Source organism: Acinetobacter celticus (assembly GCF_001707755.1).
GTDB classification, from domain to species: domain Bacteria; phylum Pseudomonadota; class Gammaproteobacteria; order Pseudomonadales; family Moraxellaceae; genus Acinetobacter; species Acinetobacter celticus.
In genome coordinates this window covers 173,014-230,684 of record NZ_MBDL01000008.1, presented here as the reverse complement: position 1 = coordinate 230,684, position 57,671 = coordinate 173,014, and the positions used below count along the sequence as shown (strand labels likewise).

The window sequence follows — 57,671 nt, the reverse complement described above, 5'->3', positions numbered from 1 at the left end:
TAGAAGCGAATGCGGGATTTTTATCGCTGAGAGAAACAGGCTATGTCGTTGCTACAACAGTCATTAGTATTGTCATTGCCAGTATTGGCGAACAATATCTGGGGATTGAAGATCTTTCGGTGATTTTCATTACCGCCGTGGTTTTTGTGGCATCGAAAACACGGATGTTGGCTGCAGTATTTTCTGCCATTTTGTTTTTTTTGGCCTATAACTTCTTTTTTATTAGCCCCAAATTCACCCTGCAAATTTCAGCGCATCAAGGCATGATCACCGTGGTGGCATTTTTGGGTGCCGCTTTAATTGCAAGCCGATTGGCATCGCGACTTAAAGAACAAGTCACGGCTTTAAAAGCAGCCAATAGCTATAACAGCATCATGCAAGATTTAGGGCAAAAACTTTCTATAGCGGTAGACTTGCAACATGTTCAGGATATTGCGCAACACAGCTTAAGTAAAAACCTAAATGCGGACGTTTGGATGTATTTCCCAGAAACCGATCAAGAAAAAACAGCGTCAGACAGTATCAGTGATAAAGAAAAAATTTCGGCCAATTGGACGTTTAAAAACCATCAACCATCAGGGCGATTTACCCAAACATTAACTGAAAATGATTGGTGGTTTTTACCATTATTGGCCTCTAAACAATGTCTAGGCGTGGTCGGGCTTAAGTTTTCATCACTACAATTGGCATTAAATTCAGAGCAAAAACAATTGGCAGAGGTGATGGTTGAATACATTGCACAAGCCATTTCGCGGACACAATTAACCAAGGCCTTAGAAATAGCCAATGTCAGTTCAGAAACAGAAAAGCTACGATCTGCACTTTTGTCATCGGTATCACATGATTTACGCTCACCCTTAGCCTCCATGATTGGTGCAGCAGATACATTAAGCAATTACCGCCATGCAATGGATGAAAAAGATCAGGATAGTTTGCTGGAGGCCATTCATTTGGAGGGTGAGCGCTTAGATCGTTATATTCAAAATTTATTGGATATGACACGCTTGGGGCATGAAGGTTTAAGCCTAAAACGTGATTGGATTGGGGTCGATGAATTGATTGGTTCAGCGGTGCGTCGTTTAAAGCGCTATATGCCGAAGTCATTGGTTGAGGTACATTTACCTGATGAAACACTCAGTTTATTTGTGCATGCTGCTTTAATTGAACAGGCTATTTTTAATGTTTTGGAAAATGCGGCTAAGTTCTCACCTGAACATAAAGCTGTATCAGTTCATGTTGCAAAGCTGAATGAAAATGAGATAGAAATAGCCATTAGTGACCAAGGTCAGGGCATTCCAGAAGATGAACGGGATCGTATTTTTGATATGTTCTATACCATGGAACGAGGCGACCGCGGACAATATGGCACAGGCTTAGGCCTCACCATTGTGAAAGCGATTATTGGTGCGCATATGGGGGAAATTGTGGCATCTTCTGCTAAAAACAATCAAGGAACCTGTATTCGCATGCAACTTCCTATACAACAAGTAGAGTGAAGTATTCTATTGATTAAGGAAATCTGATGTTAGAACAAAACATGTCAGCAAGTGCGATGGCCAATGTGCTGATTATTGATGATGAAACACAGATTCGAAAATTTCTTGATATTGCCTTGCGTGCCCAAGGTTACAAAGTCCTTCAAGCTGAAAATGGTCAGCAGGGCTTAGAACTGTTGGCTTTGCAGGGTGCAGATTTGGTGATTTTAGACTTAGGTTTGCCAGATTTAGATGGTTTTGATGTGCTGTCTGAGCTTAGAAGTTGGTCTAGCGCACCCGTCATTGTATTGTCCGTACGTGCTGACGAGGAAGAAAAGGTGAAACTGTTAGATGCAGGTGCAAATGATTATGTGACCAAGCCTTTTAGTGTTCAAGAACTCATGGCCAGAATACGTGTTTTGCTTCGTCAAGCGCAGCATGTGGTCGTAGAGTCGGCTGTTTATGATGATGGTATGTTAAAAGTTGATTTTGCACACAGGCAAGTTTTTTTGAATCAACAGCTAATTTCCTTAACACGAAAGGAATATCAGTTACTCACTTTATTGGCACAGCACAAAGGACAGTTGATTACACAACCTCAAATTTTAAAAGAACTATGGGGGCCGACACATCAGGAAGATACGCATTATTTAAGAATATTGGTGGCTAAATTACGCGGTAAATTAAACGATAATGCCGTGCAACCCAAATACATTATCACTGAACCTGGTGTTGGCTTGAGGTTTTTAAATAACTATTGATTGAAAAGAATGGCAAACGACTGCTTGAAAAAGATGTCCAATTTATCATTATTAGCTAAATTCAAAATAAAGACGGCTGGGTCAAACATCCCTTAGGTGAACAACTGCGAGTCAACAGCAAAAACCAGTTCATAAGTGACGTGTAGATAGTCACGTATTTCTATACGCGTTATGATACAGGCATAACCTAGTTGGACAATATTATGAAAATTGTTGCAGATGAAAATCTGGCATTTACAGATTATTTCTTTGCTGATTTTGGCGAAATCCATCAAGTTGCTGGTCGTTCACTCACTCATGATGAGGTTCAGGATGCCGATGCTTTATTGGTTCGCTCTGTAACTAAGGTGGATCAGGCATTAATTCAAAATACAGCGCTAAAATTCGTGGGTAGTGCAACCATCGGGACAGATCATTTAGATAGGTCTGCTTTGGCGCAGCAGGGGATTACTTGGTCGAATGCACCAGGGTGCAATGCACAGGCTGTCGCAGAGTATGTCATTACGGCATTGTTACATTTAAAACCTGAATTAATTGATGCAGATCAGCGCTTCACTTTAGGGATTATAGGTTTGGGGAACGTCGGTTCACGTTTGGCTTATATGGCGGAATTATTGGGTTGGAAGGTGTTGGGGCAAGACCCTTTTGTAGAACGATCAGGCATTCAGCAAGTTTCATTGAATGAGCTTTTCGCACAAGCCGATGCTATTTCGATACATGTACCTTTGACTTATCGTGGTGAACATCCAACTTTTCATTTAATTGATGCGAAAGCCTTATCAGAAATGAAAAAAACCGCAATTTTAATTAATTCAGCACGCGGGCCTGTGGTCGCCGAAGCAGATTTGATGGCTGATATTCGTGCTACGCAACGCCAAGTGGTATTAGATGTTTTTGAGCACGAGCCTGAAATTTCAGCCGAATTACTGAATTTGGTTGGTCTAGTTACACCGCATATTGCTGGTTATAGCCTCGAAGGCAAAGCACGTGGCACACAAATGATTTACGATACCTTTTGCAAATTACAGGGCGTACCTGCGGATAAAAAATTTGAAACACAATTGCCGACCTGCGAACCTTATTTTCAAACTCAAGAGTTAAAAGTCACTTTAAAACAGCATTTACAACACATTTATAATATTGCGCAAGATGACCAAAACCTACGGAATTGCCTGCAAGAGGGAAAAGTTAATCAAACTGCCTTTGATCATTTACGTAAAACCTATCCATTACGCCGCGAATGGGCTGCACATGGAGGGCCAAAAGCATGAGTCAAGTGAACATTCAATATCAGCCCACTTGTGATTTAAATGCAATGAAAGCTCGCGCTAAAATGTATGCGCAGTTACGTCAGTTTTTTGCAGAGCGTAATGTTTTAGAGGTGGAAACGCCTATTTTGTCGCAAGCAGGAGTGACGGATGTGTATTTAGCTTCTGTACAGGCGCATCGTCATATACAAGGCAAGAAGCAAACACATTATTTGCAAACCTCTCCTGAATTTGCCATGAAACGCCTATTGGCCAGTGGCAGTGGACCCATTTATCAAATTTGTAAAGTATTCCGTGATGATGAACATGGACGTAAGCACAATAGCGAATTTACCATGTTGGAATGGTATCGCCCCGATTTTAATTTAAAAGACTTAATGTTCGAAGTTACAGATTTACTGAATGTGACTTTAAAAGAACGTTTTGATGCAGTTCGCCCAACCGTTTTAAGCTATAAGCATGCGTTCATCGACCGTTTAGATTTGAATCCACTGCAAGCGACTTTACAACAATTGAAAGACGCTGCACGCCGTGTTGGTTTAAATCTAGATTTAGGCGATGATCGATTGGGATATATCGACTTATTGTTCTCTCATATGGTGGAACCAAGCCTCGGTTTTGATACGCCCGTATTTTTAACCGATTTTCCACCTGAATTGGCATCTTTAGCAAAAACAGCATTAGATGAAGATGGTGAATTGGTGGCCGCGCGGTTCGAGCTGTATATTGATGGTTTAGAATTGGCCAATGCTTATGATGAATTAATTGATGCTAATGTGTTGCGTCATCGTTTTGAAGCAGATAATGCAGAGCGAAAAAAACTGGCATTACATGTCATGCCAATTGATGAGTATTTGTTGGCCGCCTTACCGAATATGACGAAATGCTCAGGTATTGCTTTGGGAATTGATCGTTTATTAATGATTGCCACTGAACAGATGCGTTTAGATCAAGTCATTACTTTCCCAGCAGATGTTTCCTAGAGTATTTTTGAAGAATCTGACGATATTAATTTTTGATCATAAAAAAGTACTTAAAGACGCTTTTTTATGATCAAACTCACTTTATAGTTAAGGCTAAATGGTCTGGGTCGCAAGTTGTTTGGTTTTTAGTTCCTCAATGGCTTGGATACGCCGTTGAATCAACATCTCACCAATATCTGGCCCTTGAATATCGGCAGGTAAATCTTGTGCCTTAATGTTACGAACCACTTGCATTACATTCAAAACATATTTTGCCTGAGGGTATTCACGGTCTTCTAAACCAAGACGTCCGCGTGCGTCACATTCACAGGCTTGAACAAAGGCTTCCACTCGTTCAGGACGACGTAATACGTCTAAACGCTGTAGCAAACGCCATAATGTCCCGGGTTTGAGGGTCAAAGCTTGGTGGCATTTTAAATGCTCTTTACATACGGCCAAAGCCAATTGCTTGGTATAAGTTGGCACGCGCATGCGGTCACAGACTTCCGTAACGGGTTTAATTCCACGCTCTTCATGCATAATATGGCGCGGTAATTCTTCGGCTGGGGTCAATGCCTTGCCTAAGTCATGCACCAAGACTGCAAAACGTACATCTAAAGAATATTGGCTTTTACAGGCTTGTTGCAAAGACATCATGGTATGAATACCACAGTCAATTTCTGGGTGATATTCAGGACGTTGCGGTACACCAAACAGCGCATCTATTTCTGGAAATAAAACTTTTAGCGCGCCACAAGCGCGCAAAACTTCAAAATACTCATCGGCATGATCTTCCATTAATGCCCGTGAAGTTTCTTTCCAAACGCGTTCAGGGGTTAATGCTTGTAATTCGCCAGAGGATGCCAGTTCAGTCATTAAGGCTAAAGTTTCATCTGCAATTTTAAAACCCAAAGTTTTATAACGGGCCGCAAAACGAGCAATACGCAAAACGCGTAAAGGGTCTTCAACAAAAGCATCTGAGACATGGCGGAGTAGTCGATTTTCTAAATCGAGTTGACCACCATAAGGGTCATAAATATTGCCTGCATCATCCATTGCAATTGCATTAATAGTCAGGTCACGACGAATTAAGTCTTGCTCAAGGGTGACGGCAACATCGGTATAAAACTCAAAACCATGATAACCATGACCAGACTTACGTTCAGTCCGTGCTAAAGCATATTCATCTTTGGTTTTTGGATGTAAAAAAACAGGAAAATCTTTACCCACTGGCTGATAGCCCAGAGCAAGCATTTGTTCCGGCGTTGCACCGACAACAACATAATCTTTCTCGTGATAGGGGTGTCTGAGTAACTGATCCCGTACAGCACCGCCTACTAAATAAACTTGCATGAAAAAACCTCTATTCTTGAAGCCATCATGCTACAGAATAGAGGTTTTCTCAAGTCACAAAGTGCGATCTGACAGGCTAAATTAAAGCGCTAGCTTCTCATTTTCCTGAATTTCAGCCACAGTTAAAGCTGTCATATTCACAACACGACGTGTTGTCGCAGTTGGAGTCAAAATATGCACTGGTTTTGCAGCACCAAGCAAGATAGGGCCAATGGTCACGTTGTTCCCCGAAGTCGATTTCAACAGGTTAAACGAGATATTGGCAGAATCTAGGTTTGGCATAATCAGTAAGTTTGCAGAACCCTTGAAACGTGAGTTCGGGAAAGCAAATTGACGAATATTTTCATCGAGTGCGGCATCGCCATGCATTTCGCCTTCAACTTCTAGCTCAGGTGCAATTTGGCTTAAGATATCAAACACTTTACGCATTTTTTGAGCACTTGCATCGTGTTGATCTGAACCAAAACTAGAGTGTGAAAGTAGTGCAATACGTGGCGTAATACCGAAACGACGAACTTCTTCTGCTGCCAAAATGGTCATTTCAGCCAGTTGTTCTGCGGTTGGATTGGTGTTTACGTAAGTATCTGCAATAAATAAATTACGATCTTCCAACATTAATGCATTGAGCGTAAAGAATGTGCTACGACCTTCTTTTAAACCAATCACATTACGCACGAAATCTAAGTGAATATCGTAGCTTGAATACGTACCACAAAGCATACCATCGGCTAAACCGTGTTTGACTAGCATTGCAGCAATTAAAGTAGAACGACGACGTGCTTCACGTTGCGCGTACTCAGGTGTTACCCCGCGACGTTGCATGATTTGATAGTAATCATCTGCAAATTTTTCGTAATTAGGATTTTTTTCTTGATCGACGATAGTAATATTCACGCCGTCTTCAAGGCGTAAGCCTAATTTCTTAATATTTGCTTCAATCACTGCTGGACGACCAACAAGAATTGGTTTTGCCAAATCTTCATCGACTGCAATTTGAACTGCACGAAGAACACGTAAGTCTTCACCTTCAGCATAGGCAATACGTTTAGGGTCTGTTTTTGCTTGAGCAAAAATAGGTTTCATCATAAACGCAGAGTTATATACAAACTCAGATAAACGTTGACGATAAACTGCGAAGTCTTGAATTGGACGAGTTGCAACCCCAGAGTCCATTGCTGCTTGTGCAATTGCAGGCGCAATTTCAAGAATTAAACGTTGATCCAGTGGACGCGGAATTAAGTAGTCACGACCAAATGATGCAGATTTTTCACCATAAGATGCAGCATCTGCTTCAATGTGTGCCATACGCGCAATTGCATGTACACAAGCAATTTTCATTTCTTCGTTGATGGTTGTTGCGCCAACGTCCAAAGCACCACGGAAAATATAGGGGAAGCAAAGTGCGTTGTTAACTTGGTTTGGATAGTCCGAACGACCTGTCGCCATAATCACATCTGGACGAGCTTCATGTGCATGTTCAGGTAAAATTTCTGGGTCTGGGTTAGCAAGAGCAAAAATAATTGGATTTTCAGCCATTACTTTGACCATTTCTTTGGTCAGAATACCTGCTGCAGAAAGGCCAAGGAACATATCAGCACCGGCCATAACATCAGCAAGCTGAGAGCCTTCAATGTCTTGTACATAGCGTTTTTTAGATTCATCCAGATTGTCACGTTTGGTTGTTAGCAAACCACGCGAATCAGCAACGGTAATGTTTTCCTTTCTCGCACCTAATGCACAAAGCAAATCTAAACATGACAATGCAGCTGCGCCCGCACCTGAAGCGACAATTTTGATGTCTTCAATTTTTTTGCCAGTCAATTGTAAAGCATTCAGTAACGCTGAACCGACAATAATTGATGTACCGTGTTGATCATCATGGAACACAGGAATATTCATGCGTTCACGAAGTTTTTTCTCAATGTAGAAACACTCTGGCGCCTTGATGTCTTCAAGGTTAATACCACCAAACGTTGGTTCTAAAGCCGCGATAATTTCTACGATTTTGTCTGGATCATTTTCAGCAATTTCAATGTCAAAAACATCGACACCCGCAAATTTTTTAAATAGAACGCCTTTACCTTCCATGACCGGTTTAGACGCAAGTGGCCCAATATTTCCTAGACCTAATACGGCTGTACCATTGGTGATCACGGCGACAAGGTTGCCACGTGCTGTATAAAGCGCGGCAGTTGATGGATCACGTTCAATTTCTAAACATGGTGCGGCCACACCAGGGGAATATGCAAGTGCTAAGTCATGTTGGTTGACCAATTGCTTACTTGGTGTAACGCTAATTTTTCCTGGGGTTGGAAACTCGTGATAGTACAAAGCCTGCTGTTTTAAAGATTGATCTTCCATCTGTATCTCGTTTGTTTTGAGTTGCCCAAAAAGCGGGTAGTGTTGCTTTAATCAGCTTGAATATATCATTTGTTAGACATTTCGCCCAGACGATAAGCGATCATTATTTCAATAAACTTCGTTTTGGAATCTTTAGGATGAGATGAGTGAGGTATAAGCCGTGACATGTAAGTTTTTTTCTAAGTATAGCGTCGCTTCCGCTTCAGGAAGAGGTTTAGAAAAAAAGTAGCCTTGTACAATGTCACAGTCAAGGTCTTGTAGATATTTCAATTGCTGTTTGGTTTCAATGCCCTCAGCCACAACGACCATCCCCATAGCTTTGCCCATGGCAATCATGGCGCTGACAATGGCTTCTTGTTTGTTTTCACCAATTTTAGAAACAAAACTACGGTCTATTTTTAAAATATCAATTGGAAAGTCAGCAAGATAAGATAGGGAGGAATAGCCCGTGCCGAAGTCATCCAATGAAATGTTAATTTGACGGCTTTTAATTTCATGTAAGAGGTTTTTAATGGTTACAGAATTTTCAAGAAAGGATGATTCGGTAATTTCTAATTCTAAATTGGCCCCTGAAATACCATTGATTGAAATTGCTTCATCTAAGTCTTGTAGTAATTGGCCACGACGTAATTGTTGCGCCACAATATTGACAGAGACACAAATATTCGTAAAACCCATTTCATTCCAAATTTTTATTTGCTTGGCTGTTTGATGAATCACAAGGCGCCCAATGTCTGAAATTAGGCTGGTCTGCTCAGCAAGCGGAATAAATAGGCCGGGTGGAATAATGCCTCTTTTGGGATGATTCCAGCGAACTAGCGCTTCAAAGCCGTGAATATTTTTATCTCTGAAATTAATTTTCGGTTGGTAATACACCACAAGTTCATTGCGCTGAATGGCTTTACGTAAATCTTGTTCGAGGAAAATACCATCTTCTAGCAATTTTGTACTTTCAGTTGAATAATAATATGTGGTGTTTCCTCCTAAATTTTTAGCTTCTGAAAGGGCTTGTTCGGCACAGTTATTTAAATAATCCAGTTGGCGACCGTGTTCAGGGTAGAAGGCAACCCCCATTGATAAGGTAATTAAATGGTCTTGTCCAAGAATGTTAAATGGCTGGCTAAATGCTTTGGTAATACGCTCACAATGCTCAATTACGGAAGGGCGGATATGTGAAATTTCATAGACAATTGAAAAATCATCACCATTTAAATGGGCAAGAAATAGGGCCTCTGCATTGGTCAATCTAAGTCGCTGAGCCACTTGACGCAATAATTCATCCCCCCCATTATTGCTTAAATATTCATTCAATGGACGGAAGCGGTCAATGTTTAAACGAATAACGGCCAGTTGTTTGATAGAATCTTTTTGTGACACAAGGTATTGATGTAGCTGATAATTATAATAAAACCGATTGGGCAAGTCGGTCAGCGTGTCATAGTTTTCTAAATAAGATAAGCGCTGTTCTTGTAATTTTCGTTCGGTTAAATCGGAAACAATTCCAATATAATGGGTCACACGATCTTGCTCGTCGGTGATGGCATTGATGTGCATCCAAATAGTCAGCTCTTTACCTGAAAGAAACTTTTCATTGAGTTCACCGTCAAATTCACGGGCTTTTTTGACTTGATTTAGTATGTTTGTATGAATCGTGCGCTGTTGTTCTTTATAGTTGGCAGTAATATCAAATAAATGTTTACCGATGAGCTGTTCGTGCTGAAAACCAGTGAGCTGTTCATAAAAGGGATTGACATCAATATAGCAAAACTCATCATTTAGGATAAAAATGCCTTGCGCTGCTTGTTCTAAAACACTGGCTGCAAGTTTTAAGCGTTCTTGAGAAATACGTTCTTGATGAATGTCTCGACGAATACCCACCATACGTGTGGGTTTCTTGGTTTTAGGGTCACGGGAAATAACGCGTCCAATGTCATGAACCCAATTCCATTTGCCTGTTGTGGTATTTTGCAAGCGGTAAGTCGATTCATAACGATCATTGTGACGGCGCAAATGTTGCTTCATTGCATCTTTGAAGTGATCGATATCGTCAGGGTGAATGACATGCTGTAATTGCTGATGGTGCTCTTTAGAATTGCGTTGTGTTTTTTCTTGATTGTTATTGGTGATTGAAATTTTACGGTCTTTAATATTCCAATCCCATGGTCGTAAACCTGCAATTTCGTGAGCCAATACTAAATTTTGTTGTTGGTTTTCTAAATCTTGATTCATTTGCTGAATATCAAATGTGCGCTCTTTGACTTTTTGTTCAAGCATTTGATTGTTTAGCTGTAATTGCATTTCAATATTTTTGGAGTGATTAATTTCACTCTGTAACTGTTGGCATAACTCATCACTCCAAGCCACTTGTTGTTCGGCATCTTGCATTAACAAACGATTTTTAGCATGTAAGATCGCAATGCTTTTATGAATACGATACGAAGTTGATGCGCAGAGTAAAAGAACAATGAAGGCAAAATTGATGGCGAGGCTAAATAAGTGATTGCTTTGTTCAATAAAAATAAATTGTGAGACTAAATAAGGCACAATAGAGGGTAGAAAGGCCAAGCAAAAATAATTTAGTTTTTGTGTTAAGTAGGTTAAACCAAAAGTTTGAGTCACAATGAGCAATAAAGCAGACAGTGTGAGCGCCTGAATGTCTGTGAAATTGGGATTAATAGCGGGCAGGTGATAATAAATAATGAAAATACCTGCAGCAATGAGTACCCCGATAGATAAACATTGAAACTGTATCCAGCGATTTGCGACTTTTAAATCATAGTGATTGGGCTTAAAAAATGTGGTGCTAATTAGCCAGCAAAAACTGGCAAAAAGCTCTGTAATAATAAACCATAAGTTAAAATAGAAAGAAGGCGAACTAAAATAAATTTGATAGATGCAAAATAAATATAGGCAAATAACGAGAATACTGACCAAAAAATAGCGACTCAAGCGAAGTGTATTCGCTATTTGTGCAGTATGGTTACACTGCTTGATATAGTCATATTGATCATCAGTCATCAATATAAATGCCTTATTAAAAATACAGTCGCGGAAATTGCTATTTTTATTGGTCCAAACGATATTTTCTTATCAATATAATTGGATTTTTAGATCTCTAACGTTAAGACTAATAAGCTTATAGTTAAAAATCAATCAAATCATATACAGAAATCTATAATTCAGATGAATTAAAGCACAAAATTGTAGTTCAGAATAGAGAGCGCAACAATAGGTGCAGTTTCTGTACGTAATACGCGCGAACCAATACACCAATTTTTAAAGCCTGCCTGATTGGCCAGTTGGATTTCTGCTTCACTCAATCCACCTTCTGGGCCAATTAAGAGCGCAATATCTTTGGTTGCATCTACCAGTACATCAGTTTCATCTTTATTTGGAGCCAGCACGAGTTTAGTCGCAGGAAGTTGAGATGCAAGCCAATTGTCTAAACTGACGGGTGCATAAATTGTAGGGACTGTGTTCATTCCACATTGTTCACAAGCGGCAATTGCAATACCTTGCCAATGATCTATTTTCTTTTGGTCTCGATCGTACTTTAAACGCATTTCACAGCGATCAGAAGTGAGTAGCTGAATGTTTGAAACACCTAATTCCACAGCTTTTTGAATAGCATAATCCATACGATCGCCTTTACTCATCACTTGACCCAATAGGGTTGTAAATGCAGGTGTACGGTTGTCTGGATTAAATTGCTGAATAACAACAGTGGCTGTTTTTTTATTGATTTCGGTCAGTGTCGCTTGATATTCACCGCCTTGTCCATTAAATAAGGTTGCGCTTTCACCGACTTGAGCACGTAATACTTTCACCCAATGGTGAAAGACAGTATCCGTTAATTCAACATGCGTATTTACAGCTAAATCTGCTTGAATAAAAAAACGCGACATGTGGTATGGCTCTCAACAATCAATAAAAAGGAATTCAATTTGGCCTAATCGAAATTAAGCCAAATAATATATTTAAAATTAAGCTAAGCCTAAGTCCAAGACCAACTGACGGTTAGGTTCAGTTTGGTTCATGGTATAAAAGTGCAAACTTGGTGCGCCACCTGCAATCAGGCGTTCACATAAATTCACTACAACTTCATGGCCGAAAGCTTTAATACTTGCAGTGTCATCGCCATAGACAGCCAATTGCTTGCGAATCCAACGTGGAATTTCAGCACCTGTACCATCTGCGAAGCGAATAAGATTACTGGCATTGGTAATGGGCATAATGCCTGGCGCAACTGGAATATCAACACCTTCTTTTTGAATGCGGTCTACAAAGTAGAAATAGGCATCTGGATTAAAGAAGAATTGAGTAATTGCCGCATTTGCACCAGCATTGGCTTTGTCACAAAAACGTTGAATGTCTAAGTCAAAACTTTCAGCTTGTGGATGCATTTCAGGATAAGCCGCCACTTCAATTTGAAAGTGATCGCCCGAATGTTCACGAATAAACCGTACCAAGTCGGTTGCATAAGGTAATTCGCCTAAGCCGACTTGACCTGACGGTAAGTCACCACGCAATGCAACAATACGGTCAATACCTTGTGATTGATACAAATCAAGCAGTTCTGCAATACGTGCTTTGTCATCACCAATACACGATAGGTGAGGGGCAACAGGTGTACCTTTACCATTAAAGTCATTGATGGCAGCTAGAGTACGTTCACGGGTTGAACCGCCCGCACCATAAGTCACAGAGAAAAAATCGGGGTTCAATAGTTGTAGTTCTTGATGAACAACGCGAAGTTTTTCCGCACCGACATCTGTTTTGGTCGGAAAGAATTCAAACGAAATAGGAACACGTTTGGTCATGGTTAAATCCTTTTTTATAAGACTTTTTATTCATTTTCACCCTCTCCCTAACCTCTCCCAAAGGGAGAGGAGTTATTCATTACTGAATATTTTGCAGGGAACAAACCAAATTAATTTACATGAACGAAATTGAATTTCATTCGTTTATTAATCAGGTGATCACCCCCATCCCTCTGGGAGAGGAATGGGGTGAGGGTTATTAATATTTATAAGTCTCAGATTTGAATGGACCTTCAACGGCAACACCCAAATAATCAGCTTGAACTTGTGTTAATTGTGTCAACACGCCACCAAAACCAAGAACCATTGCCGCTGCAACTTCTTCATCTAATTTTTTAGGAATAAGTTCTACACGGATTTGAGCCGCTTTTTCAGATTCAGGAAGATCAGCAAATTTTTCAGCAAATAAATGCATTTGACCCAATACTTGGTTGGCAAAAGAACCGTCCATAATACGTGAAGGGTGACCCGTTGCATTACCAAGGTTCACTAAACGACCTTCAGAAAGAAGGATTAGGTAGTTATTTTCGTCTTCTGAACGATACACTTGGTGTACTTGAGGTTTAACTTCAACCCATTTGTAACCACGTAAGTAGTTGGTATCAATTTCAGTGTCAAAGTGACCGATGTTACATACAACTGAACCTGCTTTTAGTGAATCTAACATTGCAGAATCACAAACGTGGTAGTTACCCGTTGTTGTTACGATCAAGTCTGTATTTTGAAGAAGGTCAAGATTGATGTCTTCTTTTTTACCAGTTTGCACGCCATTTTTGTATGGAGAAACAACTTCATAACCGTCCATACATGCTTGCATAGCACAGATTGGATCAACTTCAGTTACACGTACAATCATACCTTCTTGACGAAGTGATTGTGCAGAACCTTTACCAACGTCACCATAACCGATCACAAGTGCACGACGACCAGATAAAAGCATATCTGTACCGCGTTTAATCGCATCATTTAACGAGTGACGGCAACCGTATTTGTTGTCGTTTTTAGACTTAGTAACTGAGTCATTTACGTTGATTGCAGGAACTTTTAGTGTTCCGTCACGAAGCATTTCGTACAGACGTTGTACGCCTGTTGTTGTTTCTTCAGTTACGCCGTGAATTTTTGCAATCACTTCTGGGTATTTTTCATGAACAAGTAATGTTAAATCACCACCATCATCCAAGATCATGTTGGCATCCCAAGGCGTACCATTTACATTTACTTGTTGATCTAAACACCAGTTGTATTCTTCTTCAGTTTCGCCTTTCCAAGCAAATACAGGAATACCCGCAGCAGCAATTGCGGCAGCAGCATGGTCTTGAGTAGAGAAAATATTACATGACGTCCAACGAACTTCTGCGCCCAATTCAACGAGGGTTTCAATTAAAACCGCAGTTTGAATGGTCATGTGAATACAGCCGAGAATTTTCGCGCCTGCAAGTGGTTTTTCCGCTGAATAGCGTTTGCGTAAGCCCATCAGTGCAGGCATTTCTGCTTCTGCAAGTTTGATTTCTTTACGGCCGTAATCAGCAAGTGAAATATCAGCAACTTTGTAATCTGTAAATGAAGCAGTAACCGCGTTCATCTGGATCTCCTAGATAAAAAATAGATTGGATCGTTATGTTCGCGGATGCCGTTGTTGACCAAATTGAACATTTGATCGATGGTCGAGCCTAGCGATTTTACCTTTAGCATTGATAAGCTAATGTGTAAAACGTCGCAGCACCCCTCGACTAGCGGAGTATTGTACTTGGAAATGAATTTTGTTCCAATCTGAAATTGATTAATATCTAACTGATAAGTCTTTGAGGTGTAGAATTGATTAAATAATGGCTGCTCAATTTAGTGAGCTGACTTGGAGTAGAACAATAATCATGAAAAAAGTAATGATCATTTTAAGTGTAATTTCTATGTCAACATTGGCCAATGATTCCACAGGCTATGTCGCCACGGGCGGTGTACAGTATCTTAAAAACAAAGATGTTCAAATGCTGAGTGAAGATTTATTGATCAGTAAAAAAATGATTCAAGTCGATTATCAATTTAAAAATTTAAGTCCTCGAGACATTACTGAAACCATTTTATTTCCGCTTCCTAAAATTGAGAACTTTTTTGAATCTGATTTTGCAGATACAGAGCGATTGCTTAAAAGCTTTAAGGTTCAGATCAATGGGAAATCGATACAACCAGACATGCATGTGCGTACATTTATTCAAAAAGATGAAAAGTCGGCACCACTTGATTTAACGGTTGCATTTAAAGAATGCGGTTTTACTGAAAAAGAAATGTTGAATCCGTGGAATCGGCAAGATTATGCATATGAAATTTTTGAGAACAAACTGAGAAATTGTAAAAATACAGAACTACAAAAAGCACTGCCAAAAGATAAAAATGAAGTCATTACATGGTCTGCTCAAGTGATTTACAGTTGGAAGCAAACCTTTAAAGCAAATGCTTTAACCCACGTGCAACATCAATACGCACCGCTAGTTGGTGGGTCTGTAGCCGTGTATCCAGAAGAAGACATAAAAACTTATTGTATGGATCAGAATTTTAAAGCAGGTTTAAAAAAGGCAAAATCACAACATGCACCTTATCAAGCCTTGGGTTATATTTTAAAAACAGGTGCCAATTGGGCAAAGCCAATTCAAAACTTTAAACTTACCATTGAGCGTGATTCAAATGAATTGGTTTCCTTTTGTTGGGAAGGAGATGTGAAAAAAATAAGTCCAACACAATTTCAAATGGTTAAAAAAGGTTTTATACCTAAACAGGATTTAGAGATTATTTTTGTGCGGAAATTTTAAGAACGAATGATTTGCATGAAAAAAGCCCATCAATAGACGGGCTTGGTTTAAATCTTATTTTTCTTCAGCAATATGAGCTTTATCGTTCCAGTAATCGGCCTTTGCATCGTCTGCATCTACCCCTAAACCATGTTCATAAATGCAAGCCAAGTCACGCATGGCTTGTGCTTCACCCAACTCTGCTGCTTGTTTTACCAGTTCTACAGATTGAGCAACATCTTTTTCTGTGCCATTGCCACTTCGGTATAAACTGGCTAATTCTAAAATCGCACCCGCATGATGACTTTCACTGGCTTGTTTTAACCAACGGTAAGCATGTTCAAAATAGGTTTTGGCTTCTTCAGGGTCTTCTTCAAGTAATTCTTTTGCATAAAATGAATAACCTTCACCCAGCCAATACATGGCTTCTACATGACCCAGTTGAGCGGCTTTTAGTGCCCATTCTTCGGCAAGTTCGACATGTTCTTCATTTTCACTTTGCATATAAATTTCAGCAAGTTCAAATTGTGCTTCACGGTTGCCCGCTGTTGCACGGTTAAATAGCTCTGGGGAGATAGGAAGATCAGACATAGTAAATCCAAAAGGGCAGAATATGCATAGCCTAATCGGTTGTAATACAAAAGCCAATCCGAAGATTGGCTTTTGTGGTGGAATGCTTTATTCAGAAGAGATGAATGAGCCCAGAAAGTGTAGCTATGACAGCGGTGATGATGGCTATGGTTTTCATCTTTGTTTCTAAATAGCTTAAACATAGTCCTGTGAATAAGGCTGCAAAAGTTAAAGCACCTAGCCAATAGCTCATCATATTGCTGACAGAACCAGAAACGATACAAATAAATAGAGCAATTATTAACAAAATCCAACCCATTATTGTGGTGAACTTTGTTTTTTGGACATCCAATTCATGACCGAAAATCTGTTTTTGATGTTTAGCCATAGAGCTTGCAAGTGCAAAGAAACCTAAATTACTCATGGTCCAAATAAAGAGAAAGAACATCATGCGTCAGTCTCCTGTGCTGTGATTTTTGGCACTTTGGATTTTTTAGCGGGTAAGCCTTTATGCTTTTTTACCTTATAGAATGAATAGGCAAACAAGGTGGCCAGTACCCACATCGCAAGGTCAAAGCTGGCAATCATCCATTGGTCATTTGCAATGCTATTCCAAAGTGCTTGACCGCCAGTAGTAAAATTAATGATGGGCAATAACGCGAATGCCACAGTCGCCAAAGCCAAAAGTTCTAACCATGCTTGACGATGAGTACGGAACATTGCATAGATAAGGGTAAGCAACCAGACAATAAAGAAACTTCGTATTTCCCAATCTAAGCGATTTTCTAAGTGACTGGGAATAAATCGGTTGGCATGGAAATAGGTAGCACAAGCAATTGGTAGCCCAATAATTGCTGCAATATTCGTGACTTCAACCAGACGATAGCCGAAAGATTTATACCCTTGTTTTTGCTGTTGTGGAGCGCGTTTAACACACCAAAGAATTAAACCTGTAGCAACCATTAACGTGCCAACAATACCCGATAAAAATAGCAACCAACGGAGTGCTAAATCGACACCACGAGCTTCGTGTAGCGTAGTAACAACATTATAAATGCCCATTGGAATGGATGGATTATTGAGACGGTCATTTTCATCTATAATCTTTTGACCCGTCACACCATCAAAATTTAGAGTTTGATAAACATTACGATGTGCAACACTTTCACCGTGCAAAGCACGTAATTCAATTTGGGCTTGATTGGTATTGGGGGCAATAATATTGATGCTTCCAATGGGGTTAGACTTCCATTGCAATTGTGCATTTTCAATTATAGTTGTTAAACCTGCCAGCGGTGCGGGATGTGCTTGGGGCTTTTCACGTTGACGTCTACTTTCGCCATTGCCTCTGGTTTGCAGGTTGCCATGTTCAGCACTATTTTCATTCGCGCCTTGGCGTTGGTTTGTGGCTTGGTTTTTATTTTCTACCTTTCCACCTTGCACCATAGTACGGTTTTGTTCTTGCAGAAATTGTCCACGGTTTTCATAAATCTGTTCTATTCCCCAAGGCATCAGCATAAACATCAGCAACAATAAACCACTGAATGTAATCATTATATGAAAGGGTAGCGCCAGTACGGCGGTTGCATTGTGTGCATCTAACCAAGAGCGTTGTCCTTTGCCTGAACGAAAAGTGAAGAAATCTTTAAAGATTTTTTTATGGGTAATTACGCCACTGATAATAGCGACTAACATCAGTAATGTGGCGACACCAACCAGCCAACGTGCCCAAAGACGAGGCAAGCCATAGAGTTCAAAGTGGAATCGATAAAGGAAACTACCGCCACGTGTGTCACGAGCTTCCAGAACTTGACCTGTTGCACTATCAAGTGTAATACGTTTACCACCTCTACGCGCGCGCGGGTCTTCGCCTTGCTCACGAATGGTCAGTTGTGTGGTGTTTTGACGCGAGTTGGGCAGTTGAATGCTCCAACTTCCTGCATGTGGATGATGTTGTTGTAAATAATCTAGCGCGACTTTGGTTTGCTGAATTTGAGAAGCTTGAGGTACAGATTGATGTAACTCGGGTTTCATCCACACAGTAATTTCATTTTGAAAAAAACTTAAAGTGCCTGTTAGAAAGATGGCATATAACAGCCAGCCTAAAATTAAACTGGCCCATGTATGTAGCCATGACATGGACTGACGCGGTCCTTCCGCTTTGGCATCTGGACGCATGTTAGTTTCCTAAAATTCTAATCAGGGCAAAGAGGACAAGGCAAGGAACTACGATGCCCAAAGTCGCTTTTAAGGTTTTATTGACCATAAAAACCCAAATAAATGCTGTGGTATGAAGTAAAAAAGCCACAAGTGTGGCGCTCATGGCTGCACTGGCACGATATTCAATAAAATATTGTGCAATAACCACGGCACTTAAACTGGCTAGGACATAACCACCAATCAAGGCTAAAGCAAAGCGATAAAAAATCATAAATCGATAGCTGATTAAGCTTGTATTGACACTTTGTTTATTTTGGAATGGGGCTACATTCGTTTTGAGCGTAGTAATTTCTAATGGAGAGCTATTCATGATTTTAGGTCAAAATACAATTATAATTTCAATAATCTAAATGATAACAATTAACATTTAGATTTAATATAGCCAGTTCAAAAAATATTATTTTGGTTAACATGAGTGGTTTCTTAAAAAGTGAATAGAATAAAATAGCCATCAAGCGTATTGGTGTAAGGAGCGTTGAGTCTTTAAATCTTAATGATTCGTTTGTAAATAATACTTAAAATCAATTATTTGACAGATTTTTTTGTAAATTTTTTAATTTATATCAGTCATTTATAAGGTAGAAATAATAATTTTTTAACAGATGTTAGATGTATAAATATCACCTAGAAGCTTCATTTTTCCATCCTTACGCTCCGTTCTGAAGTCGTGTCTTAAAATTGGCTTAGGGTGTTATATCTAGAAAATGAGAAATTTTTATCTACTTCTACGTTTTGAAAGATGAACACAACCTCTATAGAAAATATAAAAACTGAATGAACCCCAAATAAGGCTGTGCTGATTTTTTAAATGAATATGAGGTGTTTTTTGATTTATACCAGTTATTTAATGGTAAGTTTTGATTCAATTGATTAAAAAAATAGCAACCGAAGTTGCTATTTTTTACTGCATAACAGTATTAGCTGTCTTGTTGAATACCCGCAACCAACCAATCTTGATCAGAACCAGCAGGCTTCACAAAGTGCCAAATTTCTGCAAACGGTTGCGGTAAGCTGTTTAAGTCTTCACTCACTGTACCAGTGAAGCGCACGCTTACTACATATTGACCATTTTCAGTTATTGCATCGGCTACCATTGCATTTAAGTTAGAGAACTCAGCCACGTCTTGGTCTTGATTTTCCATAATATCATTGCGCATAGACTGATATAAATCAGGCGTTAGGTAGCGCTGAATTTCTGCAATATTGGTTGCAGAGTTCATTGATTGAATATGGTTAAAACGTTGGCGTGCAACACGTAAGAATGTAGCGGGTTCAGAACCATCAGGTAATTGACTACCTGAGTTTGTGTACGCGCCACCTGCAAAAGGTGCATTGTTCACAGGGGTGTTCGATGCACCGTTACCACCAACAGACTGACCAAAAATATTGCTATTGTCGCCAGCAGGGCCACGTGGTGCAGTATTTTGCTGACCAAATGGCGCACTGTTAGACGGGCCGTTATTGGGTGAAAATGGGTTATTGGCTACTTTTTTTTTTGCGCCCATCTTACGGAAAATAAAGAAGGCAGCACCTGCAGCAAGTAAAATCCAGATCCAACTCGGAATACCACCTTTTTCTTCAGCAGGGGCAACCTGCGCTTCAGAAGCGGGCTGAGTATTTTTGTCATCTGCCATGGCATTTGCAGCAACCGCACCAATTGCAGCACCTGCTACGCCGGCAGCAACCATACCACCAATATTAGAACCAGATTTTGCTGGTGCGCCTGCAGTTGCTGGTTGTTGAGTTGGTGCAGCTTGACGAGGCTGTTGGTAAGACTGAGTCGGAGCGGCTTGACGGCTCATACCATGGCTTTTACCGCCACCCGCACGTTTTGCCTCAGCAGTTAAAGGGGCAACCAATAAAGCTGCAGTTAAAACGCCTGCAATCAAACCACGCTGTCGAACTTCCATTAAATTTTCCTAATATAAAAAATAAAAATATTGCCCTGTATTTATGCAGGCATTTGCTCTGGATTTCAATACAAAAAGCGTATTTTATTGAAAATTAAAAGCAAATAACCTATTTGAAGATTAACTCAGCTCTTCACTCAGGCTCATGGCTTCTGCTAAAGCTTCATGTAAGCGTGCAACAGCAATAATATTGACGCCAGCGATAGGGCTTTGTGGTGCATTGCCACGTGGTAAAATAATATGTTTAAAGCCATGTTTGATGGCTTCTTTTAAACGTTCCTGTCCATTGGGTACAGGACGAATTTCACCCGATAAACCCACTTCGCCAAAAACGGCCAATTGCTGCGGTAGAGCCTTTCCGCGAATACTGGATGCACACGCCAGTAATACAGCAAGGTCAGATCCAGTTTCGGTAATTTTTAAACCACCGACAATATTGACATAAACATCTTGCCCAGAGGTTTGCACACCACCGTGGCGATGCATAACCGCCAACAACATATTTAGGCGGTTTTGGTCTAAGCCCAAAGCTACACGTCGCGGTTGGCCTTGAGAGTCATCGACCAGTGCTTGTACTTCAACTAAAAGTGGGCGTGTGCCTTCACGGCTAATAAGTACAATTGAGCCGGGAATAGCTTCATCATAGCGGCTTAAAAAAATGGCAGAAGGATTTGACACTTCTCGAAGACCCTTATCGGTCATGCCAAAAACGCCCAATTCATTGACTGCGCCAAAGCGGTTTTTGACAGCACGAATCATACGAAAACGCGAATCTGATTGACCTTCAAAGTACAGAACACAATCGACCATATGTTCTAAAACACGAGGCCCAGCCAATGCACCTTCTTTGGTCACATGGCCCACCAGAAAAAGGGAGGTTCCACTATTTTTAGCAAAGCGAGTAAGTAGCGCAGCCGATTCACGAATTTGCGAAACACCGCCGGGTGCAGACTGTAAAGTTTCGGTATAAAGCGTTTGAATAGAGTCTAAAATGGCGACGGCAGGGCGTTCATGCGTTAAAACTTCGCAAATTCGCTCCACGCAAGTTTCCGCCATAACTTTCAGTTGATCGGTCGGTAAGTCTAAACGCTGCGCCCGAAGGGCAACTTGCGACAACGATTCTTCACCTGTCACATACAAGGCATGATTTTGGGCAGACGCCATATAGGTAGCGGTTTGTAGCAAAATGGTGGATTTCCCAATACCGGGGTCGCCCCCAATCAGAACGACTGAACCTGTCACCAATCCACCACCTAATACACGGTCAAACTCACCAATCCCTGTTGCAAGGCGAGATTCTTTTGAAACTGAAACTTTATTTAAGGTGGTGATGGACGAAGCTTGACCTGCATAACCGCCACTTGCCCCCATTTTGGGTTGCGCACGATGAATAACCGCAGGTGCAATGCTCACTTCGCTGAGACAATTCCATTCACCGCAGTCCGTACATTGGCCTGCCCATTTAGGATGATCAGTCCCACATTGTTCGCAACGGTAAACAGTTTTGACTTTACTCATGTAGCTCTTTATCTGTATAAGAAATTATGGATGGTGAGAATGTAGCAATAGCTGTTTATAAACACAATTTTTTGTCAGTTATTCTCACCATAATTTAAATTGGCACGCAAAATGCTGATTTATTCAGGGATAGGCTAAAACAGATAAGGATACAGGTGACATTGTTTAAAAAAACTTCTAAAGCGCGATAAAGCGTCTAAATATTGATAAATCTCTCCAAAAACTTTTTCGATTTTAATTTTTTTGGGCTACTTTTATACACTGAATTCTGAGAGACAAAATAACAATGTCAAATGAAAACCTCAGTTCAACTACCGAAGATAGTGAACTAAAACGAAGTTTATCCAACCGTCATTTACAATTGATTGCAATTGGCGGCGCAATTGGTACTGGTTTATTTATGGGGTCGGGTAAAACGATCAGCTTAGCTGGGCCATCAATTTTACTGATCTACATGATTATTGGTTTCATGGTTTTTTTCGTCATGCGTGCGCTTGGTGAATTATTGCTATCAAATCTTGAATACAAGTCTTTCATCGATTTTTCTACAGATTTAATTGGCCCATGGGCAGGTTATTTTGTCGGATGGACCTATTGGTTGTGCTGGATCACCATTGGTATTGCAGATTTATCGGCAATTATTTACTACCTACAGTTCTTTAATGGCGGGATAGCTTTCACACCCGGGGAAGGGGTCATGATCAGTGTGGCCGCCATTGTATTTATCATGGGCTTGAACTTGGTGACCGTGAAACTGTTTGGTGAATTGGAGTTCTGGTTTGCACTAATTAAGATTATTGCCATTGTGGTATTAATTGCGGTGGGCTTATGGATGATCTTTACAGGTTTTACTTCCACGACAGGTGAAGTTGCAGCATTTTCACATCTTTGGTCGCATGGTGGTTTATTTCCTACAGGGGTAACGGGCTTCTTAGCAGGTTTCCAAATTGCAATCTTTGCCTTTGTGGGCGTGGAATTGGTCGGTACAACGGCTGCAGAAACCAAAGACCCAGAGAAAAACTTACCCAAAGCCGTGAACTCAATTCCAATTCGTATCATTGTTTTTTATGTGTTGGCTTTGGTTATTGTGATGTCTGTTACGCCATGGAATAAAATTGATCCAAGTATTTCACCGTTTGTGAATTTATTCAGCCAAGCGGGTATTGCAGCGGCCGCAATTATTATGAATTTGGTGGTGTTGTCTTCTGTTATGTCCTCAATGAACAGTGGTGTGTTCTCTACAAGCCGAATGTTATTTGGTTTGTCACGTGAAGATCAGGGGCCAAAAGCTTTTGGTCGTTTGAATAAACGTGCTGTTCCAGCCAATGCACTTTATTTCTCTGCGGTGTGTTTGTTATTAGGTGCAGCCTTACAATATTTCGTTCCAAATACAGTTGAAGCTTTTACTTTAGCCACGACTTTATCAACGATTTTATTCATCTGTGTTTGGTTAATGATTATCTGGAGTTACATCGTTTATTACAAAACTCGTCCAGAGTTACATGCAAAATCTACCTTTAAACTTCCGGGTGGATTGTTTACGTGTTGGATGGTCATCATCTTCTTTGTTGGTATGATTTATGTGCTTTCTTTAGAAGCAGATACCATGAAAGCACTGATGGTGAGTCCAATTTGGTTCGTTATTTTAATTATTGGTTACTTTGGTTTTTATAAGCCAAAACACAAATAATTGAAGCAAATGAAAAAAACGCCAGTTATAAACTGGCGTTTTTTTATGACTAAAGATAAGCTCTAGCGTTTAGCGCTTCGGTCATGCAAATGATTGCGCTATACTTCTTCGAAAATATGAGATAGGTGAATAGATGCGTCAAGCCATTTGCTACATCAGTTTATGCGCAATAGGTTTTGCATTGAGTGGTTGCGGTCAGTCTGGTGCTTTACAGCTTCAAAGCGACCCAAATTTTGACTCGCGTGCAAAATATTTACTTCATTCAGCTACGCAAGCGCCTAAAAAAACTGAAGAAAACAACGAAATAGCTCCAGTTCAGTCACCAGCAGAAGTTGAAAATTCAAATTCTACACCTTAACTCTTAAGCAAGGATACATTCATGAGTTTTACCCGCATTAATGGGGTTTTGCATGCAGAGCAATGTTCATTACAACAGCTCGCAGCGCAATACGGCACACCACTTTATGTCTATTCAAAAAATACTTTGGCCAAGCATTATTTGGATATGGACCGTGCATTTAGCTTTATCGATCATCAAATTTGTTTTGCGGTAAAGTCTAACTCTAATCTTGCGGTATTGAATGTATTGGCCAAACTGGGTGCAGGTTTTGATATTGTGACTGGCGGTGAGCTAGCACGGGTATTGAAAGCGGGTGGCGATGCATCGAAAATCGTATTTTCTGGTTTAGGCAAAACGGAAACGGATATTCAAAAAGCGCTAGATGTTGGTATTGCCTGTTTTAACGTAGAATCTTCAGCGGAACTCGACCGTATTCAAAAAGTAGCGGCAAAATTAGGCAAGCAAGCGCCAATTTCATTGCGTGTGAATCCCGATGTCGATGCAAAAACGCATCCGTATATTTCGACAGGCTTAAAAGAAAATAAATTTGGTATTCCATCAGACAGCGTTTATGAAACCTATCAATACGCAGCGTCTTTGCCAAATTTAAACATTGTGGGGATTGATTGTCATATTGGTTCTCAATTGACTGAAACACAGCCTTTTGTCGATGCTTTAGACCGTGTCATGGTGATGATTGAGAAACTCAAAGAATTGGGTATCCATCTAAAACACATCGATATTGGTGGTGGGCTTGGTGTGACTTATAAAGATGAAACACCGCCATCTGTTGAAGAATATGCCAATGCCATGAAGCCTGCTTTAGAAAAATTAGGCATGAAAGTGTATATGGAGCCAGGGCGTAGTATTTCTGCCAATGCAGGCGTATTACTGACCAAAGTGGATTTGTTGAAACCGACTAATCACCGTAATTTTGCGATTATTGATGCGGCTATGAATGACCTGATTCGTCCTGCACTCTATGAAGCATGGATGGACATTCAGGAAGTGACACCGCGTACCGATACCGAAGTAAAAGAATGGGATGTGGTGGGTGCAATTTGTGAAACAGGCGATTTCTTAGGGAAAGAACGTCAATTGGCGATTCAGGAAAATGACATTCTTGCGGTGATGGGTGCGGGTGCATACGGTTTCGTGATGAGCTCAAACTACAACAGTCGTGGGCGTGCTGCTGAAGTTATGGTCAATGGAGATCAGTCATATTTAATTCGTGAACGTGAAAGCATTGAATCCTTGTGGGAACGTGAATGCTTATTGCCAGAGGAGTGATGCAAGATGTTATTAGAATTTACTAAAATGCATGGTCTGGGCAATGATTTTTTGGTTCTCGATTTAATTAGCCAGCGTGCCTATTTAGATACATTAACTATTCGACGTTTAGCAGACCGTCATTTTGGCATTGGCTTTGATCAGCTTTTAATTGTTGAACCGCCAGATGTACCCAATGCAGATTTCAAATATCGCATTTTTAATGCAGATGGTTCTGAAGTTGAACAATGTGGCAATGGTGTACGTTGTTTTGCCCGTTTTGTACATGAACGTCAGTTGACCACAAAAACCAAAATGAAAGTACAGACCAAAGCAGGAATTGTTGAACCTGAATTGGGGCCAAATGGTTGGGTACGGGTCAACATGGGTTATCCGAAATTTTTACCCAATGAAATTCCGTTTATTGCAGATGAACCTGAAAATTTATATGACATCGTTTTGCCTGACGGTGAAGTGTTGACCATCGATGTTGTTAATATGGGTAACCCACATGCGGTAACCATTGTGTCTGATGTGCTACAAACAGATGTCGCACGTCTTGGCCCACAAGTGGAATCACATGAGCGTTTCCCTGCGCGTGTGAATGCGGGTTTTATGCAAATTATTGATGATAAACATGCACGTTTACGCGTGTTTGAACGTGGTGTTGGTGAAACTTTAGCTTGTGGTACAGGGGCATGTGCTGCCGCTGTTTCTGCGATGCGCCGTGGCTTGTTATCTAGTTCTGTTGAAATTGAATTGGCTGGTGGTAAGCTTCAAATTGAATGGCGTGAAGGCGATGTGGTTTGGATGACTGGCCCAACAGCCAATGTTTATGAAGGTCGTTTAAATTTGGAATATTTCCAAGGTTAATTGGTCAGAAGTCAAAAAGCACTGTCATTCGATGGTGCTTTTTTATGGCTATAGGCTATGCTGTAGCTCGAACCCATTACCCTAGAGACTGAATGAAACACCTTATTTTTTTACCTGGGGCATCTGGCAGTACTGCATTTTGGGAACCTTTAATTGCCCAGTTACCAGCAGAATATACCACGCAAGTGATTGCTTATCCTGAATTTGATCATGCGCCGAAACATCCAGATGTTTACGATTTTGCAAGCCTTGGTAATTATGTCTTAGCGAAAATTCAGCAAGAGTGTATTGTAATTGCTCAGTCCATGGGCGGAATTTTTGCAGTACAGGCAGCATTACAAAAAAAGGATTTAGTCAAAGGTTTAGTGTTAATCGCTACATCGGGTGGAATTGATTTAAGCCCTTTTCATGTTCAAGATTGGCGCAATGCGTATCAAAGCACTTTTTTACAACATCCAAATTGGTTTGTGAAAACACAGGTCGATTATTCGCTTCAACTGAATCAAATACAGCAACCTGTTTTATTGCTTTGGGGCGATTGTGACCCTATAAGCCCTGTAGCTGTTGGACACTATCTTAAGCAGCAATTTCACAATTCATCATTACATATTGTTCAGGGTGGAGACCACCTTTTTGCTGCAAAAGCTATTTCAGAAACGGCTGAAAAGGTGAAGGATTATTTAATGTGTCTTGAGCAGAAAGAGGTTTAAGGTCGTTCATGTCTTTTGAAAATGATGCTACCGTATTGTTGGCGATGTGGTTAAAAGAACGAGAAATTCAAAATCAATCCAAACATACCTTACAAGCGTATGAGCGAGATGTTTCTGATTTTTTAGTTTTTTGTAGTACCAAAAAACTAGCGTTGTCAGATGTTGAAACCTCAGATTTACGTGAATATTTGGCGTTTAAAGTAGAGCGATTTCATTTAAGTTCAAGTAGCTTACAACGTATGCTGTCGTCTATTCGCCAATTTATGAAATGGGCCGAACAAAGTCAGTTTATGCAGTTTAATCCTGCCAATGATTTTCAGCTAAAACGCCAGTCACGACCATTACCCGGTTTGGTCGATATTGAAACGGTGAATCAAATATTAGATCAGCCTGAACCTGAAACAGAAGCACAACAGCAAATGTGGCTTCGTGATAAAGCGATTCTAGAATTGTTATATGCCAGTGGTCTGCGTCTGGCAGAAGTTCAAGCGTTACGTATTAAAGATGTCGATTTTAACCGTCAATTGCTTCGCATTACAGGTAAAGGCAATAAAACCCGTATTGTGCCGTTTGGTCGTAAAGCAAAAGATGCGGTCATGCAGTGGCTACAGATTTATCCTTTGTGGCATGGCGATTTTGTCCCTGAAGCCAGTGTATTTATTACGCAAAAAGGCAACCCTTTAGGTGCACGACAAATTGAAAATCGTGTGAAGTTTCAAGCGCAACGCGCTGGGGTCAATGTCGATTTGCATCCGCATTTACTACGCCATTGCTTTGCCAGTCATATGTTGTCTAATAGTGGCGATTTACGTGCAGTACAGGAAATGCTGGGACATAGTAATTTAACCACCACGCAAATTTATACCCATGTCGATTTTGATCAATTGGCGAAAGTTTATGATCAGGCACATCCGCGAGCAACTAAAAAATAAATAAGAAGCTTCGTACTCCTCGTTTCTGTTTTTGTAAGAGATGAGAGCGTAGGTGTATGAGCAGAGACTGGACGAGCCATCAGAAGATAATGATACTTTTTTAGCTATTTATTGAGTAAAAAATACTCTTTTTTTGAATATCTGATGAAATCTTGCATAATAATTAAAAAATGTTTAGAAATTAGCCATTCTAAAATAGAATGAGTACTTATTTAAGAAATCTAGATAAAAGCAGACAAAGCATATAAATTGCTCGAAAATAAATGTTTAAGCAGAAATAATGATGATGCTTTGTACTAATGTAGAATAAAAATAAGGCAATTTTTCACGTATAAAGAGCAGATTAATGCACCGTGTTTGCATAAATTGAGTCTAGGAATCGTTTTTTGTTCCGTAGCAGATATAAAAGAATTTAATTGAAACTAGGCAAATAAAATGATGTTGGATATTCAAAAAAAGTATGAGCAACTCAATACAGCACAAAAAGAAATTTTTGCAGGCTATGGTCTTCGACAGGTTAAACATTTTGTTGAAATCAGTTTGCCAAAAATTGAGCCATCGTTGCCTGAAAATACCTTTGTGCAGGGTGTTAATGCCAATGGTAAAGTACAAGCACTAAATGCCAATACGCAGAAAGCCTTTTTATGGATTTCAGATTTGCAATGGCAAGAAACCCAATCACCTACAGTTTCCTTTGATTCAAAACAAGATTTTCTTGCCGTTTGGAATATCTTTAATTTGTCAAAATATGAATTGATTGATTTAAGTCACATTCATCGTGATTTTTTAGAAAAACAGTGGGTGTAATACCATAAAGCGTATGACGGCATAAAGGGCTATGTTGATCCAATTTTGGGTGGTCAAAATAGCCTTGATGTTGCATACCTAAACGCAACATCAGTTTTTCAGAGGGCGTGTTTTGTACTGCTGTAAATGCTTTCACTTCATTCAGTTTTAATTTTTCAAAAGCAAACTTTAAGCAAGCAGTAGCCGCTTCTGTGGCATAACCATGATGCCAATATGCAGAATCCAATCGCCAGCCAATTTCAGTACATGGCGAAAAGGTAAATAATTCGGGTTGCGTATGTAGCCCTGTAAATCCAATAAATTGTCCTGTTTGCTTTAGTTCTAAAGCCCAAAAGCCCCAACCATTCAGTTCAATCAAATGCTGAAATTTTTCAGCTAACATATTGCTTTCAATGGTGCTTAAAGGCTGTGGGAAATAGCGCATGATTTCAGGACTTGCATTTATTTGAGCAAAAAGAGCGAAGTCGTTGCGTTGCCAAGGTCGAAGTAGCAGTCTTGGCGTTTCTATCGAATAAGGCATTTTATTCTCTTATATCTTTTAAGCACTTATAAATCGTCTAAAGGGAGCTGATAGCTTTGTTTGACAATTTGACTTGGCACATCGGTTTTGACACTGGTGATGCCATTTTTCTTGGTCAGATGTGTGGATTGAAACTTACGGTAACTCTCTAAATCAGGCACCACAACTTTTAGCATGGCATCGCATTCACCTAAAATAATGTAGCACTCCATGACCTGAGGTAGTTCTTTCATGGCCTCAATAAAGGTATCAATGGTTTCTGCATCTTGCCCAACTAACCAAATACGCGAAATCAATAAAAGTTGGAACCCAATTTTTTGTGGATCGACTACTGTGGTGTAGCTTTGTATTACACCTGCTTCTTCCAGTAATTTAACCCGCCTTAAGCAAGATGACGGCGATAAGCCAATTTCTTTGGCTAGATCATTATTTTGTATGCGACCATTATTTTGCAGAGTACGAATGATATTTTTATCAATACGATCTAGCTTTACTAGAATAGACTTTGAAGAAATTTTCATAAATTAGAATTTAATTCTAAAAATAGTAATAAATTTAGAATAAATGAAATCCTATTTTAGCGCAATTCTCAGATACTATTTTTCTCCTTTCAAGATAGTGAAAAAGGAAAAGGACATGTCTGTATTGGTACTTTTTGCTTTAACCGTGACGCCACTTATTTTTACGCCTGGGCCAGATATGTTGTTTATTCTGTCTCAAGTAATGGGCAAGGGTGCAAAAGCGGGCATGATGGCAACATTAGGGGTGTGCTCAGGTTACTTGGTACATTCAATTTTAGTTGCCTTAGGCATTGCGGCTATTATTGTGTCTTTCCCTATTTTATTTGAGACTATCCGTTGGTTGGGTATCGCTTATTTATTGTATTTGTCAGCGCATTTATTAAAATCAGTTTTTAGTCCTAAAAAGTTGGCAATTGAAGAGCAAAGTAGCTCAAGTCCAGTGAAGAAAGGTTTTTTTACTGCGCTGTTAAACCCAAAAGGCATGTTAATTTATTTTGCGATTTTACCGCAATTTATTGATAAGTCTGGTAATACAGTAACGCAAGGCTTGGTACTTTCCTGTGTTTTTATCGGCTTAATTTTTGTAGTGTACTGTAGTCTAAGTTTAGTTTTTGCCAAAATCACTCAAAAAACCCATATTGATGCACGCAAACAAAAGTGGATTGATGGGACATCGGGTGGCTTATTGGGCTTAGCAGCTGTTTGGTTAATATCCAATTAATGCTAAAGATAAAAAATCCTGCAGGTAATGGCAGGATTTTTTATCTTTAGCACCCTAAAATAATCAGATGCATCTGGTGCATTGATTAAATTTGTTTTCAATTGTCATCCGAATAACACAAATCTTAACCAAAATGAGTGTGTTTTGTCCAAAATGACAGTTTAGATGTGTGATTCGTCAGGATGAAATTTACAAGCGCAGATAGATGAGTGAGCTAAAAACAAACCTTAAATCAAAACTTTTGATGAACCTAATCAAGTAAAAACATAATAAAAATCAAATATTAAAATTTGAATAAATGTTTTAATAAAACAGTGAGGTAAAATTAAATAGAAAAAAGGTGAACGTTAAGTTCAAGGAAAATTATGCATTTTTGCCACTCTTTCGATAATTGTGACTTGACCCAAATGCCATGTGCATTGCAAGATAGGGCACCTAAAAAATTTAAAGTGAAGAGTTACACTAACTTTTCTCAATATTTACATTTGCTAAAACAGCCGAGGATTACATGAAGGCTCTTGTTGCTGTAAAACGTGTGGTTGATGCCAACGTTAAAGTTCGTGTTAAACCGGACAATAGTGGGGTCGACCTTACTAACGTAAAAATGTCTATCAACCCATTCTGTGAAATCGCAGTAGAAGAAGCGGTTCGCTTAAAAGAAAAAGGGGTGGTTTCAGAAATCGTTGTGGTTTCTATTGGTGCTAAAGAAGCGCAAGAACAAATTCGTTCTTCTATGGCGCTTGGTGCAGACCGTGGCATTTTGGTAGAAGCTGATGACAGCCAATTAGGCGCACTTGAAATTGCTAAAATTTTAAAAGGTGTGGTTGATGCTGAACAGCCACAACTGATTCTTCTTGGTAAACAAGCGATTGATGACGACTCTAACCAAGTCGGTCAAATGCTTGGTGCATTGCTTGGCGCAGGCCAAGGCACATTTGCTTCAGAAGTGAAAGTAGATGGCGACAAAGTACAAGTGACTCGTGAAGTTGACGGTGGTTTACAAACTGTTGAACTTGCACTTCCAGCGATTATTACGACTGACTTACGTTTGAATGAGCCTCGTTATGCTGCTCTTCCAAACATCATGAAAGCACGTAAAAAACCGCTTGATGTAAAATCACCTGCCGATTTTGGCGTTACTCCTGCAACAAAGCTTAAAACGATTAAAGTTGAAGCGCCTGCAGAACGTAAAGCTGGTGTACAAGTTAAATCTGTCGATGAGCTTGTAGAAAAATTGAAAAACGAAGCGAAAGTGATCTAATACAGAAGGATAAAAATCATGAGTATTTTAGTTATCGCTGAGCACGACAACAAAGCACTAAACGGTGCAACGTTAAACGTTGTTGCAGCGGCTCAAAAAATCGGTGGTGATATCACTGTATTGGTTGCGGGTTTTGGCGCTCAAGCAGTTGCAGACCAAGCGGCAAAAGTTGCAGGTGTAAGCAAAGTATTACTTGCTGACGACGCAGCTTATGCAAACCAATTGGCTGAAAACGTAGCGAAATTAGTTGCAGAACTAGGTAAAGGTTATTCACATATCCTTGCTGCTTCTACAACGACAGGTAAAAACATTTTACCTCGCGCTGCAGCTCTTTTAGATGTCAGCATGATTACTGACATTATTGCAGTAGATTCAGCAAACACTTTCAAGCGTCCTATTTATGCAGGTAATGCAATCGCAACGGTTCAATCTGATGAATCTGTTGTTGTTGCAACTGTACGTGGTACAGCGTTTGATCCAGTTGCTACTGAAGGCGGTTCTGCTACAGTTGAAGCTGTTGCTTCTACAGGTGATGCGGGTATTTCTAAGTTCATTTCTGAAGAAATCGTGAAATCTGAACGCCCAGAATTAACCGCTGCACGTATTGTTGTATCTGGTGGTCGCGGTGTAGGTTCTGGTGAGAACTATCATGCAGTTCTTGATCCATTAGCGGACAAGCTTGGTGCTGCACAAGGTGCGTCACGTGCTGCAGTAGATGCTGGTTTTGTTCCAAACGACATGCAAGTTGGTCAAACGGGTAAAATCGTTGCACCTGACTTGTACATCGCTGTAGGTATTTCAGGTGCGATTCAGCACTTGGCAGGTATGAAAGAATCTAAAGTGATCGTTGCGATCAACAAAGATGAAGAAGCGCCAATTAACGCAGTAGCAGACTACTGGTTAGTGGGTGACTTGAATACTGTAGTTCCAGAATTAGTCTCTAAAATCTAATTTCTGAAACTTAGGTTTCAAAAGTCCTTACGTGGATAAACTGCGTAAGGACTTTTTTTATGCTAAAAATAAATAAAATATTCATCATGAAAGATGTACAGAATGCCTTACAGTTTTAAAAATCATTATTTAATGTTTGCACACTATAATCAGTGGGTCAGTACCAAGTTATATATCGCCATACAAGCCTTAAGCACTGAGCAACAAAAGCAGGATTGTGGCGCTTATTTTAAAAGCATTTTACACATGATGAATCATTTGTATGTGGGTGATGTGCTTTGGTTGGAACGTATTTGCGGTTATCAACCATCGGGCTATGCACTAGATGAGGTGCTTTACTCAAATGTAGAAGATTGCATTCAGGCGCGTAGAGCACATGATTTGCGTCTGCTAGAACACATTCAATCCTTAAGTGAGTCTGCGTTTACGCAAGATATTCATTATATCCGTCGTGATCAGCGCTATTGTGAGCCTTTGGCTGAAGTACTGGCGCATGTATTCAATCATCAAAGTCATCACCGTGGACAGTTGCATGCCATGATTTATCAGCTGACTGGGGTTTCACTCGAGTTAGATTTAATTTACTTTCAAAGAGCTTATGCAAAGCTATACCGAACAGCTCATCTTTAAGCATAAATTGTCATCGTTACTCCATAAAAAGTAGTTTTTAATCCTCAGATGGGAACCTTATTTTGAGTGTTTTTCTTAGTATTTGGGTAGAAAAAAGCCAAACGATTGGTAGATTATTATTAAAGCCATTTTTGAGTAAGTTTTAAACGATATAAACCCTTAAATTAAGGCGATTAAGTTGCTGTATATCACACAAAAATAAGAGTGTTTATGCTATAATTTACGGCTGTATTTTAGATTTTGACTCATGCTTTTGAGTGAAATTTTAGCAAGATTTACGACATATAAATACGGGCAAATATTGCTTGTATAATAAGGAGTATGCATGAGCGTATCGGAAATTAGACCGATTGCCATTGAGGATGAACTAAAAAGCTCATATCTCGATTATGCCATGAGCGTGATTGTTTCACGTGCATTGCCAGATGTGCGAGATGGTTTAAAACCAGTTCATCGTCGTGTGCTTTTCGCAATGCACGAATTGGGCAACGACTACAACAAAGCGTACAAAAAGTCTGCCCGTGTGGTCGGTGACGTAATCGGTAAATATCACCCACATGGTGACTCTGCTGTTTATGAAACTATTGTTCGTATGGCACAAGATTTTAGCTTACGTTATCAATTGGTCGATGGTCAGGGTAACTTTGGTTCTGTCGATGGCGATAGTGCGGCAGCCATGCGTTATACCGAAGTGCGTATGCGTAAGTTAACCCATGAACTTTTGGCTGATCTTGAAAAAGATACAGTTGAATGGGAAGACAACTATGACGGCTCTGAACGTATTCCACAAGTCATGCCTACTCGTGTACCTAACTTATTGATTAATGGTGTAACGGGTATTGCCGTGGGTATGGCGACCAATATGGCGCCACACAACATGACTGAAGTTGTGAATGCGTGTTTGGCGTATGCAAATGACCCAAGCATTAGCATTGAAGGCTTGATGGAACATATTTCTGGGCCAGACTTTCCTACAGGCGGCATTATTTACGGTAAATCAGGCATTGTCGATGCTTACCGTACAGGTAAAGGCCGTTTGCATATTCGTGGTAAATACCATTTTGAAGAAGACCCAAAAAATGGTCGCACGACTATTGTCTTCACAGAAATTCCGTATCAAGTTAACAAAGCGAGAACGATTGAACGTATCGCTGAGTTAGTGAAAGAGAAAAAACTGGAAGGTATTTCAGAACTTCGTGATGAATCAGATAAAGATGGTATGCGTATTGCCATTGATTTAAAACGTGGTGAAAATGCTGAAGTGATTGTGAACAATTTGTTCCAAAATACTCAGTTGGAAAACTCGTTCAGCATCAACATGGTTTGTTTGGATAATGGTCAGCCTAAGCTGATGAATTTGAAAGACATCATTGCTGCTTTTGTTCGCCATCGTCAAGAGGTTGTTACCCGACGCACGATGTACGAATTGCGTAAAGCACGTGAACGCGGTCATATCTTAGAAGGTTTGACTGTTGCACTAGCGAATATTGATACCATTATTGAAACCATTAAAACCTCAGCCAATCCTGCAGAAGCGCGTGAGCGTTTGCAAGCGGGTGAATGGGCTTCAGGTGGTGTGGTTGCATTACTTGAAAAAGCGGGTTCGGTTTCAGTACGTCCTGAAGTGATTGAGGGTGAAGACCTGTCTAAACCGTATGGTTTTGATGGTAGTATTTACCGTTTATCACCGACGCAAGTGGGCGCAATTTTAGAATTACGTTTGCACCGTTTAACAGGTCTTGAACAAGATAAGTTACACGCAGAATATTCTGATATTTTAGCTCAAATTGCTGAATATACAGCAATTTTGAATGACTTTAATTTGTTGATGAATGTGATTCGCGAAGAGCTTGCATTAATTTTGCAACAATATGGCGATGGACGTAAAACAGAAATTATTGAATCACGTATCGATTTTTCACGTGAAGATTTGATTCCTGAAGAACAAATGGTGTTGACTGTTTCTAAAACAGGTTATGCCAAAACACAGCCATTGTCCGATTATGCAGCGCAACGTCGTGGTGGTCGTGGTAAGTCAGCAACGTCAATGAAAGAAGATGACTACATTCAGCATCTGATTGTGACTTCAAGTCATGCGACGGTGTTATGTTTTACCAATGTCGGTAAAGTATACCGTTTGAAAGTTTATGACGTGCCACAAGCATCGCGTGGAGCAAAAGGTCGCCCAATGGTGAACCTACTTCCTCTAGATACCGATGAAACCATTACTGCAATTTTGCCAGTGATTGACGCACCGAAGAAATTTAAAGATCGTTTAAGCGCTTTCCAAGCATTCGTTAAAGCCAATCAAGCTAAACTTCAAGAAAATGAGATTATTAATGGTCATTTTGTTGAGCTTGAAGCAGCTTTAGCTGAACTTGAAGATGGTGATGATCTTTCTGTAGCACTGCGCTTACAGTTAAAGCAACTGGGTGTAGAGCTTTCTGCAACTGACATAGATGATGAAATTGTCTCTGAATTTGCAACGTTGGCCGAAACCTTACGCAAAAACCACTATGTTTTCATGGCAACGCAAGCAGGTACAATTAAACGTGTAGAGCTAGAGCAATTTGGCAATGTACGTTCAAATGGTTTACGTGCTATTGAGTTGAATGAAGCAGATACTTTAATTGGCGTAGCCATTACAGATGGCGAACAGCAAATTATGTTGTTCTCTAACGAAGGTAAAGCGATTCGTTTTGCTGAAACTGATGTACGTTCGATGGGGCGTTCAGCTAAGGGTGTGCGCGGTATGCGTGTAACCATTGGTGCCGTGCAGACTGAAGAAGCTGATGATGTCGATTCAGATGATGAAGATTTAGATACGACCTTTATCAGCCGTATTGTGTCATTGGTTGTGGTTCCTGAAACTGGCGAAGTATTGTGTGCATCTGCAAATGGTTACGGTAAACGTACGCCAGTAGATGATTTCCCGACTAAAAAACGTGGTGGTAAAGGTGTTATTGCACTAAAAACTTCAGAGCGTAATGGGGAACTTGTCGGCGCAGTCGCAATTGATGCATCTAAAGAATTGATGCTTATTTCTGATGGTGGCACCTTGGTGCGTACACGTGCATCGGAAGTAGCGCAAACCGGTCGTAATGCACAAGGTGTTCGTTTAATTCGCTTAGGTGAAAACGAAACATTGGTTGGTGTAGAAGCGATTGAAGCAGTTGAAGAAGAGGAGCTATTAGATGATGCATCTTTGGCAGAACCTTCTGAAGTGCTGATTGATGACGAAACGATTATCGACGAAACTGAAAATGAATCGGGTTTAAATGAACCTGAAGCAGACTAAGTTTGAGTTTTAAGAAAGGGCGCTTCGGCGTCCTTTTTTATCTATACAGCATAGTAAAGATGGAAAATACGTATGAATAATTTCAAGTATGCAGTTTTCGCGTCAATTTTGGCTTTGGGAGGGTGTGAAAAAATGGGTCAAAAAGCCATGAATGCCATACCTGACCCAAGTCCGCAACAAGAGCAAGTGGCTCAAGCTGCTTATGATGATTTACGTGCACAAAAATTTACGCAACTGATGACACGTTTAGAACCTGAATTGCAGGCACGTTTCACGGGTAATGAAAAAGAGATGCATAAGTTTGCACGTGGGTTGCCAAAAGAGAATTATAAAACCAAAAAAATTGTGGCTAAAAATATTGTGAAAGCGACCAAACAGCCAAGCAAATATACGGTCACTTATGAATATGCTTACGATAAAAACTTAGTTCAATATGATGTAAGTTTTGATAAAGCAGGTGGAAGTAATCAAATTCGTGATTTAAGTGTTGCGGTATTTGGTGAGTCAATTAAATAAAAATGAAAGCATTAAGACATCAATAATACGCCTTGATGCTTTTATAAGTTGGGTTTATGACATTCGTTTTATTGCTACCATTTTATATATTGCGCTTAAAATTATCGTCGTTGGTACAGAAATTTATTGAGTCATTCAATATGCCCACAACTCGGTAAATATATTCAGGTTTATAAATAAAAATAGTGCCATTCGGTAGAACTTCTAAATCTGCACGTGTCAATTCAATACGTCGGGAGTCATCGACAGGAACAATAAATTGAATTTTTGGTGGTTTTTTCTGTCGAGCAATGTATTCCGACACGTTTCACATGTTCAATATGATTACTGAGTTTATTTATAAAGTTTTCCATATGCTTAGCCTCTAGATTATTTTGTATAATTATTAATCGATACTAGCGGGTTTAGATCGCTTGTAAAATAAGCAATAGAGATTATTTATCAAAAATTTAGGTTACTGCATTAAAAAAGGACACCGAAGTGTCCTTTTTTACTATGTGAAATTATAGCGTATCATTTAATTGTATGTTGTAATTTTTTTGCTTTTCAGTGTCGAATTGACCTTCCCATTTACTAATAACCAATACCGCTAAAGCGTTACCAATAACGTTAAGAACGGTACGTGCCATATCTAAAATACGGTCAATACCCGCAATAAATGCTAAGCCTTCAAGTGGAATACCGACACTGCCTAAGGTGGCAAGCAGTACTACAAATGACACACCTGGCACGCCTGCAATCCCTTTAGAGGTAATCATGAGGGTTAAAACCAGAATGACTTGTTGGCTAATGCTTAAGTCAATACCGTAAAGTTGTGCAATAAAAATAGCAGCAATACTTTGATACAGCGTAGAACCATCTAAGTTAAATGAATAACCAATTGGAATAACGAAGCTCGTAATGGGTTTTGGCGCACCATAGGCTTCCATTTTTTCCATAATACGTGGCAATACCGTTTCAGAACTTGCCGTAGAATAAGACAAAATTAATTCATCTTTTAAAATTTTAATAATGGCCCAAATACTGAAACCGCAAATTTTGGCAACAAGACCTAAAACCACAAAAATAAAGAAGAAGATTGCGCCATAAACCAATAAAGCCAGTTTTACTAATGGCAATAATGAGCTAAAACCAAAGTTTGCGACAGTTGCTGCAATTAAGCCGAATACACCCAATGGCGCAAACATCATAATCATGTGCGTCACTTTAAACATGGTTTCAGAAACAGCATGGAGCACATTAATTAATGGTTGTTTAGTTTCTTGAGCTAACGAGCCTAAACCAATACCAAAGAGTACCGAGAAGAAAATAATCGGTAACATTTGACCGCTTGTTAACGCCGCGAAAAAGTTTGGCGGAATTAACGAAAGAACTGTTTGTATCAGCCCGTGAGACTGTTCACTCACGACATGCGTAGTTTCTTGATATTTAGAAATATCGACTTGCGTGAGGGTTGACATATCAATGCCAGCACCCGGTTGGAACACATTGGCTGCAACTAGGCCGACAATAATGGCAATGGTAGTAATGATTTCAAAATAAAGAATGGTTCTGAAACCAAGTCTACCAACGTTTGAACCGTGACTTGCATTTGCAATGCCTAAAATGAGCATTGAAACAACAAGAGGAATCACGATCATCTTAATGAGGTTAATAAAAATTGAGCCTAGTGGCGTCAAAAGATTATTTACTAAGGCATCTCTATATTCAGGAGAATAGTGCAAAAAAGAGCCTAAAAGTATACCTAAAATAAGTGCAATTACGATTTGCCATGCAAGGCTTATCTTAATTTTTTTCATACTCAGCTCTGAAAAAATAAATTAGGGACAAAAAAAATCCGCAGAACCCTTGATGTCTCATCACAAAAAATGACGAACAATAGATACAAGAGAAGTTTTGGCAGATTAGAAGAATTCTATTGTGAAGTGAATATAATAAATCAGCTAACTTTTTTTGGATTTATACGCTTGATTGGCTATTATTTTTTCAGTTTAATTTAACAATTCGATTCTATATATTAAATTAATTTGTAAAGTGAATAAAATTGATCAATGAATAGCTGATTATGGTTTAAGTTTTAAGCGCCAGTAAGCCCAGAGCAAACTAATACAGCCAAACATACTCAGGTAAATGAGCTTGGGAATAACAATTTCTGTAGGTACGCCCATTTGGTTCAATTGAATAAACATTTGAATGCCTTGGGTCGAAGGCAAAAACTCTCCCAATCCTTGTAGCCATAAAGGCATAGCGGCATGTGGCCATGCGGTGCCAGAGAGTAAAAATAAGGGAATAGAGGTAAATACAATGAGATGGCCTGCACGCTCAGGCATATCTAAAAAGGATGCCAATAACATCGCTAAACCAATGATGCAGGAAATAAAAATAGGAACAGCAATCAACATTCCAATAAAATTGCCTCCACGTGGGTAATCATATAACCAAAAGGTAAAGCCAAATAAGTAGAAACACCCTAAACAGCCAATTGTTAGAATTGCTAAAAAAATAGCCCAGAACTCGGAAGCGTTGGGTTTCCATTGTTTTTGTTCGCGGTATCCTGCCAATAACATGCATAAACCCAGCACAATAGTTTGGTGAATAATTAACGGTGCAACCGCAGGAAAAATATAGCTTCCATAGCCAGACAAAGTATTAAACAGTGGAATTTGATGAATAGAGAGTGCAGGGGAAAAGTGTGACACATGACCAAATTTCTGGACTTGCTCGACCAGCGCATTTTCAATAGATGTTGCCAAACCTAAACCAATTTGTTTGGTTTTAAGGAAATTGGCTGCGCTCAGGTATAAACCGACACCCCCAACTTCACCATGATGAATACTGTTAGATAAATTTTCGGGTAGAAGTAAAATACCATCGGCTTGCTGGCGTTGAATCATCCGTTTAGCTTCTGCAAAGTTGCCTATGACCGCTTTTACTTCTACATTGGGGCTTTGGGTGACTTGTCCAATAATGGTTGACGTTAGAGCACTTTGTTCTTCATCGACAATAATAATTGGTAAAGCCTGCGCTTGTTGTGCCTGATAAGCCGTTGGGTAAAAAAAGCTGTACATTAATACAGATAAAATTAAGGTGGTTAGAATAGATGAGTTGGCAAAAATATCTTTAAATGTTTGACAGTAATACTGAAAAAATTGCTTCATGATGCCATCCTCTGCGTGTATTTTTTCAGAAAAATATAGGCCAATCCGAAGTACAAGAGGGTGTAAAACAACAGCAAGGCAAAAGGTTGTAAGGATGAGGAGAGCGGGCTACCAATAACCCATTGCTCAGTTTGCAATTTTGCATACGGAGTGTAAGGAATAATGTGTGCCCAAAATTTTGTAAATAGTGGCGCATTATTTAAAGGTAAAGTGACCCCAGCAAAACTCAGTGATGAGCCTCCATAGACAGCAATAATGCCAAAACTCTTACTAAGGTTCTGAGTTGCAAGCACAATTGCACTACTGATAAAAGCATAGGCGCTATAAAGAAGAACTTGCGCCAATAAAATTAACCATAAATGACCTGCGACAAACCAGCCACGAATGCCAATCAGCCAAATCATCCATAACCAAGTCCAAATACTAAAAATTAAAATATAGACTAAGTTTTTAGCGAGTAGTGCACTGAATAAACTTTGCTGACGTAGCCATTGTCCTGTGGTTTTGAACTTGAGTTCCTGTCCAACCGAAAATGCGACACAGCAACAGAGCAATAAATGCAAAATGGCAGGAATCATATACGGTTCAAGGTAAAACTCATAATTCAGCTCTGGATTATACAAAGGCGAAATTTTAACGTTTGGCGTTGGTACGTCTAGAGCAGGAATAGTATTTTCTAAATAATCTTGTCCCATAAAGTTAGCCAAGGCTTGTAAGGTGCTGACAAACATGGCCGATGAAATGGTATTACCGACACTAAAATAACTTTGATTAAATGCAATACTAATTTGTGCATCTTTGGCTTGGACTAAACGCTGTTCTGCACCTGTAGGAATGTGTACATAGCCCCAAATTTTATTTTGATTCAGCAGATATTCTGCATCGGCCTGACTTTCTGTAATTGTTGCAATTTTAAGGGTATGGTTCAGACTTAAATAGTGTTCAATATTGCGACTTAAACTGCTTTGATCTTGGTCAATAATGGCAATAGCTAAATGTTCAGGCTTACCTTGTGCAAACATGCTACTAAACAGCACAACAATAAATAAGGGCGCGAGTGTGACTAAGCACAAATCCCATTTGTGCTGAAGTAAATAGTGCAACTCACGCAACATACCGATAAACATCGCCCGCACCGTTATTTCACCTCTTTCACTTTAAATAAAACGCTCATACCCACTTTTAGGTCTGAAATAGGCTGTGCTGGTGTAAGGTGAATTTTAAAGCTACGAATATCATAACCGCCAGTTTGGCGCGTTGTTTTAATTGTGGCAAAGTCACCTTCAGCGTCAATATTTTTGATATTAAATACAATAGTTTTGCCCAACGCAGGAATGTAACCCTCCATCGTTTGAGTTTGATAAACCGATTGATATTGATCTTCACGCACATTTAAGCTAACCCATAACTCATCATCCTGAATCAGACTAACCACTGGAACACCAAGAGCGACTAACTCAGAGGTTTTGCCATACGTTTTTGAAACGGTGCCATTAATGGGCGCAAGTAGCTTGGTTTCTGCTTCTAAGGCATTGGCTTCTGCTACAGCAGCTTTTGCAATATCCACTTGTGCATTTGCCGTCGATTTTTGTTCAGGCGTACTTCCTCGTTTGGCACGGACATATTGTTGATAAGCGGCTTCCGTCATTGCTGTGGCAGAAAGTGTGGCGGCTTGCATCTCGTCTCTACGTTGCCTTGAAATCACACCTTCTTGAAAAAGTTTTGCACCACGTAGATATGTGTTTTGCGCCAAAGCTTGTTGAGCTTTCATGGCTTGCCAGTTGGCATAGAGCGTTGCAATATTTTCTTCTTGTGACCCGCGGTCAGCCGTGGCTTGCAAAGCCAATGCAGATTGTAATGTGGCAAGGGCTTGTTGCTTTTTAGCATCAACTTCTGGGCTGTAGAGGCGAACCAATTCCTGACCTTTTTTCACTTTTTGGCCATCATGGATATAAATTTCTTCTATACGACTGGGTACTTTGGTCGAGACATGAATGGTTTCGGCTTCTACACGACCTTGTAATTCGACCTCTTTGGGTTGATAGCTTTTCCAAAGACCAAAGGCAATTAAACCGAGCAAGAGTATAAGCACAGTCAGCCCAATTATTTTAACCAAAGCAGATTTTGGGTTAACTTGCTCAGCTTGCACATTTTCAGATGCTTGCTTAAGTTGTGTATTTTCAGGTGTACTCGGTGGCACAATTGAAGATGTTTTACTGTCGGTATCTAAGCTTTCTGTATTTACAGATGCTGGGTGGACTTGATTTTCTGGCTGTTCAGATGAAGTCAGTTCTTTTTCCGATTCAGATGAGTTTTGATCTTGATTCATACTTTTCTCCCCTCTGAAATTAACGAATATAACGTGTATTGGGTTGATTGATATAAGTCTGAAATTGGTCAATAGAACCATGACTTTGTAACAGTGTCGCTAAAGACATTACATATTTATAGGCATTCAACGCTGTTTCACTTTTTAGCCCACTTAAGGCGTTTTGTGCATCAATCACTTGTGTCGCAGTGCCCATATCTTCCTTAAAAGACAGTTCTTGTATGCGTAAATTTTCTTGTGCTACCTTTAGGTTTTGTTGTAACAGTTGAGCACTTTGCTGTGCTGTCGTTACTTCACTGTAAGATTTATAAATCACATTTTCAATTTCTTGTTTGGTACGTTCGGTCATTAATTGCGATGCATAGCGTTGCAATTCAGCAGCCTGAACATTTTTGTTTTTATCAATACCAGAAAATAAATTGTAACGTGCACCTATGCCAACAATCCAGTTTTGCTTATCGTCCAAACTATATTCGCCAAAAGCAAATACACTGGGTTTTTTAGCCGCATTCTGTACCTGAACATTTACATTGGCCAATTGTGTGTCCATTTGCATTTTTTGAATGAGCGCAGAATGTTCAGGAAAACTTTTCAGTAAATTATTTAATGCTAAATTTTGTGTGGCATTCACAAAGAGTGGGGTGCTTAATTCAGTAATTTGACTACTTTGTAATAGATTATTCAATTGAAATAAACTGGCTTTATAGCTTGCTCGGGTATTTTGATCTATACGCTCTGCATTATTACGCGCCACTTCAAATTGCATACGTTGCCCTTTACTAATAAAGCCTTGTTGCTCTAGTTTTAGGGCATTATTGTAATGTTTATGCATCGAATTTAAATTAAATTGACTACTGGCTGTCAGTTGTTGCTGAAGCTGGACATTGAAATAAGCTTGAATGAGTTCAAAGCGTTGTACATCTTGCTGTTGTTTACTGGTTAACTGACTACGTTGTGCTTTAATATTGGCTAATTCTTTCGCACTTGTGGTTAAACCGCCGGTATATAAAGGCATCATTACAGAAACCGTCGGGCGAATAACTTGGTCTTCTAGAACTATTTGAGATGAATCTGGAATTAAACCAACGCCGTCATGAATCGTCTGATTCAAGCTATCCCTTAACGGATCTGCTAAACCACCTAAGTTTGGGTTAGAGCTTTGCCATTCATCAATTTTATTGTTTACACCATTACTCAGCGATTGCTCTAAATTATTTTTTAGCGCACCTAAAGGAACATCCACTTCATTATGAAAGGCATAAGCGCGGACATTTAAGTCGACACGTGGCAATCCAATTCCTTTGATTGCTTCAGCTTCTAATCGAGACGCTTGTTCTAAAGCCTGATTGGCCTGTGTGCTATAAGAATCTTTTAAAATATTAATTTCAGCTTGTTGAAAACTCATACTTTGTGCAAAACACATCGAACTAAACAACATAGACGCCGTAAATATGACACTTTGTATGACAGTTTCACTGTTTGTTTTAATGGGTTGATGTTGTTGTAATTTGAATAAAGAAGAACGCTGTAACATCCAATAGACTCTCCGCATTGTCGTCTCGAGTATAAAGCAAGGGAAATAGCAAAGTACTTTTTTATACCAGTGTTTATATTTTGATATGAAAGGAAAGCTGTAAAAAATAAATTTATCGATTATATTGTATACAGCTCACTGTATTGTTTAATAAATATAAGATGAATTTACAAGCCAAATCACCAAATATTTTTGCAGACTCTTGTTCACTCGATGAAGCCTATGCTCTTTTTTATCAGAAAAATGGCTTTGGCCCAATAGTGGGTGATCGTGAGCCGTTGACCGTCGGTGTATATACTGGTTGTTTAATTGTTCCTATGCCCAATATTGGGGTGAGACATAAATACTTAAAATATCACGATATGCATCATATTTTAACGGGGTATACCGTAGGGCGTATTGGTGAAGGAGAGATCAGTGCTTGGGAATTGGGTACAGGCTCTATGTTTCGCCATCCTATTTTAGGAATTATGAACTTAATCGCGCTGTCTACAGGCTTTTTTTTAACACCCAAACGTATGATACAGGCATATCGGCGAGGTTTAATCAGTGCCAATACTTATGATTTAGCAACACGGCAGTGGATAGACCTGCATGGCGAATCGTCTATCTCTGAATTAAAAAAAATGAAATTAGAATATAAACCATCTGTATTTTTACCATGGTTAAGATGGTTGGAATTTACGATTTATATCGGTTTTGCACTGTTGATTCACAGCATTGTGGTAATTCCTGCTCTAATATTGAGAATCGTCAGTTATTTACTGGCAGGCGAACCTTTTATTGAAATTATTAAACCAGCCAAAAGATCAGATCTTTATTGACATTTTGACTTTAAATGTCCGACAGCATTGAAATATTTTCAGGATAAATTACTGCAGCAATAGGTTATCTGTGGTTAAATGCCATGATTTTATTGTGCTTCACTTTGAAAGGAAAAACTCATGCGCGCGTACAATTTCTGTGCTGGCCCTGCTGCATTACCTACTGCCGTTTTAGAAAAAGCCCAAGCTGAAATGCTCGATTGGCATGGCAAAGGTCTTTCCATTATGGAAATGAGCCATCGTAGTAAAGATTATGTTGCAGTTGCAGAAAAGGCTGAAGCAGATTTACGTAAGCTCATGAATATTCCAGAGAATTATAAAGTACTGTTTTTACAAGGTGGTGCTTCACTTCAATTCTCTGCAATTCCTTTAAATTTGCTGGGTAAAAATAATAAAGCAGATTATATCCATACGGGTATTTGGTCAGAAAAAGCAACCCAAGAAGCACAGCGTTATGGCGACATTAACGTGATTGAAGCGGGTACAACACTCGATGGTAAGTTGGCTATTACAGATCAAAGCACTTGGAATTTATCTGATGATGCAGCCTATGTGCATTATGCAGAAAATGAAACAATTGGGGGAATTCAGTTTGCCCATATTCCAGAAACAAATAAACCTTTAGTTGCTGATTTATCTTCAAGTATTTTATCTGCACCAATAGATGTGTCTAAATTTGGTCTAATTTACGCAGGTGCGCAAAAGAATATTGGCCCAGCAGGTTTAACTTTGGTCATTATCCGTGATGATTTATTAGATCAAGCCAAAGCTGAGATTCCAAGCTTGTTGAAATATTCAGCGCAAGCAAAGAATGAATCTATGGTAAATACGCCTGCAACTTATGCATGGTATTTGTCTGGTTTAGTCTTTGAATGGTTGCTTGAACAGGGTGGTATTGACGCAATTTATCAAGCAAATTTAGCAAAAGCTGAATTGTTATATGGTTATATTGATTCAAGTGATTTTTATGCCAATCCAATTGCTAAACCCAACCGTTCTATTATGAATGTACCGTTTACTTTGGCAAATGCAGATTTAGATAAACAGTTCTTAAAAGAAGCAGAAGAAAATCATTTGTTGAATCTTGCGGGTCACCGTTCTGTTGGCGGTATGCGTGCAAGTATTTACAACGCCGTGCCTTTAGAAGGCGTACAGGCTTTGGTTGATTTTATGGATGACTTTGCTAAACGCAATGCATAAGTTTTAAAATCTAATAAAGTAAAAAACCCATCTTAACGATGGGTTTTTATTGCTCTAAATAATTAGAGAATAAAGGTATGGAGGAAATAAGCGCACATCAGCATACCTAATGTAAAAAAGAAGCATGCCATCGGTTCAATATGATACCGAGAGATAAGTTGATGTTCGACTTGCTGTAAGTTTTCTTCTTGCACGATTTTCATAGATATTTATTTTCCGATCTATTTATCGTTAAATCATATTTGTTATTTGCATTTTTATCATAAAAAATCGATTAAATAAAGTACTATCTAAGCAAAACTGATCAAACCGTTCAATTTATTGAAATAGAATTTATCAGTTTTTTAAACTTATGGTTTTTTAGTGATTTAACTCACTAAATGAGTGCTTTAAATCTGAATACTGACAGACGCTTTATTATTCTTATCCATAAATTTTGAATTTAAATTTGTGGATAAGTGTCTTTAAGTTCGAATTTATAATGCCTAATTCAAAGTATGTGTTGTGGCTGAAATTCTCTATCCATCATTCTGACGATAAACTCAATTTATATCTTGCTATGAATTAACATCGGTATGTACAAAAAAAGAATATTTAAAATGATTAAAAAAAGATCTAAAAATTTGAGCATCTATTGAATATAAAGAGCACCAAGATTAAATAAGAGAAAGAATTTTTTATTAATGTGAAAGAATGAATGTAGTGATGTTTACTTTAAAATTTTTTATATTCAAATGCTTATGTTTTTAATTGGAATGATTTGAGAATTATTTAATTTTAGTTTCAATATTGTATGCTTTTTTAGCTAAACTTCAATTGTATTTATTTTGGTCAAATGTGCTGAAGTGTTAAACCCCCTTGCCAAGAAAAAGAATCACGACTATATTAAAACTACAGTAGGTCGCAACATAAAGACGCTACGATGTAGTTGGACGGATCAATGACAGCTAATTGAGTCATAAACTTCGGTTAAGACAACAAATCAGCACTAGCCTTCCAACATAGAGCTCGCAGAAATGCGAGCTTTTTTAATGTGGAAACGTATCGTTTTGTCATACAATTTACATCAGTTGATCATATCTTACTGATCTATAATTATTCTAACTACCTAAGTTTACAATGCCAAAAAATCTAACACTTTTTAAGAAGGTGTAAAGAGTGGCCTGTGCTATAAAAAATAATTCATAAATAAATAGAGTAATAACCATGACCATAATAATTGATATTAAAGTTAAGGACCAGTTTAGTCAGATTTTAGATGCAAAAGCACTTTTACGTCTTAGACCAGAATCACTTGAAGTGTTCAATCGTATTGAACATATTGTGATTGATGGTGAAGTTATATTGCCAAGTATTGAGCTTTTGTTTGAAAGTCAAAATTCATCTAGTATTTATAAAGTAGTTGAAGTTTAAGGATGAATTTGTCTTCGGACAAAAATTCTGTCCGAAGCAATTTTATCAGGGTTGAATGAAATTCTTATCACTATGTAATTTTTCCAGTTCAAGCTACTTTAATAAAGGTCTTTTAAACTGAAATTGACATCATAACATTCACACTTTTTTCTAATCTTAAATATTAAAAACAAAGTCCGATAACGACTGAGAAATATCAAAAAATTAAGCATTAATGTGCGCAAAAAGCTTGGTTAAAATAGTCAAAAAGTTCGGGCGTTCGAAGCCACAAGGCAATGGCGATAATAAATAATAGGAGGATAGCGCCAGTAATGGCTAGTTTTAAGCCCAACATAGAATCAGTCATGAATGACATGCTCCTCTGTAACAAAGAAATGAACCAATACGCCACATACACTTAAAATAATTGAAACGGCCCAAATCATATTGTAATTACCTGTCATATCATGGTTTACACCACCCAACCATCCACCAAAAAATGACCCGACTTGATGGGTGAAAAATACAATGCCACTGAGCATGCTTAAGTATTTTACCCCAAACATATTGGCCACAATACCATTGGTTAGAGGCACGGTAGCCAACCATAATAAGCCCATAATGACGCCAAAAGCATAAATTGTCCATGTGCTTAAGGGCAACATTAAAAAGCCAATAATGGCAATGCCACGCAAGCCATATAACCACATGAGTAAATGCGGTTTAGAAAATTTCCCACCTAGCCAACCTGCGCTATAGGTTCCAATAATGTTAAATAAACCAATTAATGCCAAAAAGATTGTACCTGTCGTTGCCGTATAACCATGGTCAATTAAATAGCCGGGTAAATGAAGACCAATAAAGACCACTTGGAAGCCACAGACCAAAAAACCTAAAGCTAAGAACCAAAACGGTTTATGATTTTTGACAATGATTAAAACATCTTTAAAGCCTAAGTTTGGTTTACTTTCTGCTGAATGAGCATTTGGCGCGACATACATGGGTGCTTTAAGCATCCATGCCAATGGCACAATTAAAGCCACTAAAATGGCACTCACGACCAAGGCAGCTGACCAGCCAAAACTCTGTAAGAGCAAGAGGGTAGAAGGCAACATAATGAATTGGCCAAACGACCCAGCTGCACTGGCAATACCCATGGCCATGCTTCGCTTTTCTGGGGGCGCTGCCCGTCCAACAGCTGACAGTAATACGGGAAAAGAGGTTGCTGATAGTGCCAGTCCTAAAATTAATCCTACACTTAAATTCAGCATCCATCCTGTAGAGCTAACCGCCATGAGCAATAGCCCCAGACTATATAAAAGTCCACCAACAGCGACAACAACTTTACTGCCGTATTTATCGGCAAAAGCCCCCGTAATGGGTTGAACTGCGCCCCAAATTAAGTTTTGCATGGCAATGGCAAGGCTGAAGACATTGTGTCCCCAACCAAATTCGTGGCTCATGGGAACAAGATAAAGTCCGAATGCATGACGTACTCCCAACGATAATGCCAAAATGATGGCACTTCCTATCAGCATATAAATGAGAGGTTTTGAGAATCGAGAGTCGGTCATTGGGCTGTCCATGCGCTATGTTGTGCGCCTATGGTATTCGATTCATTCTATGAAAACGATTAAATAATTTTAACCAAGTAATAAAATTTTGTTATGTGTAAGCCATAAAAAAAGACGACGGATGTCGTCTTTGCTAGTTATGGCGATATTTTAGAAACGTATTCCAATACCTGCATATGCAAGAATCGGGTTAATTTCAATATCTGCTTGAGAGCGGATTAACTCACCGTGTGTATCATCTGAAACAGTAATGGTCGTGTCATTTTTCATATGTGCATAAGACACAGAACCGACTGCAAACCATTTGTCATTAAAGTCGTAAGTAAAGCCAACGGTCGCAATGGGAGCAAAGGTGTCGGATGCTTCTAAGTCAACTTTAGGATTGGTACTACTTGGTTTTCCATCCAAAGCAGCACCTGCTTTGCCATCTTTAATATTTGCAATCATATGACCAGCAGCAATCAAATCTTGTTCAGTACGTGGATTAATTTTCAACTCATTGAAATAGGCATACATCATCCCAAAACCGACATAAGGGCGGAATTTATTCACGCCTGTTTTGCCAAAGTGGTACTGAAATTCAAATGCAGGTGTCCATGCGCGTGCCGTTGCAGCTGGCCCATATGCGCCTAAGTCAGTAATCTCAATACTTTTTTTGAGGGGAAGGTCACCTAAAATAGCACCAATACCTTCTGGTGTTGCAATACCGCTGAGGGGCGCATAAATTTTCCCTTGACCTTGCAAGTCCACTTTAGGAGGAATACCTGCTTTCATTTCAAATGAAATATTATCGGTAAAGAAATAATTGGTCATGATGCCTAATGTTGTCACATCATCGGCTTCAAGCCCTGTGCCTGCATTATCCCAATCTGAAAGCCCATATAAAGTCGCTTCGCCAGCAATATTGCCTTTCAAATATTGTTGACCATCGTTCCCTTTGTATGAAATGAGCCCTTGATTAATAATTCCAAGATCTAAAATAGTGGTTTTTTCAACATCTAAAAGACCTTTTAAAATGCCTTTTTTTGTAGATGCGCCATTTTGGGATTCATCAATAGCATCAAGTACAGACGTAGCTTGAACATCACCGACTTTCGATTTTGTTCCTTCATTAACGGCAGTATTGACATGAAAGGGTTGAGCTTTGCCTTGAGGCATAACATGCAATGCACCGACAGAGACAGAAAAGCGTTTAAAACCATCGCCATTTTTTAAACTAAAATAAGGTGAATTGGTCGCATGACTCATAATGGGTAACGTAGCTATAGATACAGCTGTGCAAAGTAAAATTTTATTCATTCAGGACTCCATGTCCAATATATTGATTTGATATTTTTTTTAGAGGCCAATTATGAGAATGAAAAATGGTGAACATTGTTATTTAAGGCAGAGAATCTGGTGTACTTTCTGTAAAAATCTAAGAAATATACTTCAAATACGTACTTTATTTTTTAGTGTTCTGTAAAAATCATTACAATACGTTATGAAAAGTTGATGGTCGATCGCCGTATATTTTTTGATATTTTTTGATATTTTTTGATATTTTTTGATATTTTTTGGGTTTTTTGATGCATATTCCAACTTGCGTGAACATCTATACGATTTTTCTTATCGGTGAAAAATTGTACGGTTTGATGAGTCAGAATAAGGAATTAAAGGTCTGAAAAAGGCATTTTTCGTAAAGCATTTCACATGCAGGCTATTTTTTTTGTACAATAGCGACAGTTTTGATTGAGTAAATCACATGAATACGCAAAATCCTCCCAAAAAAAAGGCTGTAGTGAAACTTCCGTTTCCTATTGCATCTGCTGATCAGGCACAGCAAGATTCTGTGCATAATCAGGTACGTCCGAAACCAGAAGGCTATGCTGACCGTACGTGGATGCCTCCGCGTGGTACACGTCGCTCTATGGGCAAGCGTTAATAAGAAACCTGCATTTGCAGGTTTTTTTATGTTTGATTCGGATGATTTAAAGCGGTTTTAGACGCATATAATAGGCCTTTTTTTGCAGATACATTGCCGCATCAGCCCGTTTTAATGTGTCTTCAATTCTTTCACCTAAGGTTGAGCTTGCATGCCCAAGCGATAAGCTGATGGGGATAGTAGAATTATATTGATTATCTATATACATGAGCTCATGCAAGCTATCTAGACAGTTTTTTAATGAAGGCTCATCTGCATTTGGCAATAAAACCACAAACTCATCTCCGCCAATTCTAGACGCAGTATATTGGGTGTTTTGAATGAGTTGGTTCAGGACATTGCCCATACGTCTGAGTAATTCATCTCCTGCATCGTGTCCATAAAGGTCATTTACTTCTTTAAGGCCATTTAAATCGATAAAGATACAAGAGATTGGACGTTGCATACTTCGTTCTAGACGATTAATTTCTTCGGTATAAAAAGTACGATTATAGAGTTTTGTAAGTACATCGTGCTTGCCTAAATATTCTAAATAATTTTCAGCTTTTTTGCGTGCCGTAATATCCACCAAAGCAACTTGAACGGTACTCCATGTGTCCTCAAATCCAGGGAAAACGGTAAATTGTAAAAGCACGTGGCGAATACTGCCATCTAATGCATAATTGACTGCTTCATGTTGATGGTGGATTTTACCATTCCAAAGGTCTAGTAGCTGGCAGCGAAAGGTTTGGGTCATTTCATGACTAAAAACTTTATGTATATTTTGAAGCAATGTGGCTTTGTCCGTAGCGCAAAATAAATTCAGCGTCGCTTGATTGACATCTGTGATGATAATTTCTTTGATGCATTGCTGAATAAAATCAGGGTGTACATCTAAAAATGTAGTGAAATCTTCAATTCCAATTTTTTTAAGCTGATCTAAGCGCGTTTTAATACTGCTGAAGTCTTCAACCCAAAGGGACGTTGGTGAGAAGTTAAAACGAGACTCGGCAAGTTGACGGTTTTTTTCTTCTAGCCGACAAGCATCGCGGTAAGGGGTAATGTTTTCAGTGCTGATGAGTACTTGAGACCAATCATGCTCGTGCTCTGGCAAAATTATACAACGGAGCTGAATATCAAGGCGCTTGCCATTGAGCGTGTAATTAACGGCTGTATTACTAAAATGTGTTTTTCCTTCCCATAACTCAACCAGCTCATTAATATGGGTATTGAGCATATCTTGTTGGAAAATTTGATCTAAATTTTCACATAAATGATTAAAATGATGGGCTTCATACAATTCTAAGGTACGGGCATTCACATTAAGTATTTTAATTTTTTGGGTGCTTTCAACCACTAGAGATGGATTTTCAAATAAATATTGCCTTAAGTCTTGCACCCCTTGCTTACGCCAAGTGTCCAGTTGTTTTTTGATGTCACTGAAGTCTTCAAGCCATAAGGGAATTGGCGATATATTGAAAATGGGATTGTCATTCAGCATCATTTCTGGGCTCTGTTTCTGGGTATTTTTTCGGAAGTGAAAGATATAATTTTAATATAATGTGATTTATCTCTCAAAATAACCGAAATAAATAAAAAAACCAATCAATTCTGATTGGCTTTTTTCATGTGCTATTTACGGGAGTGGTTGGCGGGTTTGGGTGGGGAGATTTCCCGTTTACCTAGCCAGACATCGGCAAAATCTGTTTCATTAATATTATACAATTCAAGTAGAGCTAGAATCACGCTTCCATAGATCGCAGCGCCTTCAGCAGGATTTTGCCAGTCAAAACCTTTATTTTGCAAGGTGTGCAGAATATCTTGTATTTCGAACGTACGATCACGACCATTGCTGTCGGTTGGATAAATTTGTGTATTTAAAATAATTTTGGCTGCACTTTTTTCATTTTCAGATAAATCTAATGGGGCAATAACATCATCATCTTGTGCAGAAAAAATGACAGGATCGGTAAAAATAGTTTTTAAAAAGTGTTGTGTTAATTTGGGTAAGGGTTTTTCGACAAAAGGGCGGAATGAAGCAGGAAAAATCACGTTATGTGAAATGCCTTTAAACATAGGCGCAATTTCTTCGACTTTATAACCTGCAACGCCACAACCAACAGAGGTAATAAAATATTTGGTTTTAGGATGGTTCTTGGTATAAATTTTAAAATCATCAATATAATGCTGAATTTGCGACAATGGCATTTGTTGTAAATGTTCATTCATGGTTGGAATCGCAAAGCTTTGTCCAGCCCAGCCACGCCCGACACCTTTCATTGCACCAAAATTTTCTAGTGCGGTACGGGCAGCACCACCTGCATGTGTTCCAGCCATATTGCTACCAAATACAAAAACCGTATCTTCGGGTAAGCTTTTGATGATGGTTTCGTCATGATAATGGTAAGTCATAGGCTGTGCTACTGTCGTAATCTTGTCCATTCATGTTGCCGATGAATGGCGGGCGGGTCAAGCGAAAACAAAATTCATCTGCCTGAAACTACGTAAAAAATTACAATGAGGGGCATGGTGCAGTTCAGAGTCTGTTAAAATACGGGGTTCGCAGAAACGTGAGTGAAGTGCCCGTGTCAGAAAAGTTGCCTTTTGAATTAGTGACCCATTATCAGCCTGCGGGCGATCAGCCTCAAGCCATTGAAAAATTAGTAAAAGGCATAGAAAAAGGTTATCACGATCAGTTGTTGTTGGGCGTGACTGGTTCAGGGAAAACTTACACCATGGCCAATGTCATTGCACAGACGCAACGTCCGACCATTGTCATGGCACATAATAAAACGTTGGCGGCACAGTTGTATGGCGAATTTAAAGCATTTTTTCCCAACAATGCTGTGGAATATTTCGTAAGTTATTACGACTATTATCAGCCTGAAGCCTATGTGCCATCTTCGGACACATTTATTGAAAAAGATTCTTCGATTAATGATCACATTGACCAGATGCGCCTTTCTGCGACGCGCTCATTACTGGAACGTCGTGATGCTATTATTATTGCTTCTGTCTCTGCAATTTATGGTTTGGGTGACCCTAATGCCTATATGAGCATGTTGCTTCATATTGTGCAGGGGGATGTCTTAAACCGTGACGATATTATCCGTCGTTTGGTTGAAATGCAGTATAGCCGCAATGAACTTGAGTTCTTACGCGGGACATATCGTATACGTGGCGAAATTATTGATATTTTTCCTGCCGAATCTGACCAACATGCCATTCGTATAGAACTGTTTGATGATGAAGTTGATTCTATTCGTTGGTTTGACCCGCTGACGGGTAAAATGGTTCGTAAAGTACCTCGTGTGACCATTTATCCAAAAAGCCATTATGTAACACCAAAAGATCATTTAACTCGTGCCATTGACACCATTCGAGACGAATTGAAGGATCGTTTAGAATTTTTTCGCGCCCATGATAAATTGCTGGAAGCACAGCGGATTGAACAGCGCACACGTTATGACTTAGAAATGATGCAACAACTGGGTTATACCAACGGGATTGAAAACTATTCACGGCATTTATCGGGCCGACCTGCGGGCGAAGCACCACCGACTTTATTTGACTATTTACCAGACGATGCCTTACTGATTATTGATGAGTCACATGTGACCGTGCCACAAATTGGCGCCATGTATAAAGGTGACCGTTCACGTAAAGAAAATTTGGTCAATTATGGTTTTCGCTTACCCAGTGCGTTGGACAACCGTCCAATGAAATTCGAAGAGTGGGAGCGCATTGTTCCGACCACGATTTATGTCAGTGCAACACCAGCCAAATACGAATTAGAAAAGTCGCAACAGATTGTTGAACAAGTAGTGCGTCCAACAGGGTTGATTGACCCTGAAATTGAAATTCGTCCAGTATTGACCCAAGTTGATGATGTACTGTCAGAAATTAATAACCGCAAAGAGTTGAATGAGCGAGTGCTTGTCACGACTCTAACCAAGCGCATGGCGGAAGATCTGACTTCTTATTTAAAAGAATATGGCGTTAAAGTCGCTTACTTACATTCCGATATTGATACGATGGAACGTACCAAGATTATTCATGAATTACGTTCAGGTGTACACGATGCCTTAATTGGCATTAACTTGCTACGTGAAGGATTGGATATGCCAGAAGTGTCTCTGGTGGCGATTTTAGATGCCGACAAAGAAGGCTTTTTGCGTTCCGAACGTGCGTTGATTCAAACCATTGGTCGTGCTGCACGTAATATTAATGGTAAAGCCATTTTATATGCAGACCGTATTACCGATTCTATGCAAAGAGCCATAGATGAAACGGATCGTCGCCGTGCGAGACAAATTGCATTTAATGAAGAGCATGGCATTGTGCCACGTAGTGCAGTACGTCAAGTGACAAAAGATTTAGATGATGGTGAGGTACTCAATGATGATGAAATTGAAACCAATATTTCAGATCAATCACGGGCATTGAGTGCAGACGAACGACATTTATTGTCCGATCCAAAATTACTGGCGAAACATCTCTCTAAGTTGGAAAAAGAGATGTTGAAAGCATCGAAAGAGCTACAATTTGAGCAAGCAGCGCGTGTGCGTGATGAAATATTGCGTTTAAAGGCACAGATGCTTCTTTAGCTTGAATGATAGTTTTGTGTTGTGTGTAATTTACAAGGTATTGAAAACCATTACAGAACCTAGACAGTCAGGACGTTTTTTACACGTTATTTTAATTGATCGCTTTTTATTACAGCGTGTGAACGCGACAGTAAAGGTACTTAAATTATGACTGCAGAAAACCTTCCAAAAGCAGGGTATAAATTGGCAAAAATTGCCGTGGGTGGTGTTATTTTATTGGGCTTGGCTGCCACGACTATGGTATATGCTCAGGCAAAACCATTGCATGTGGCTGACAAGGTTGAGCTAGATAAATATTTAGGGGTTTGGTATGAAATTGCCCGCAAACCGATGTCTTTTCAAAATCAATGCGATAGCAATGTCACTGCAACCTATACCTTCAATGAAAATGGCAATGTACTAGTGGATAACCGCTGTACGATGAAAGACGGTCAGCAAAGTCATGCAATAGGCGAGGCTTTTGTTCAAAATGCACCCTTTAATACCAAGCTTAAAGTAAGTTTTTTACCAGAAGCCATTCGTTGGTTGCCAGCAGGGCGTGGTGATTACTGGATTTTAAAAATTGACGAAAACTATCAAACCGTTTTGGTCGGTGAGCCTAGCCGTAAATACATGTGGGTGCTTTCACGAGACCCTCATCCAGACCCGCGCGTTGTGAATGAATATTTAGATTATGCAAAATCTGTAGGTTATGACTTGAAAAATTTAATCCGCACCAAACATACTGTGAAATAAAATTTGATGCTTTATTGGAAAACCATGCTTAGGCATGGTTTTTTATTTGTTAGAATAGGCACAAAATCTACTTGAAAATTCAAGTATTAAATACCTGTAAAAAACAAAGCTAACCAGAGGTGAAAGATGTATAAGGGCGTTGCATTGTCTATTTTGGCATCCATCACTTTTGGCGTGTTATATTTTTATACCCAGTTTTTAAAGCCTTTAGACAGTGAACAAACTTTTGCGTGGCGCATGTTGGCAACTTTGCCATTTTTAACCCTATTTATGTGGTGGTCTGGCGACTTAAAGTATATTACAGAAATCTTTAAACGAATTTTTAAACAGCCTTGGATGTTTCCTTGGCTTATTTTTAGTTCTGTATTGTGTACATCACAGCTTTGGTTGTTTTTGTGGGGGCCCATCAATGGAAGAGGTTTACAGGTCTCTTTAGGCTACTTCTTATTACCTTTGATTATGGTATTGATAGGCTGTGTGCTTTACAAAGAAAAGTTAAGTCGTTGGCAATGGGCTGCCGTGATTTTGGCCGTGCTTGGCGTTGGTCATGAGGTATGGCGAATAGGGAGTATTGCATGGGAAACTTTGTACGTCGCCTTTGCCTATCCACTGTATTTTTTCATGCGTCGTCTATTGAAAACAGATCATTTAGGTGGCTTTTGGTGGGATCTATTTTTGATTCTTCCTGTCGCGGTTTATTTGGGCTTCATTTACAGCGATAGTTTGGTTTTAATACAAAATTATACGCATTTGATTTGGGCAGTAGTTGGCTTAGGTTTTTTCAGTGCATTAGGCTTGGGGAGTTACATCTTATCAAGTCGTTATTTACCTTTTGTTGTTTTTGGCCTATTGAGTTATTTAGAACCCGTTTTATTGGCCTTTGCTTCAATTGCTTTGGGTGAGCGAGTAGAAGCGACAGAATGATTGACTTATATTCCAATTTGGTTGGCAGTGGTATTGTTGGTGATTGAGGGAGTTTTACATGTTATGAAACAAAAACGTCAGGCGAAAGTATTGAAAGCAAATATTGAACAAGTACAGAAACGTTTAGATTCATAATAGGCTTAAAACCCAAATTGATGAGCTGATTCCACTTTAGGTGATGAGTATCATCATTTTAATTTATATCCTTGTTGGATAAAGGAACAAATAGATTAGAAAATATAAAAATTACATTTAATTGATAATTAACATTTTATAGATGATTTTATAAAATCATTACAAGTATTTTATAAAATAATAGTGAATATGTAGGAAAATAGACTCCTTAAAATTAGGTTTTGGATTCTATATTGCCGATAATTCCATTACAATTGTCGGGTTTTGAAATTTATGCCTAGATTTACAATTAATTAGAGGACGTATCTGTGAGCAA

General features: G+C 39.2%; 50 protein-coding genes and 2 pseudogenes (2 of these 52 only partly in view). 27 read left to right on the top strand and 25 right to left on the bottom strand.

Annotated features, from left to right (window positions below; translation table 11 throughout):
• The 5 genes and pseudogenes from BBP83_RS05250 to epmA all read left to right on the top strand — a co-directional run.
• On the top strand, positions 1–1,496 hold the 3' portion of the coding sequence (locus BBP83_RS05250) for a sensor histidine kinase (protein ID WP_068886765.1). The gene continues 1,156 nt to the left of window position 1, outside the view; the window shows 1,496 of its 2,652 coding nt (coding positions 1,157–2,652); the start codon falls outside the window, past its left edge; the stop codon is at positions 1,494–1,496.
• 26 nt (positions 1,497–1,522) lie between these two features.
• Complete coding sequence (locus BBP83_RS05245; protein WP_068886359.1) at positions 1,523–2,236, top strand: response regulator; 714 nt, start codon at positions 1,523–1,525, stop codon at positions 2,234–2,236.
• A pseudogene (locus BBP83_RS15150) lies at positions 2,233–2,364 on the top strand (recombination directionality factor); the annotation flags it as partial. The gene BBP83_RS05245 and the pseudogene BBP83_RS15150, both read left to right, overlap by 4 nt.
• A gap of 75 nt (positions 2,365–2,439) precedes the next feature.
• Positions 2,440–3,507, top strand: a complete 1,068-nt coding sequence (locus BBP83_RS05240; protein ID WP_068886358.1) for a 4-phosphoerythronate dehydrogenase — start codon at positions 2,440–2,442, stop codon at positions 3,505–3,507.
• Between the two features lie 5 nt (positions 3,508–3,512).
• On the top strand, positions 3,513–4,487 hold the full coding sequence (epmA, locus tag BBP83_RS05235; protein WP_171258048.1) for an EF-P lysine aminoacylase EpmA: 975 nt from the start codon (positions 3,513–3,515) through the stop codon (positions 4,485–4,487).
• Between the two features lie 93 nt (positions 4,488–4,580).
• Here epmA and BBP83_RS05230 read toward each other — a convergent pair whose 3' ends face one another.
• The 6 genes from BBP83_RS05230 to ahcY all read right to left on the bottom strand — a co-directional run bounded on the left by BBP83_RS05230 (position 4,581) and on the right by ahcY (position 14,582).
• Positions 4,581–5,819 carry a multifunctional CCA addition/repair protein gene (locus BBP83_RS05230; protein ID WP_068886356.1) on the bottom strand — a complete coding sequence of 413 codons (1,239 nt, stop codon included), beginning with the start codon at positions 5,817–5,819 and terminating at the stop codon, positions 4,581–4,583.
• Positions 5,820–5,900: 81 nt separating this feature from the next.
• Positions 5,901–8,180, bottom strand: coding sequence for an NADP-dependent malic enzyme (locus BBP83_RS05225; RefSeq protein ID WP_068886355.1), 2,280 nt, complete (start codon positions 8,178–8,180; stop codon positions 5,901–5,903).
• A gap of 132 nt (positions 8,181–8,312) precedes the next feature.
• Positions 8,313–11,198, bottom strand: a complete 2,886-nt coding sequence (locus BBP83_RS05220; protein ID WP_068886354.1) for an EAL domain-containing protein — start codon at positions 11,196–11,198, stop codon at positions 8,313–8,315.
• A 170-nt stretch (positions 11,199–11,368) separates the two neighbouring features.
• Positions 11,369–12,085, bottom strand: coding sequence for a 16S rRNA (uracil(1498)-N(3))-methyltransferase (locus tag BBP83_RS05215; RefSeq protein ID WP_068886353.1), 717 nt, complete (start codon positions 12,083–12,085; stop codon positions 11,369–11,371).
• A gap of 78 nt (positions 12,086–12,163) precedes the next feature.
• Positions 12,164–13,000 carry a methylenetetrahydrofolate reductase [NAD(P)H] gene (gene metF, locus BBP83_RS05210; RefSeq protein ID WP_068886352.1) on the bottom strand — a complete coding sequence of 279 codons (837 nt, stop codon included), beginning with the start codon at positions 12,998–13,000 and terminating at the stop codon, positions 12,164–12,166.
• Between the two features lie 199 nt (positions 13,001–13,199).
• Positions 13,200–14,582: an adenosylhomocysteinase gene (gene ahcY / locus BBP83_RS05205; RefSeq protein ID WP_068886351.1), complete on the bottom strand. Its 1,383-nt coding sequence runs from the start codon at positions 14,580–14,582 to the stop codon at positions 13,200–13,202.
• A gap of 289 nt (positions 14,583–14,871) precedes the next feature.
• On the opposite strand from ahcY, the gene BBP83_RS05200 reads away from it, so the two are divergent.
• The gene (locus tag BBP83_RS05200; RefSeq protein WP_068886350.1) at positions 14,872–15,804 is read left to right on the top strand and encodes a DUF4424 family protein; all 933 of its coding nucleotides are present in this window, start codon (positions 14,872–14,874) and stop codon (positions 15,802–15,804) included.
• Positions 15,805–15,858: 54 nt separating this feature from the next.
• Here BBP83_RS05200 and BBP83_RS05195 read toward each other — a convergent pair whose 3' ends face one another.
• The 6 genes from BBP83_RS05195 to radA all read right to left on the bottom strand — a co-directional run bounded on the left by BBP83_RS05195 (position 15,859) and on the right by radA (position 22,001).
• Complete coding sequence (locus BBP83_RS05195) at positions 15,859–16,374, bottom strand: tetratricopeptide repeat protein (protein WP_068886349.1); 516 nt, start codon at positions 16,372–16,374, stop codon at positions 15,859–15,861.
• 91 nt (positions 16,375–16,465) lie between these two features.
• Positions 16,466–16,804 carry a DUF3325 domain-containing protein gene (locus tag BBP83_RS05190; protein WP_068886348.1) on the bottom strand — a complete coding sequence of 113 codons (339 nt, stop codon included), beginning with the start codon at positions 16,802–16,804 and terminating at the stop codon, positions 16,466–16,468.
• Positions 16,801–18,531, bottom strand: coding sequence for a PepSY-associated TM helix domain-containing protein (locus BBP83_RS05185; RefSeq protein ID WP_068886347.1), 1,731 nt, complete (start codon positions 18,529–18,531; stop codon positions 16,801–16,803). The genes BBP83_RS05190 and BBP83_RS05185 overlap by 4 nt, the downstream gene beginning before the upstream one ends.
• Before the next feature lies 1 nt (position 18,532).
• The gene (locus BBP83_RS05180) at positions 18,533–18,883 is read right to left on the bottom strand and encodes a hypothetical protein (RefSeq protein ID WP_068886346.1); all 351 of its coding nucleotides are present in this window, start codon (positions 18,881–18,883) and stop codon (positions 18,533–18,535) included.
• 607 nt (positions 18,884–19,490) lie between these two features.
• The gene (locus BBP83_RS05175) at positions 19,491–20,483 is read right to left on the bottom strand and encodes a Tim44 domain-containing protein (protein ID WP_068886345.1); all 993 of its coding nucleotides are present in this window, start codon (positions 20,481–20,483) and stop codon (positions 19,491–19,493) included.
• A 120-nt stretch (positions 20,484–20,603) separates the two neighbouring features.
• Complete coding sequence (radA, locus tag BBP83_RS05170) at positions 20,604–22,001, bottom strand: DNA repair protein RadA (RefSeq protein ID WP_068886344.1); 1,398 nt, start codon at positions 21,999–22,001, stop codon at positions 20,604–20,606.
• Between the two features lie 286 nt (positions 22,002–22,287).
• Between radA and BBP83_RS05165 the strand changes: the two genes are divergently transcribed.
• From BBP83_RS05165 to BBP83_RS05135, 7 genes are all read left to right on the top strand, one after another.
• Positions 22,288–23,691, top strand: a complete 1,404-nt coding sequence (locus BBP83_RS05165; RefSeq protein WP_068886343.1) for an amino acid permease — start codon at positions 22,288–22,290, stop codon at positions 23,689–23,691.
• A 133-nt stretch (positions 23,692–23,824) separates the two neighbouring features.
• Positions 23,825–24,049, top strand: a complete 225-nt coding sequence (gene lptM / locus BBP83_RS05160) for an LPS translocon maturation chaperone LptM (RefSeq protein ID WP_068886342.1) — start codon at positions 23,825–23,827, stop codon at positions 24,047–24,049.
• Positions 24,050–24,070: 21 nt separating this feature from the next.
• The gene (lysA, locus tag BBP83_RS05155) at positions 24,071–25,321 is read left to right on the top strand and encodes a diaminopimelate decarboxylase (protein WP_068886341.1); all 1,251 of its coding nucleotides are present in this window, start codon (positions 24,071–24,073) and stop codon (positions 25,319–25,321) included.
• Between the two features lie 6 nt (positions 25,322–25,327).
• On the top strand, positions 25,328–26,173 hold the full coding sequence (gene dapF / locus BBP83_RS05150) for a diaminopimelate epimerase (RefSeq protein WP_068886340.1): 846 nt from the start codon (positions 25,328–25,330) through the stop codon (positions 26,171–26,173).
• Positions 26,174–26,265: 92 nt separating this feature from the next.
• The gene (locus tag BBP83_RS05145; RefSeq protein WP_068886339.1) at positions 26,266–26,883 is read left to right on the top strand and encodes an alpha/beta fold hydrolase; all 618 of its coding nucleotides are present in this window, start codon (positions 26,266–26,268) and stop codon (positions 26,881–26,883) included.
• Between the two features lie 8 nt (positions 26,884–26,891).
• Positions 26,892–27,815 carry a site-specific tyrosine recombinase/integron integrase gene (gene xerA / locus BBP83_RS05140; protein ID WP_068886338.1) on the top strand — a complete coding sequence of 308 codons (924 nt, stop codon included), beginning with the start codon at positions 26,892–26,894 and terminating at the stop codon, positions 27,813–27,815.
• 435 nt (positions 27,816–28,250) lie between these two features.
• Positions 28,251–28,622 (top strand): hypothetical protein, encoded by a 372-nt coding sequence (locus tag BBP83_RS05135; protein ID WP_068886337.1) that lies wholly within the window; start codon positions 28,251–28,253, stop codon positions 28,620–28,622.
• Here BBP83_RS05135 and BBP83_RS05130 read toward each other — a convergent pair.
• Together BBP83_RS05130 and BBP83_RS05125 are read right to left on the bottom strand one after the other, a co-directional pair.
• A complete protein-coding gene (locus BBP83_RS05130) occupies positions 28,549–29,142 on the bottom strand; it encodes a GNAT family N-acetyltransferase (protein ID WP_068886336.1) in 594 nt (197 codons plus the stop codon). The genes BBP83_RS05135 and BBP83_RS05130 overlap by 74 nt on opposite strands.
• Positions 29,143–29,168: 26 nt before the next feature.
• Positions 29,169–29,663: an Lrp/AsnC family transcriptional regulator gene (locus BBP83_RS05125; protein WP_068886335.1), complete on the bottom strand. Its 495-nt coding sequence runs from the start codon at positions 29,661–29,663 to the stop codon at positions 29,169–29,171.
• 115 nt (positions 29,664–29,778) lie between these two features.
• On the opposite strand from BBP83_RS05125, the gene BBP83_RS05120 reads away from it, so the two are divergent.
• The 6 genes from BBP83_RS05120 to BBP83_RS05095 all read left to right on the top strand — a co-directional run bounded on the left by BBP83_RS05120 (position 29,779) and on the right by BBP83_RS05095 (position 37,040).
• On the top strand, positions 29,779–30,384 hold the full coding sequence (locus BBP83_RS05120) for a LysE family translocator (RefSeq protein ID WP_068886334.1): 606 nt from the start codon (positions 29,779–29,781) through the stop codon (positions 30,382–30,384).
• A 508-nt stretch (positions 30,385–30,892) separates the two neighbouring features.
• Positions 30,893–31,645, top strand: coding sequence for an electron transfer flavoprotein subunit beta/FixA family protein (locus BBP83_RS05115; RefSeq protein ID WP_068886333.1), 753 nt, complete (start codon positions 30,893–30,895; stop codon positions 31,643–31,645).
• Positions 31,646–31,663: 18 nt separating this feature from the next.
• On the top strand, positions 31,664–32,596 hold the full coding sequence (locus BBP83_RS05110) for an FAD-binding protein (protein ID WP_068886332.1): 933 nt from the start codon (positions 31,664–31,666) through the stop codon (positions 32,594–32,596).
• Positions 32,597–32,698: 102 nt separating this feature from the next.
• Positions 32,699–33,226 carry a DinB family protein gene (locus BBP83_RS05105; protein ID WP_068886331.1) on the top strand — a complete coding sequence of 176 codons (528 nt, stop codon included), beginning with the start codon at positions 32,699–32,701 and terminating at the stop codon, positions 33,224–33,226.
• 325 nt (positions 33,227–33,551) lie between these two features.
• Positions 33,552–36,524: a DNA gyrase subunit A gene (gene gyrA, locus BBP83_RS05100; protein ID WP_068886330.1), complete on the top strand. Its 2,973-nt coding sequence runs from the start codon at positions 33,552–33,554 to the stop codon at positions 36,522–36,524.
• A 72-nt stretch (positions 36,525–36,596) separates the two neighbouring features.
• Entirely contained in the window at positions 36,597–37,040 is a 444-nt protein-coding gene (locus tag BBP83_RS05095) for a DUF3887 domain-containing protein (RefSeq protein ID WP_068886329.1), read from the top strand.
• Between the two features lie 82 nt (positions 37,041–37,122).
• Here BBP83_RS05095 and BBP83_RS15145 read toward each other — a convergent pair whose 3' ends face one another.
• The 6 genes from BBP83_RS15145 to BBP83_RS05070 all read right to left on the bottom strand — a co-directional run bounded on the left by BBP83_RS15145 (position 37,123) and on the right by BBP83_RS05070 (position 43,965).
• The gene (locus BBP83_RS15145; protein ID WP_141689953.1) at positions 37,123–37,344 is read right to left on the bottom strand and encodes a hypothetical protein; all 222 of its coding nucleotides are present in this window, start codon (positions 37,342–37,344) and stop codon (positions 37,123–37,125) included.
• A 199-nt stretch (positions 37,345–37,543) separates the two neighbouring features.
• Positions 37,544–38,839, bottom strand: a complete 1,296-nt coding sequence (gene gltP / locus BBP83_RS05090; RefSeq protein WP_068886328.1) for a glutamate/aspartate:proton symporter GltP — start codon at positions 38,837–38,839, stop codon at positions 37,544–37,546.
• A gap of 264 nt (positions 38,840–39,103) precedes the next feature.
• The gene (locus tag BBP83_RS05085) at positions 39,104–40,198 is read right to left on the bottom strand and encodes an ABC transporter permease (protein ID WP_068886327.1); all 1,095 of its coding nucleotides are present in this window, start codon (positions 40,196–40,198) and stop codon (positions 39,104–39,106) included.
• Positions 40,195–41,325 (bottom strand): ABC transporter permease, encoded by a 1,131-nt coding sequence (locus BBP83_RS05080; RefSeq protein WP_068886763.1) that lies wholly within the window; start codon positions 41,323–41,325, stop codon positions 40,195–40,197. Before BBP83_RS05080 ends, BBP83_RS05085 begins: the two co-directional genes overlap by 4 nt.
• Before the next feature lie 11 nt (positions 41,326–41,336).
• Positions 41,337–42,527 (bottom strand): HlyD family secretion protein, encoded by a 1,191-nt coding sequence (locus BBP83_RS05075; protein ID WP_068886326.1) that lies wholly within the window; start codon positions 42,525–42,527, stop codon positions 41,337–41,339.
• Positions 42,528–42,546: 19 nt separating this feature from the next.
• A complete protein-coding gene (locus BBP83_RS05070; RefSeq protein WP_245669719.1) occupies positions 42,547–43,965 on the bottom strand; it encodes a TolC family protein in 1,419 nt (472 codons plus the stop codon).
• A 257-nt stretch (positions 43,966–44,222) separates the two neighbouring features.
• On the opposite strand from BBP83_RS05070, the gene BBP83_RS05065 reads away from it, so the two are divergent.
• From BBP83_RS05065 to BBP83_RS05055, 3 genes are all read left to right on the top strand, one after another.
• Complete coding sequence (locus tag BBP83_RS05065) at positions 44,223–44,885, top strand: hypothetical protein (RefSeq protein ID WP_245669713.1); 663 nt, start codon at positions 44,223–44,225, stop codon at positions 44,883–44,885.
• Between the two features lie 120 nt (positions 44,886–45,005).
• Positions 45,006–46,085 (top strand): 3-phosphoserine/phosphohydroxythreonine transaminase, encoded by a 1,080-nt coding sequence (gene serC, locus BBP83_RS05060; RefSeq protein WP_068886323.1) that lies wholly within the window; start codon positions 45,006–45,008, stop codon positions 46,083–46,085.
• A gap of 1,206 nt (positions 46,086–47,291) precedes the next feature.
• Positions 47,292–47,498: a hypothetical protein gene (locus BBP83_RS05055; RefSeq protein WP_068886322.1), complete on the top strand. Its 207-nt coding sequence runs from the start codon at positions 47,292–47,294 to the stop codon at positions 47,496–47,498.
• 211 nt (positions 47,499–47,709) lie between these two features.
• Here the strand turns inward: BBP83_RS05055 and BBP83_RS15575 are convergent, their stop codons facing one another.
• The 3 genes from BBP83_RS15575 to BBP83_RS05045 all read right to left on the bottom strand — a co-directional run bounded on the left by BBP83_RS15575 (position 47,710) and on the right by BBP83_RS05045 (position 50,350).
• Entirely contained in the window at positions 47,710–47,844 is a 135-nt protein-coding gene (locus BBP83_RS15575) for a hypothetical protein (protein ID WP_281181002.1), read from the bottom strand.
• On the bottom strand, positions 47,837–49,051 hold the full coding sequence (locus tag BBP83_RS05050; protein ID WP_068886761.1) for an MFS transporter: 1,215 nt from the start codon (positions 49,049–49,051) through the stop codon (positions 47,837–47,839). Before BBP83_RS05050 ends, BBP83_RS15575 begins: the two co-directional genes overlap by 8 nt.
• Positions 49,052–49,201: 150 nt before the next feature.
• A complete protein-coding gene (locus BBP83_RS05045; RefSeq protein ID WP_068886321.1) occupies positions 49,202–50,350 on the bottom strand; it encodes an OmpW/AlkL family protein in 1,149 nt (382 codons plus the stop codon).
• A 445-nt stretch (positions 50,351–50,795) separates the two neighbouring features.
• Between BBP83_RS05045 and BBP83_RS05040 the strand changes: the two genes are divergently transcribed.
• Positions 50,796–50,975 (top strand): hypothetical protein, encoded by a 180-nt coding sequence (locus BBP83_RS05040; protein ID WP_068886320.1) that lies wholly within the window; start codon positions 50,796–50,798, stop codon positions 50,973–50,975.
• Positions 50,976–51,021: 46 nt separating this feature from the next.
• On the opposite strand, the gene BBP83_RS05035 is transcribed toward BBP83_RS05040, so the two are convergent.
• Entirely contained in the window at positions 51,022–52,458 is a 1,437-nt protein-coding gene (locus BBP83_RS05035) for a sensor domain-containing diguanylate cyclase (RefSeq protein ID WP_068886319.1), read from the bottom strand.
• Positions 52,459–52,586: 128 nt separating this feature from the next.
• Positions 52,587–53,366 (bottom strand): A1S_2505 family phage non-structural protein, encoded by a 780-nt coding sequence (locus BBP83_RS05030; RefSeq protein WP_078055408.1) that lies wholly within the window; start codon positions 53,364–53,366, stop codon positions 52,587–52,589.
• Positions 53,367–53,539: 173 nt separating this feature from the next.
• Between BBP83_RS05030 and uvrB the strand changes: the two genes are divergently transcribed.
• The 4 genes and pseudogenes from uvrB to BBP83_RS05010 form a co-directional block, all read left to right on the top strand.
• Positions 53,540–55,561: an excinuclease ABC subunit UvrB gene (gene uvrB / locus BBP83_RS05025; RefSeq protein ID WP_068886317.1), complete on the top strand. Its 2,022-nt coding sequence runs from the start codon at positions 53,540–53,542 to the stop codon at positions 55,559–55,561.
• 147 nt (positions 55,562–55,708) lie between these two features.
• Positions 55,709–56,296, top strand: coding sequence for a lipocalin family protein (locus BBP83_RS05020; protein ID WP_068886316.1), 588 nt, complete (start codon positions 55,709–55,711; stop codon positions 56,294–56,296).
• 126 nt (positions 56,297–56,422) lie between these two features.
• Positions 56,423–57,355: pseudogene (gene rarD, locus BBP83_RS05015) on the top strand (EamA family transporter RarD).
• 308 nt (positions 57,356–57,663) lie between these two features.
• Positions 57,664–57,671, top strand: the 5' end (the start) of a protein-coding gene (locus BBP83_RS05010) for a glyceraldehyde-3-phosphate dehydrogenase (RefSeq protein WP_068886315.1). It continues 1,450 nt past the right edge of the window; 8 of the gene's 1,458 nt are visible here — the first part of the coding sequence; its start codon is at positions 57,664–57,666; the stop codon falls past the right edge of the window.

What these genes read in the sequence shown, in the direction of transcription:
- BBP83_RS05185 (WP_068886347.1), bottom strand. Translation starts at nt 18,531, where the DNA reads ATGCGTCCAGATGCCAAAGCGGAAGGACCGCGTCAGTCCATGTCATGG.
- BBP83_RS05030 (WP_078055408.1), bottom strand. Translation starts at nt 53,366, where the DNA reads ATGACTTACCATTATCATGACGAAACCATCATCAAAAGCTTACCCGAA.
- BBP83_RS05045 (WP_068886321.1), bottom strand. Translation starts at nt 50,350, where the DNA reads ATGAATAAAATTTTACTTTGCACAGCTGTATCTATAGCTACGTTACCC.
- BBP83_RS05040 (WP_068886320.1), top strand. Translation starts at nt 50,796, where the DNA reads ATGAATACGCAAAATCCTCCCAAAAAAAAGGCTGTAGTGAAACTTCCG.
- BBP83_RS05135 (WP_068886337.1), top strand. Translation starts at nt 28,251, where the DNA reads ATGATGTTGGATATTCAAAAAAAGTATGAGCAACTCAATACAGCACAA.
- BBP83_RS05245 (WP_068886359.1), top strand. Translation starts at nt 1,523, where the DNA reads ATGTTAGAACAAAACATGTCAGCAAGTGCGATGGCCAATGTGCTGATT.
- BBP83_RS05020 (WP_068886316.1), top strand. Translation starts at nt 55,709, where the DNA reads ATGACTGCAGAAAACCTTCCAAAAGCAGGGTATAAATTGGCAAAAATT.
- BBP83_RS15575 (WP_281181002.1), bottom strand. Translation starts at nt 47,844, where the DNA reads ATGACTGATTCTATGTTGGGCTTAAAACTAGCCATTACTGGCGCTATC.
- BBP83_RS05055 (WP_068886322.1), top strand. Translation starts at nt 47,292, where the DNA reads ATGACCATAATAATTGATATTAAAGTTAAGGACCAGTTTAGTCAGATT.
- lptM (WP_068886342.1), top strand. Translation starts at nt 23,825, where the DNA reads ATGCGTCAAGCCATTTGCTACATCAGTTTATGCGCAATAGGTTTTGCA.
- BBP83_RS05110 (WP_068886332.1), top strand. Translation starts at nt 31,664, where the DNA reads ATGAGTATTTTAGTTATCGCTGAGCACGACAACAAAGCACTAAACGGT.
- BBP83_RS05220 (WP_068886354.1), bottom strand. Translation starts at nt 11,198, where the DNA reads ATGACTGATGATCAATATGACTATATCAAGCAGTGTAACCATACTGCA.
- gyrA (WP_068886330.1), top strand. Translation starts at nt 33,552, where the DNA reads ATGAGCGTATCGGAAATTAGACCGATTGCCATTGAGGATGAACTAAAA.
- BBP83_RS05130 (WP_068886336.1), bottom strand. Translation starts at nt 29,142, where the DNA reads ATGCCTTATTCGATAGAAACGCCAAGACTGCTACTTCGACCTTGGCAA.
- BBP83_RS05075 (WP_068886326.1), bottom strand. Translation starts at nt 42,527, where the DNA reads ATGAATCAAGATCAAAACTCATCTGAATCGGAAAAAGAACTGACTTCA.
- BBP83_RS05085 (WP_068886327.1), bottom strand. Translation starts at nt 40,198, where the DNA reads ATGAAGCAATTTTTTCAGTATTACTGTCAAACATTTAAAGATATTTTT.
- BBP83_RS05180 (WP_068886346.1), bottom strand. Translation starts at nt 18,883, where the DNA reads ATGAATAGCTCTCCATTAGAAATTACTACGCTCAAAACGAATGTAGCC.
- BBP83_RS05080 (WP_068886763.1), bottom strand. Translation starts at nt 41,325, where the DNA reads ATGTTTATCGGTATGTTGCGTGAGTTGCACTATTTACTTCAGCACAAA.
- gltP (WP_068886328.1), bottom strand. Translation starts at nt 38,839, where the DNA reads ATGAAAAAAATTAAGATAAGCCTTGCATGGCAAATCGTAATTGCACTT.
- BBP83_RS05195 (WP_068886349.1), bottom strand. Translation starts at nt 16,374, where the DNA reads ATGTCTGATCTTCCTATCTCCCCAGAGCTATTTAACCGTGCAACAGCG.
- BBP83_RS05120 (WP_068886334.1), top strand. Translation starts at nt 29,779, where the DNA reads ATGTCTGTATTGGTACTTTTTGCTTTAACCGTGACGCCACTTATTTTT.
- BBP83_RS05230 (WP_068886356.1), bottom strand. Translation starts at nt 5,819, where the DNA reads ATGCAAGTTTATTTAGTAGGCGGTGCTGTACGGGATCAGTTACTCAGA.
- BBP83_RS05190 (WP_068886348.1), bottom strand. Translation starts at nt 16,804, where the DNA reads ATGATGTTCTTTCTCTTTATTTGGACCATGAGTAATTTAGGTTTCTTT.
- BBP83_RS05125 (WP_068886335.1), bottom strand. Translation starts at nt 29,663, where the DNA reads ATGAAAATTTCTTCAAAGTCTATTCTAGTAAAGCTAGATCGTATTGAT.
- BBP83_RS05065 (WP_245669713.1), top strand. Translation starts at nt 44,223, where the DNA reads ATGAATTTACAAGCCAAATCACCAAATATTTTTGCAGACTCTTGTTCA.
- BBP83_RS05175 (WP_068886345.1), bottom strand. Translation starts at nt 20,483, where the DNA reads ATGGAAGTTCGACAGCGTGGTTTGATTGCAGGCGTTTTAACTGCAGCT.
- BBP83_RS05035 (WP_068886319.1), bottom strand. Translation starts at nt 52,458, where the DNA reads ATGATGCTGAATGACAATCCCATTTTCAATATATCGCCAATTCCCTTA.
- BBP83_RS05105 (WP_068886331.1), top strand. Translation starts at nt 32,699, where the DNA reads ATGCCTTACAGTTTTAAAAATCATTATTTAATGTTTGCACACTATAAT.
- BBP83_RS05145 (WP_068886339.1), top strand. Translation starts at nt 26,266, where the DNA reads ATGAAACACCTTATTTTTTTACCTGGGGCATCTGGCAGTACTGCATTT.
- xerA (WP_068886338.1), top strand. Translation starts at nt 26,892, where the DNA reads ATGTCTTTTGAAAATGATGCTACCGTATTGTTGGCGATGTGGTTAAAA.
- dapF (WP_068886340.1), top strand. Translation starts at nt 25,328, where the DNA reads ATGTTATTAGAATTTACTAAAATGCATGGTCTGGGCAATGATTTTTTG.
- BBP83_RS05050 (WP_068886761.1), bottom strand. Translation starts at nt 49,051, where the DNA reads ATGACCGACTCTCGATTCTCAAAACCTCTCATTTATATGCTGATAGGA.
- BBP83_RS05095 (WP_068886329.1), top strand. Translation starts at nt 36,597, where the DNA reads ATGAATAATTTCAAGTATGCAGTTTTCGCGTCAATTTTGGCTTTGGGA.
- BBP83_RS05215 (WP_068886353.1), bottom strand. Translation starts at nt 12,085, where the DNA reads ATGTCGCGTTTTTTTATTCAAGCAGATTTAGCTGTAAATACGCATGTT.
- radA (WP_068886344.1), bottom strand. Translation starts at nt 22,001, where the DNA reads ATGAGTAAAGTCAAAACTGTTTACCGTTGCGAACAATGTGGGACTGAT.
- ahcY (WP_068886351.1), bottom strand. Translation starts at nt 14,582, where the DNA reads ATGAACGCGGTTACTGCTTCATTTACAGATTACAAAGTTGCTGATATT.
- BBP83_RS05240 (WP_068886358.1), top strand. Translation starts at nt 2,440, where the DNA reads ATGAAAATTGTTGCAGATGAAAATCTGGCATTTACAGATTATTTCTTT.
- BBP83_RS05165 (WP_068886343.1), top strand. Translation starts at nt 22,288, where the DNA reads ATGTCAAATGAAAACCTCAGTTCAACTACCGAAGATAGTGAACTAAAA.
- BBP83_RS05200 (WP_068886350.1), top strand. Translation starts at nt 14,872, where the DNA reads ATGAAAAAAGTAATGATCATTTTAAGTGTAATTTCTATGTCAACATTG.
- BBP83_RS05115 (WP_068886333.1), top strand. Translation starts at nt 30,893, where the DNA reads ATGAAGGCTCTTGTTGCTGTAAAACGTGTGGTTGATGCCAACGTTAAA.
- serC (WP_068886323.1), top strand. Translation starts at nt 45,006, where the DNA reads ATGCGCGCGTACAATTTCTGTGCTGGCCCTGCTGCATTACCTACTGCC.
- BBP83_RS05225 (WP_068886355.1), bottom strand. Translation starts at nt 8,180, where the DNA reads ATGGAAGATCAATCTTTAAAACAGCAGGCTTTGTACTATCACGAGTTT.
- metF (WP_068886352.1), bottom strand. Translation starts at nt 13,000, where the DNA reads ATGACCAAACGTGTTCCTATTTCGTTTGAATTCTTTCCGACCAAAACA.
- lysA (WP_068886341.1), top strand. Translation starts at nt 24,071, where the DNA reads ATGAGTTTTACCCGCATTAATGGGGTTTTGCATGCAGAGCAATGTTCA.
- BBP83_RS05070 (WP_245669719.1), bottom strand. Translation starts at nt 43,965, where the DNA reads ATGTTGTTTAGTTCGATGTGTTTTGCACAAAGTATGAGTTTTCAACAA.